51 protein-coding genes (2 of these 51 running past the window's edge) are annotated in these 57,671 nt (G+C 62.0%); 34 read left to right on the top strand and 17 right to left on the bottom strand.

Going from position 1 to position 57,671, the window contains the following annotated elements:
• A protein-coding gene (mnxG, locus tag PMI35_RS29635; RefSeq protein WP_008055018.1) for a manganese-oxidizing multicopper oxidase MnxG crosses the window boundary here: on the top strand, positions 1-4,067 show its 3' portion. It extends 1,762 nt beyond the left edge of the window; only the last 4,067 of its 5,829 coding nucleotides appear in the window; its start codon lies off the left edge, out of view; its stop codon occupies positions 4,065-4,067.
• Between the two features lie 142 nt (positions 4,068-4,209).
• Here the strand turns inward: mnxG and PMI35_RS29640 are convergent, their stop codons facing one another.
• The 4 genes from PMI35_RS29640 to PMI35_RS29655 all read right to left on the bottom strand — a co-directional run bounded on the left by PMI35_RS29640 (position 4,210) and on the right by PMI35_RS29655 (position 8,126).
• A complete protein-coding gene (locus PMI35_RS29640) occupies positions 4,210-4,521 on the bottom strand; it encodes a Rieske (2Fe-2S) protein (RefSeq protein ID WP_008055016.1) in 312 nt (103 codons plus the stop codon).
• 72 nt (positions 4,522-4,593) lie between these two features.
• Positions 4,594-6,138 carry a class I adenylate-forming enzyme family protein gene (locus tag PMI35_RS29645; protein WP_008055014.1) on the bottom strand — a complete coding sequence of 515 codons (1,545 nt, stop codon included), beginning with the start codon at positions 6,136-6,138 and terminating at the stop codon, positions 4,594-4,596.
• Position 6,139: 1 nt separating this feature from the next.
• Positions 6,140-7,297 carry an acyl-CoA dehydrogenase family protein gene (locus tag PMI35_RS29650; RefSeq protein ID WP_008055012.1) on the bottom strand — a complete coding sequence of 386 codons (1,158 nt, stop codon included), beginning with the start codon at positions 7,295-7,297 and terminating at the stop codon, positions 6,140-6,142.
• Between the two features lie 10 nt (positions 7,298-7,307).
• Positions 7,308-8,126, bottom strand: a complete 819-nt coding sequence (locus tag PMI35_RS29655) for an IclR family transcriptional regulator (RefSeq protein WP_008055010.1) — start codon at positions 8,124-8,126, stop codon at positions 7,308-7,310.
• Positions 8,127-8,369: 243 nt separating this feature from the next.
• On the opposite strand from PMI35_RS29655, the gene PMI35_RS29660 reads away from it, so the two are divergent.
• The 17 genes from PMI35_RS29660 to PMI35_RS29740 all read left to right on the top strand — a co-directional run bounded on the left by PMI35_RS29660 (position 8,370) and on the right by PMI35_RS29740 (position 29,026).
• Positions 8,370-9,140, top strand: a complete 771-nt coding sequence (locus tag PMI35_RS29660; RefSeq protein WP_008055008.1) for an enoyl-CoA hydratase — start codon at positions 8,370-8,372, stop codon at positions 9,138-9,140.
• Between the two features lie 2 nt (positions 9,141-9,142).
• Complete coding sequence (locus PMI35_RS29665; protein WP_008055002.1) at positions 9,143-10,660, top strand: 3-hydroxyacyl-CoA dehydrogenase; 1,518 nt, start codon at positions 9,143-9,145, stop codon at positions 10,658-10,660.
• Between the two features lie 27 nt (positions 10,661-10,687).
• Complete coding sequence (locus PMI35_RS29670) at positions 10,688-11,887, top strand: 3-oxoadipyl-CoA thiolase (RefSeq protein ID WP_008055001.1); 1,200 nt, start codon at positions 10,688-10,690, stop codon at positions 11,885-11,887.
• Positions 11,888-11,897: 10 nt separating this feature from the next.
• A complete protein-coding gene (locus PMI35_RS29675) occupies positions 11,898-13,670 on the top strand; it encodes an acyl-CoA dehydrogenase C-terminal domain-containing protein (RefSeq protein ID WP_008055000.1) in 1,773 nt (590 codons plus the stop codon).
• Between the two features lie 21 nt (positions 13,671-13,691).
• Positions 13,692-14,747 (top strand): AraC family transcriptional regulator, encoded by a 1,056-nt coding sequence (locus PMI35_RS29680; protein ID WP_008054999.1) that lies wholly within the window; start codon positions 13,692-13,694, stop codon positions 14,745-14,747.
• Positions 14,748-15,030: 283 nt separating this feature from the next.
• On the top strand, positions 15,031-16,086 hold the full coding sequence (locus PMI35_RS29685) for a 3-keto-5-aminohexanoate cleavage protein (RefSeq protein ID WP_008054998.1): 1,056 nt from the start codon (positions 15,031-15,033) through the stop codon (positions 16,084-16,086).
• A gap of 77 nt (positions 16,087-16,163) precedes the next feature.
• Complete coding sequence (locus tag PMI35_RS29690) at positions 16,164-16,985, top strand: SDR family NAD(P)-dependent oxidoreductase (RefSeq protein WP_008054997.1); 822 nt, start codon at positions 16,164-16,166, stop codon at positions 16,983-16,985.
• Positions 16,986-17,012: 27 nt separating this feature from the next.
• The gene (locus PMI35_RS29695; RefSeq protein WP_008054996.1) at positions 17,013-17,753 is read left to right on the top strand and encodes a carboxymuconolactone decarboxylase family protein; all 741 of its coding nucleotides are present in this window, start codon (positions 17,013-17,015) and stop codon (positions 17,751-17,753) included.
• A 108-nt stretch (positions 17,754-17,861) separates the two neighbouring features.
• Positions 17,862-19,205, top strand: coding sequence for an MFS transporter (locus PMI35_RS29700; RefSeq protein ID WP_008054995.1), 1,344 nt, complete (start codon positions 17,862-17,864; stop codon positions 19,203-19,205).
• Positions 19,206-19,293: 88 nt separating this feature from the next.
• A complete protein-coding gene (locus tag PMI35_RS29705) occupies positions 19,294-21,141 on the top strand; it encodes a DUF1302 domain-containing protein (protein WP_008054994.1) in 1,848 nt (615 codons plus the stop codon).
• Positions 21,141-22,499: a DUF1329 domain-containing protein gene (locus PMI35_RS29710; protein WP_008054993.1), complete on the top strand. Its 1,359-nt coding sequence runs from the start codon at positions 21,141-21,143 to the stop codon at positions 22,497-22,499. The genes PMI35_RS29705 and PMI35_RS29710 overlap by 1 nt, the downstream gene beginning before the upstream one ends.
• Positions 22,500-22,610: 111 nt before the next feature.
• A complete protein-coding gene (locus PMI35_RS29715) occupies positions 22,611-23,630 on the top strand; it encodes a YeiH family protein (RefSeq protein WP_008054992.1) in 1,020 nt (339 codons plus the stop codon).
• 45 nt (positions 23,631-23,675) lie between these two features.
• Positions 23,676-24,539 carry an MBL fold metallo-hydrolase gene (locus tag PMI35_RS29720; protein WP_157295522.1) on the top strand — a complete coding sequence of 288 codons (864 nt, stop codon included), beginning with the start codon at positions 23,676-23,678 and terminating at the stop codon, positions 24,537-24,539.
• A gap of 332 nt (positions 24,540-24,871) precedes the next feature.
• Positions 24,872-25,477, top strand: coding sequence for a hypothetical protein (locus PMI35_RS29725; protein WP_008054990.1), 606 nt, complete (start codon positions 24,872-24,874; stop codon positions 25,475-25,477).
• A gap of 146 nt (positions 25,478-25,623) precedes the next feature.
• On the top strand, positions 25,624-26,718 hold the full coding sequence (locus tag PMI35_RS29730) for an alpha/beta hydrolase (RefSeq protein WP_008054989.1): 1,095 nt from the start codon (positions 25,624-25,626) through the stop codon (positions 26,716-26,718).
• Positions 26,719-26,778: 60 nt separating this feature from the next.
• Entirely contained in the window at positions 26,779-27,834 is a 1,056-nt protein-coding gene (locus PMI35_RS29735; RefSeq protein ID WP_008054988.1) for an alpha/beta hydrolase, read from the top strand.
• Positions 27,835-27,853: 19 nt separating this feature from the next.
• Entirely contained in the window at positions 27,854-29,026 is a 1,173-nt protein-coding gene (locus tag PMI35_RS29740; protein WP_008054987.1) for a (R)-mandelonitrile lyase, read from the top strand.
• Here PMI35_RS29740 and PMI35_RS29745 read toward each other — a convergent pair.
• Together PMI35_RS29745 and PMI35_RS29750 are read right to left on the bottom strand one after the other, a co-directional pair.
• Positions 29,014-29,907: a LysR family transcriptional regulator gene (locus tag PMI35_RS29745; RefSeq protein ID WP_008054986.1), complete on the bottom strand. Its 894-nt coding sequence runs from the start codon at positions 29,905-29,907 to the stop codon at positions 29,014-29,016. The two genes, PMI35_RS29740 and PMI35_RS29745, sit on opposite strands and share 13 nt — an antisense overlap.
• Before the next feature lie 60 nt (positions 29,908-29,967).
• Positions 29,968-30,441, bottom strand: coding sequence for a GFA family protein (locus PMI35_RS29750; RefSeq protein WP_008054985.1), 474 nt, complete (start codon positions 30,439-30,441; stop codon positions 29,968-29,970).
• A gap of 104 nt (positions 30,442-30,545) precedes the next feature.
• Between PMI35_RS29750 and PMI35_RS29755 the strand changes: the two genes are divergently transcribed.
• Positions 30,546-31,430, top strand: coding sequence for a LysR family transcriptional regulator (locus PMI35_RS29755; protein WP_008054984.1), 885 nt, complete (start codon positions 30,546-30,548; stop codon positions 31,428-31,430).
• 59 nt (positions 31,431-31,489) lie between these two features.
• Here PMI35_RS29755 and PMI35_RS29760 read toward each other — a convergent pair whose 3' ends face one another.
• Together PMI35_RS29760 and PMI35_RS29765 are read right to left on the bottom strand one after the other, a co-directional pair.
• Positions 31,490-32,794, bottom strand: coding sequence for an MFS transporter (locus tag PMI35_RS29760; protein ID WP_008054982.1), 1,305 nt, complete (start codon positions 32,792-32,794; stop codon positions 31,490-31,492).
• A 48-nt stretch (positions 32,795-32,842) separates the two neighbouring features.
• Positions 32,843-34,021, bottom strand: coding sequence for a M20 aminoacylase family protein (locus PMI35_RS29765; protein WP_008054979.1), 1,179 nt, complete (start codon positions 34,019-34,021; stop codon positions 32,843-32,845).
• 142 nt (positions 34,022-34,163) lie between these two features.
• On the opposite strand from PMI35_RS29765, the gene PMI35_RS29770 reads away from it, so the two are divergent.
• From PMI35_RS29770 to PMI35_RS29800, 7 genes are all read left to right on the top strand, one after another.
• On the top strand, positions 34,164-35,117 hold the full coding sequence (locus PMI35_RS29770; RefSeq protein ID WP_008054978.1) for a LysR family transcriptional regulator: 954 nt from the start codon (positions 34,164-34,166) through the stop codon (positions 35,115-35,117).
• Between the two features lie 222 nt (positions 35,118-35,339).
• Positions 35,340-36,251: a TauD/TfdA dioxygenase family protein gene (locus tag PMI35_RS29775; RefSeq protein WP_008054977.1), complete on the top strand. Its 912-nt coding sequence runs from the start codon at positions 35,340-35,342 to the stop codon at positions 36,249-36,251.
• 33 nt (positions 36,252-36,284) lie between these two features.
• The gene (locus PMI35_RS29780; RefSeq protein ID WP_008054976.1) at positions 36,285-37,397 is read left to right on the top strand and encodes an ABC transporter substrate-binding protein; all 1,113 of its coding nucleotides are present in this window, start codon (positions 36,285-36,287) and stop codon (positions 37,395-37,397) included.
• Positions 37,398-37,401: 4 nt separating this feature from the next.
• Positions 37,402-38,322 (top strand): ABC transporter permease, encoded by a 921-nt coding sequence (locus PMI35_RS29785; RefSeq protein ID WP_008054975.1) that lies wholly within the window; start codon positions 37,402-37,404, stop codon positions 38,320-38,322.
• On the top strand, positions 38,319-39,104 hold the full coding sequence (locus PMI35_RS29790) for an ABC transporter permease (RefSeq protein WP_008054974.1): 786 nt from the start codon (positions 38,319-38,321) through the stop codon (positions 39,102-39,104). Before PMI35_RS29785 ends, PMI35_RS29790 begins: the two co-directional genes overlap by 4 nt.
• Positions 39,105-39,148: 44 nt before the next feature.
• Entirely contained in the window at positions 39,149-39,910 is a 762-nt protein-coding gene (locus PMI35_RS29795; protein WP_008054973.1) for an ABC transporter ATP-binding protein, read from the top strand.
• Positions 39,911-39,974: 64 nt separating this feature from the next.
• Positions 39,975-41,306, top strand: coding sequence for an LLM class flavin-dependent oxidoreductase (locus PMI35_RS29800; RefSeq protein ID WP_008054972.1), 1,332 nt, complete (start codon positions 39,975-39,977; stop codon positions 41,304-41,306).
• Positions 41,307-41,363: 57 nt separating this feature from the next.
• Here the strand turns inward: PMI35_RS29800 and PMI35_RS29805 are convergent, their stop codons facing one another.
• Positions 41,364-42,278 carry a LysR substrate-binding domain-containing protein gene (locus tag PMI35_RS29805; protein ID WP_008054971.1) on the bottom strand — a complete coding sequence of 305 codons (915 nt, stop codon included), beginning with the start codon at positions 42,276-42,278 and terminating at the stop codon, positions 41,364-41,366.
• 104 nt (positions 42,279-42,382) lie between these two features.
• Here PMI35_RS29805 and PMI35_RS29810 point away from each other — a divergent pair, with 104 nt between their 5' ends.
• The 7 genes from PMI35_RS29810 (at position 42,383) to PMI35_RS29840 (ending at position 50,848) form a co-directional block, all read left to right on the top strand.
• Positions 42,383-43,468 (top strand): tartrate dehydrogenase, encoded by a 1,086-nt coding sequence (locus tag PMI35_RS29810; RefSeq protein WP_008054970.1) that lies wholly within the window; start codon positions 42,383-42,385, stop codon positions 43,466-43,468.
• A 243-nt stretch (positions 43,469-43,711) separates the two neighbouring features.
• Complete coding sequence (locus tag PMI35_RS29815) at positions 43,712-45,322, top strand: BCCT family transporter (protein WP_008054969.1); 1,611 nt, start codon at positions 43,712-43,714, stop codon at positions 45,320-45,322.
• A 144-nt stretch (positions 45,323-45,466) separates the two neighbouring features.
• Positions 45,467-46,585, top strand: a complete 1,119-nt coding sequence (locus PMI35_RS29820; protein WP_008054968.1) for an aromatic ring-hydroxylating oxygenase subunit alpha — start codon at positions 45,467-45,469, stop codon at positions 46,583-46,585.
• A 55-nt stretch (positions 46,586-46,640) separates the two neighbouring features.
• Positions 46,641-48,089 carry an NAD-dependent succinate-semialdehyde dehydrogenase gene (locus PMI35_RS29825; RefSeq protein WP_008054967.1) on the top strand — a complete coding sequence of 483 codons (1,449 nt, stop codon included), beginning with the start codon at positions 46,641-46,643 and terminating at the stop codon, positions 48,087-48,089.
• A gap of 65 nt (positions 48,090-48,154) precedes the next feature.
• Positions 48,155-49,126, top strand: a complete 972-nt coding sequence (locus tag PMI35_RS29830) for a PDR/VanB family oxidoreductase (RefSeq protein WP_008054966.1) — start codon at positions 48,155-48,157, stop codon at positions 49,124-49,126.
• 178 nt (positions 49,127-49,304) lie between these two features.
• A complete protein-coding gene (locus PMI35_RS29835) occupies positions 49,305-50,390 on the top strand; it encodes a helix-turn-helix domain-containing protein (RefSeq protein ID WP_008054965.1) in 1,086 nt (361 codons plus the stop codon).
• Positions 50,387-50,848, top strand: a complete 462-nt coding sequence (locus tag PMI35_RS29840) for a GNAT family N-acetyltransferase (RefSeq protein ID WP_008054963.1) — start codon at positions 50,387-50,389, stop codon at positions 50,846-50,848. Before PMI35_RS29835 ends, PMI35_RS29840 begins: the two co-directional genes overlap by 4 nt.
• 94 nt (positions 50,849-50,942) lie before the next feature.
• Here the strand turns inward: PMI35_RS29840 and PMI35_RS29845 are convergent, their stop codons facing one another.
• The 8 genes from PMI35_RS29845 to PMI35_RS29880 form a co-directional block, all read right to left on the bottom strand.
• Positions 50,943-51,290: a type II toxin-antitoxin system ChpB family toxin gene (locus PMI35_RS29845; RefSeq protein WP_008054962.1), complete on the bottom strand. Its 348-nt coding sequence runs from the start codon at positions 51,288-51,290 to the stop codon at positions 50,943-50,945.
• The gene (locus tag PMI35_RS29850; protein ID WP_008054961.1) at positions 51,287-51,541 is read right to left on the bottom strand and encodes an AbrB/MazE/SpoVT family DNA-binding domain-containing protein; all 255 of its coding nucleotides are present in this window, start codon (positions 51,539-51,541) and stop codon (positions 51,287-51,289) included. Before PMI35_RS29850 ends, PMI35_RS29845 begins: the two co-directional genes overlap by 4 nt.
• 181 nt (positions 51,542-51,722) lie before the next feature.
• Entirely contained in the window at positions 51,723-52,157 is a 435-nt protein-coding gene (locus tag PMI35_RS29855; RefSeq protein WP_008054960.1) for a VOC family protein, read from the bottom strand.
• 24 nt (positions 52,158-52,181) lie between these two features.
• Positions 52,182-52,577 carry a hypothetical protein gene (locus tag PMI35_RS29860; RefSeq protein WP_008054959.1) on the bottom strand — a complete coding sequence of 132 codons (396 nt, stop codon included), beginning with the start codon at positions 52,575-52,577 and terminating at the stop codon, positions 52,182-52,184.
• A 167-nt stretch (positions 52,578-52,744) separates the two neighbouring features.
• Complete coding sequence (locus tag PMI35_RS29865; protein WP_008054958.1) at positions 52,745-54,460, bottom strand: FAD-dependent oxidoreductase; 1,716 nt, start codon at positions 54,458-54,460, stop codon at positions 52,745-52,747.
• Positions 54,461-54,603: 143 nt separating this feature from the next.
• Positions 54,604-54,924, bottom strand: coding sequence for an NIPSNAP family protein (locus PMI35_RS29870; RefSeq protein WP_008054951.1), 321 nt, complete (start codon positions 54,922-54,924; stop codon positions 54,604-54,606).
• Entirely contained in the window at positions 54,893-56,671 is a 1,779-nt protein-coding gene (locus tag PMI35_RS29875; RefSeq protein WP_008054949.1) for an FAD-dependent oxidoreductase, read from the bottom strand. The genes PMI35_RS29870 and PMI35_RS29875 overlap by 32 nt, the downstream gene beginning before the upstream one ends.
• Before the next feature lie 32 nt (positions 56,672-56,703).
• A complete protein-coding gene (locus PMI35_RS29880; RefSeq protein ID WP_008054947.1) occupies positions 56,704-57,522 on the bottom strand; it encodes a shikimate dehydrogenase family protein in 819 nt (272 codons plus the stop codon).
• Positions 57,523-57,668: 146 nt separating this feature from the next.
• Here PMI35_RS29880 and PMI35_RS29885 point away from each other — a divergent pair, with 146 nt between their 5' ends.
• Positions 57,669-57,671 carry the 5' end (the start) of an IclR family transcriptional regulator domain-containing protein gene (locus PMI35_RS29885; RefSeq protein WP_008054946.1) on the top strand. It continues 771 nt past the right edge of the window, so the window shows 3 of its 774 coding nt (coding positions 1-3); the start codon lies at positions 57,669-57,671; the stop codon falls past the right edge of the window.

Here is a 57,671-nt window from a genome sequence, read left to right as displayed (position 1 = left end):
CCTCGGGTGCCCGGGCCTTGCCCGATGGCGAGATCGTCGCCGGCACACCTATTCCGGCGGTTGTGCCCTTGCCGGGCAAGGCTTTGCCGCCGATGCCGGGCAAGGTGGCAGTAATTGCGAAATTGAGTAGTGAAACGCTGACCTCAGACCAGGAGCCGGGTGACGACAGCGAAACACCGACTGCACCGAGAGTCGTCGGCTCGGTGGCCCTGGTCGATCGCAGTGAAGCCAACCGCAACGCCGATGGCAGCCTGAAAAATCCAGGCTACCCATTCTGGATCGGCGGCGTCGAAAGCACCGTCGGTCAACGGCCGCCGACGCAACCTCTGGACATGCTCGATGCGCAAACCGCCACGGCCTTGAAGGACAGCGGCAAGGCATTGTGGGCGGCGCTGGATCCGGCTCAGGCCGGTGGTTGGGATGGCGGCCTGCCTCGTCATGGCCTGGATGGCTGGGCGGCTGGCGGCGACGCGCAGGTGACCACCAGTTTGCTGGACATGAGCAAGGCCCTGGAGCGCGCCAAACCGGTGTATTTCCCGGAGGAGGGTACCGAAGTCGAACAGTCGGCCATGGCCTTCCATGCCAAGCCATCACATGCCAGCTTCGCCGTGCTGCCCAATGGCCAACTGCTGCCGCGTGACTTCCTGACCAACGGGGCCCCTCCGGTGGCGGGCGCGCCTTTTTTCGAACCCTGTATGGACGACCGGCAAAAACGCCTGACCCGCAGCGCCGGAGCAGGCTATTTCAACAGTGGTGAGCGTCTCGACGCCCAGACGTTCAGCGGCGCCTCGATGTTCAGTGCCGATCACCCGCGCGTCTACAAAGGCGCCAATATCCAGTTCGACGCCGTGTTCAACAAGATCGGCTATCACTTCCCGCAAACCCGCATCCTCACCCTGTGGGAGGATGCGTGGCCGGTGATCAACAAGCAGCGTCCACCGGAACCGTTGGTGATGCGCATGAACACCTTCGACTGCACCATGTACCAGCACACTAATCTGGTGCCGTCAGTCTACGAGCTCGACGATTACCAGGTGCGTACGCCAACCGACGTCATCGGCCAGCACATTCACTTGCCCAAGTGGGACCTGACTGCCGCCGACGGCTCGGCCAATGGATGGAACTACGAGGATGGTGTGCTCTCACCCTCCACCGTGGTCGAGCGTATCCACGCCATTCGCCGGTTCAACAATTGTCGGGACGGCGACCCACGTGAAGGCACCGGGAACTGTCCCGTGGCCAAACAGCACCCATATTTCGGACGGTTCAACCGCGCTGACTGGCTGGGTGCGCGCACCACGCTGCAACGCTGGTTCGCCGACCCTGTGCTGAACGTGCACAACATCGATCGCGGCCTGGGCAATATCTTTACCCATGACCACCTTGGCCCTTCGACCCACCAGCAAGTTGGCATGTACGCCACCGTGCTTGCCGAGCCTGCCGGTTCCAGGTGGTACCACGCCGAAACCGGCGAGACCCTGTACAACGGTGGTGGCCGCCAGGACGGCGGCCCGACGTCGTGGCAAGCCGTGATCGAGACCGGTGATCTCAACGGCGACAACAAGAACGATAGCTTTCGTGAGTTTTTCCTCGAGTTCAGCGACTTCCAGCATGCCTATGAGGCCGGTGTCTACGTCGGCGCGGGCCCCGATGGTATTCCCGATGCGGACGCCTTCCCGGCCACGGCGGACAGCTTCCGCTACGCCATCAACCCGCCTGCGCGCAAGACGGCCGCCAACCTGCTGGAGTCTGTCGTGGAAGTTGCAAGTGGCCAACTGCTTACGTGCCCGTCGCGGCCGTGCCCGCAAGCGATCTCGGCTTCGGATCCTGGCATCTTCGTCGTCAACTACCGCCACGAGCCCCTGGGACTGCGCATCTACGACCCGAACAAAATGGCGCCAGACGGCAAGCGCGGCATGCAAGCCGATGGCCTGGCCGGTGACCTGGCCCATGCCCTGCAAAACCGTACCGATCGGGCAATCCCTGCACTCAACCTGGCCCCCAGCGCGATCACCACGGCGACCGGCCCTACCGGCGGGGTCACGCTATTGCCCAAACATATCAACCGGGGGGACTTGCCGGGCGATCCGTTCACGCCGACGTTGCGAACCTACACCGGCGACAACGTGCGCCTGCGGGTCAATGCCGGCGGCCACGAAGAGGAGCACAACGTCACGGTGCACGGCGTGAAATGGCTGCATTCGGGCAGCGGCTTCGGCAATAGCTCCAATACCGGCTGGAAGGCATCGCAAATGGTGGCGATTTCCGAGCAGTTCGGCTTCATGGCACCTGTGGCGATGATGTCCAGTGCGGCCAGCGATACCGGCGATTACCTGTATTCCATGGATGCTTCCCTGGAGGGCTACTGGAGTGGCCTGTGGGGCATCATGCGCAACTATTCGCAGAGCCGCAGTGACCTGTTCCCGCTTCCGAACAACCCCAGGCCGGTGGCCGCGCGCAACACGGTCAATTTCAATGGCGTGTGCCCGCGCATCAGCCCCAATCCCAATGGCATCGGTACCCGGCCGACGGTACAGCGTAACTACGAGGTGGTCGCGGCCCTGGCCAACGATGTCCTCGCCAACCCGTTGGGCCTGACCATTGGCGACCCGGCAGGTACCGGCCAGCATGTCGGCGGCCCGCTCAACCCGCTCGGTGGCACCCTGGTCTACAACCCAAGGCCGGTGACTGTGCCGCTGGTGACGATCTTCGATCCTGAAGATGGCGAGACCTTCACCATTGGCGGGCAGTCCGGCCCGTTGCACGATCCGACCGCCATCCTGTATGTGCGCAAGGCCGACCTGGACCCGGTCAGTGGCAAGCTCAAGCCCGGGGTGCCGGTCGAGCCACTGGTACTGCGCGCCGCCGCCGGCGATTGCATCAACATCACCCTGGAGAACCGCCTGCCTCTGATGATGCCGGACCTGCCGAACTACGCGGTGATGCAAGGCACGGTCAAGCGTGACCGTTCCGGTGCGCAAGGCTCCACCACCTTCAACAACAACCTGATGCGGCCCTCCAGCCACATTGGCCTGCACGCCCAGTTGCTGACCTACGACGTCAGCAAGTCGGACGGCTTCAACGTCGGCAGCAATCCGGTGCAGACGGTGGCGCCAAGGGCAAGCAACACCGGTGCGTGGCCAAGCCGGACCTATCAGTACTACGCCGGGCACCTGGAGCGCGCCGGTCAGCCGGTCGCGTCACAATTGGGACGCAACGTCGACACGATCGAGGCGACCCCCATCGAGTTTGGTGGCCTGAACCTGATGTCGGCCGACCCGATCAAACAACCGCAAAAAGGCCTGGTGGCGGCCATGTCGGTGGCGCCGGCTGGTGCCACCTGGCAGGAGGATGCTGCTTCCAGAGCGTCGGCCACGGTGCAGCCGCCGGGCGTCAGCAGTTATCGCGACTTCGTCATGGTCTGGCAGAAGTCCCTGAACATGCGCTGGGCCAACGGCTTGCCAGTGGAGAACATGTCGTCCGAAGGGCCGGGCATTCCCAACGACCCGAAAGACAACTCGGACATGGCCATCAACTACAAGAGCGAGCCCCTGTGGTACCGCTTCGCCCGTGCACCGAACGCACCGTTCGGCCAGGCGGGTGGCAATGGCTTGGGCGCTGTGCCCAACGCTCACATGGCCTACAGCAATGCCCTGGTCGGCGGCGATCCGGTAACGCCGATACTGCGGGTCAAGCCCGGGCAGCCGTTCCGCACCCATGTGCTGATGCCTTCGGGCGGTAGCCGGGGCGCGACCTTCCAGCTCGACGGGCATGTCTGGGCGTTTAACCCGTTCCAGGCTGAAAGGGTGGACCTCTGGGGCTACCCAATGAAAGACGCGGGTATTGGTTCGGTGCGCTTTGGCTACAACCCCATGGCCATGTACATCGGCGCCCAGGAAAGCGTACTGCCGGCCGCGCATTTCAGCTTCATGTTCCCCAGCGCCGGCGGCGCCAACGCGGTACCTGGCGACTACCTGTATCGGGACTATGCGGCCTTCGGCAATCTGGGCGGCATCTGGGGGCTGCTGCGAGTCAGCGATGAGCCCGCGCCGAATACCGCGCGGTAACAGGGTTGCCTGGCGAGGAGGGCGACAGCAGGCGCATGATGCAAATGGCGAGGGTAACCACGGTGCTGGCACTGGTGATCAGTGCCAGCCTGTGGATCTGACCCACTGGGCTAACGCTCGGGAATGACTGCTACCCAGGTGCTCAAGATCCGGACAGATCCACTCTGCAAACCTCGCCATGCCAACTTATCGGGTAAGCCCTTACCTCCATTCCCTGGGTACCCGGGCAACCTTTATCCAGGTTGAAGCGCAATCCATGGGCCGGGCATTGCAGCATGTTCCCTTGCAGCTTGCCGGCGAACAGGGAGGCGCCGCTATGGGGGCAACTGTCGTCGATGGCATGCAAGGTGCCGGCGACATTGAACAGCAACACGGATTTTTCTTCATGGCGTAGCAGGACGCGCTGTCCTTCGACGGGCAGGCGGTCTGCGGGAATTTCGAACAGTCGTTTCATGGGGTACTTCTGTAAATGAACATTCAGATCCGTGACGAGGCGTTCTTTGCGCAGGCCTCGTCACGGCCGGGTTCAGAGCGCTTCGGCCTGAGTCTTCAGTTGATGCTTGAGGATCTTGCCCGACGCAGTGGCCGGCAGGCTGTCGAGCAGGTGGATATGGCTCGGGCGTTTGTAGGGAGACAGGCGTTCGGCCAGGAAGGCCTTCAAGGCGGTGGTATCGAACGCTTCGCGATTGGCGACCTGAAGGAACGCCACGACCTCCTCATTGCCTTCCACCGGTCGGCCGACGACAGCGGCAATCACCACACCGGGGAACGCCGCGATGACAGCCTCGACTTCGGGTGGATAGACATTGAAGCCTGAACGGATGATCAACTCCTTGCTGCGCCCGGCGATGAAGAGTGCGCCATCGCCGTCCTGACGTGCGAGGTCGCCGGTGTTGAGCCAGCCATCGGCCGTCAGGACTTCTCCGGTCTTGTCCGGCGATTGGTAATAGCCCTTCATCACATTGGGGCCGCGTACCCACAACTCGCCGACTTCGCCCTGCGCTACGCAGGCACTGCGGTCGTTGTTCATCAAGCGAATTTCCAGGCCAGGGATTGGAAGACCGATGGAGGTATCGCTGCGTGGGGTCTCAATGCGCGTCTGACTGATCGTGGGTGAGCTTTCGGTCAGGCCATAGCCGTTGTGCAGCGTCAGGCCGAAGCGCTGTTCAACGGCAGTTTTCAGGGTCATGTCCAGCGGCGATCCGCCGGCATACATGAAGCGCAGCTGTGGCGCGTGCAACTCGATCTGGCCAGCGTCCGCCAGTTCCAGCAGCCTGGCGTACATGGTGGGAACGCCTTGCATCAGGGTAATGCCGTCGTCACGCAGGGCGCGAGCCAGTTCCTGTGGGTCGAAGCGCGCTTCCAGTTGCAATGCTGCACCGGCAAACAGGCTGGCGAGGCAAACCGCCGACAGGCCGTACACATGGGAAATCGGCAGTACCGCGTAGCCCCGATCTTCGCTGCACAACTGGCGTAGCAGGCTGGCGGAGTGGGCAATGTAAAGCAGGTTGCGGTGGGTCAGCATGACGCCTTTGGGCGCGCCGGTGGTGCCGGTGGTGTAGATCATGAGTGCCACCTGGCGCGACGGGTCGTTCTCGACGAACTCAGGCTGGCAGTCTTCGTTCAAGGGGCCAAGGTGGTAGCTGCCCAGGTGGGTCTCCATGCGCAGCGCGGCGTTGGCGCGGTCGGCATGGCCGGCGGCGTCCTTCGAGATGGCGCTGCCGTACAAGACCCGGCGGGCACTGCAATGGGCGCGGATGTTATCGATTTCGCCCGCTGACAGTCGCGCATTCACCACCACGGACCAGGCGTTCAGGCGACTGAGGGCGAGCAGGGAAGCCACCAGCAGACGGCTGTTCTCCGCGACCAACATGACCCGGTCGCCGGCACGGATGCCGTCGCTTTCGAACTGCTCGGCCAGTCGAACGACCGCCTCGCGCAATTGGCCATAGCTGAGCGTCTGTCCGGACTCGTGCAGCGCCGGGGCGTCATCGTGACTGGAAGCGTGGCGGTCGAGGATCTGGTGCAGGTAATCCGGCAGGCCTGCGAGTACATCTTCACGAGTCAGCATGTTATTTGAGCCCCGCGCGACGAATCAGGTGGCGGGCGATCACCAGTTGCTGGATCTGCGTAGTGCCTTCGTAGATGCGGAACAGGCGGACATCGCGGTAGAAGCGTTCGATGCCATATTCGCTGACGTAGCCGGCACCGCCGAAGATCTGCACGGCGCGATCGGCCACGCGGCCGCACATTTCCGAAGCGAACATCTTGCAGCACGACGCTTCCATGGACACGTCCTGCTTGAGATCGCGCTTGCGCGCGGCGTCGATGACCATGCAGCGGGCGGCGTAGATGTCCGCTTGGCTGTCGGCGAACATCGCCTGGATCAACTGGAACTCGGCCAGCGGCTGACCGAACTGCTTGCGCTCCAGAGCGTAAGTCAGCGCATCGTCGAGCATGCGTTCGGCGGCGCCGACGCAAATGGCGGCAATGTGCAGACGGCCCTTGTCGAGGACTTTCATGGCGGTCTTGAAGCCGATGCCTTCCACGCCACCGATCAGGTTGGCGGCCGGAATACGACAGTTTTCGAAGATCACGTCGCAGGTGTGCGCGCCTTTTTGGCCCATCTTCTGGTCGACCTTGCCCAGGGAAACCCCAGGCGTGCCGGCCTCGACAATGAACGCGGAAATCCCGCCGGCACCCTTGATCTCGCTGCTGGTGCGCGCCATCACGGTGAAGATGCCGGCCTGCGGGGCATTGGTGATAAAGCGCTTGGTGCCGTTGAGAATGTAGACGTCACCGTCGCGCTCGGCACGGGTTGTCAGTGAGGCCGCGTCGGAACCCGCGCCCGGCTCGGTGAGGGCGAATGAGCCGATCAGTTCGCCGGCGGCCATCCGCGGCAGGTAGCGCAGCTTCTGCTCCTCGGTGCCATCGATGATCAGGCCCTGGGAGCCGATGCCGTTGTTGGTGCCGATCAGTGAGCGAAACGCGGGCGAAGTTTTGCCCAGCTCGAAAGCGACCAGGACTTCCTCTTCCATGCTCAGGCCGAGGCCGTCGTACTCCTGCGGAATGCACAGGCCAAACAGGCCCAATGTGCGCATCTCATCGACAATGTGCCGGGGAATCCGGTCGTTTTCCGCGACTTCGGATTCGGCGGGCACCAGGCGCTCGCGGACGAAGCGCGACAGGTTGTCGAGCAGCAGGTTGAGTGTTTCCTGATCGTTGATCATGCATGACCTCTTATTGGAATTGTCGGCCCAGATTGGCCTGGACATTGCGCACCATGTGCGAAAGGCGTGGCCCCAGGTCGTCTTCCAGCATGTGCTGGCGCAGGGCGAATGCCGGGCCGCCGCAGCTGAAGGCGACGACACCGGAGCCGTCGGGTTTGATCAGTGGAACGCCTACGGCGTTGATGTCCTTCTCCCAGCCACCGAGGGACAGGCAGAAGCCCTGGTCCTGGTACTGGCGGAAGGCTTTTTCCAGTTGTTCGCGAATGACCGGCCATTGTTCCTGGTCGCGGGCGCGCAGTTGGTCGAGGAGCAGATCGCGCTCCTGTTCCGGCAAGGCGGCGAGATAGGCGCGGCCCATGGCAGTGGTCGCAAGGGGAATGCGGGCGCCGATGTCCAGGCGCAGGGTCAACGGGCCGCTGCCCTGGCAGTTGTCGATGTAAACCATGCTCAGACGATCGCGCGCGCCGAGGGACACCGAAGTCTGGGTCTGCTCGGCGAGTTCGGCCATCAGCGGTCGTGCCGCCCGGCGAATGTCCAGCCCGCTGAGGTGCGCGTAGCCGAGGGCAAGCACGCCGGTGTCGAGGGCGTACTTGCCCATGCTGGCGTTGTATTGCAGGTAACCCAGACGCACCAGGGTGTAGGTCAGGCGCGACACAGTGGCCTTGGGCAAGCCACTGCGCACGACCAGCTCCTGATTGCCCAGCAAACGCTCGCCCGGGCGGAAGCAACGCAACAGCTCCAGGCCGCGGGCGAGGGCGGTGACGAACTGGCGGTCCTGTTCCAGGTCTTGCTGGTCGAGTTCGGTGTCGAAAGGCGTGGGTTTGGTCATGGTCGATCCTCATGCGTCGGACAGTGGCTCGCCGATCGCCGGCCGGATGCTGGCATAGGCGAAAAGCGATAGTCAATAAAATAGAATCTAGTTTCGCATAGCGGAGCATCTAGCGCCAGCCAAAAATTCAACGCTTGTCGTTTTCACTGCATGTCTGATTGCAAAACGCAGGATAACTTGCGTAGGCTTATTTTTAATTGCAAAACATGGTTCCGCATAGCGGAACAATAACAAGAGGCAGTTATGAACGAGACCTATGTCGATCACCCCATGACGGGCGTGGCGCGGATACACCTCAATCGACCTGAGGCGCGCAATGCGCTGAATCAGGCGGTTCGTGAGCAACTGGCGGAACACTTCAGCGTGCTGGGCGTCGATCCCGAAGTGAGGTGCATCCTGCTCACCGGCGGTGACCAGGTGTTCGCCGCCGGCGCGGATATTCGCGACATGGCGGAGCGGGGTGCCATCGACATGATGCAGCGCCAGACGCAACGGCTGTGGGCGGCGATCGCCCAGTGCCCGAAACCGGTGATCGCTGCGGTCAATGGCTTCGCCCTGGGCGGCGGCTGTGAACTGGCGATGCATGCCGACTTGATCGTCGCCGGCCGTGGCGCCCGTTTTGGTCAGCCGGAAGTCCGCGTCGGCATCATGCCCGGTGCCGGTGGCACCCAGCGCTTGACCCGTGCGGTCGGCAAGTTCCAGGCGATGCGCATGCTGCTCACCGGCCTGCCGGTCAGCGCTGATGAGGCCCTGCGCATGGGCCTGGCCAGTGAGGTGGTGGAGGAGGACCAGGTGCAGGCACGTGCGCTGGAACTGGCCACGCAGATTGCCGGCATGCCGCCATTGGCCGTCATGCAGATCAAGGAAGTCTTGCTGGCGGGCCAGGACGCCTCACTGGATACCGCGCTGATGCTGGAGCGCAAGGCCTTCCAGCTGCTCTTTGATTCCGCCGACCAGAAGGAGGGCATGCGCGCTTTCCTCGAGAAACGCCAGCCGGTCTACTCGGGGAACTGAGCATGAATGCACGAAAGATTAATCGCATGGCGGTGGTCGGTGCGGGTGTCATGGGCGCCGGCATCGCGCAGATCGCGGCGTTGGCCGGCGTAACGGTGCACCTGTTCGACAGTCGCGAAGGCGCCGCGCAAGCCGCCCGCCAAGGGATCGTGACAACCCTCGAAAAGCTTTGCGCCAAGGGCAAGTTGAGCGAGCAGCAGGTACAGGCCGCCGCGCAACATCTGCTGGCGGCGAACGCCCTGGCCGAACTGGCCGATGCCCAGTTGGTGGTGGAAGCGATCGTCGAGAACCTCGAGATCAAGCGTGCCTTGTTCGCCGACCTTGAAGCCGTGGTAGCCGACGACTGTCTGTTGGCCACCAACACTTCGTCGCTGTCGGTGACCGCCATCGCCGCGCAATGTCGCGTGCCGGGGCGAGTCGGTGGTTTCCACTTTTTCAACCCGGTGGCGCTGATGAAGATCGTCGAGGTGATCGATGGCCTCAAGAGCGAACCCTGGGTCGGGGCGACCTTGCTGGCACTCGGCGAGCGCTTCGGTCATACCGCCGTGCGCGCCCAGGACACCCCGGGTTTCATCGTCAACCATGGCGGTCGGGGTTATGGCACCGAGGCCATGCGGGTGCTCAGCGAATCGGTGACCGACCCGCTGACCCTGGATCGCATCCTGCGCGAGCAGGCCGGTTTTCGCATGGGGCCGTGCGAGCTGTTCGACCTCACCGGGCTGGACGTTTCGCACCCGGTTACCGAATCGATCTTCGAGCAGTATTACCAGGAATCGCGTTATCGACCCACGTTGATCACGCGCCAACGGCTGGACGCCGGGCTGCTCGGGCGCAAGGTAGGGCAAGGCTTCTACCACTACGTCGAGGGTGTGCAGCAGGTGCCCGACGAGGCACCGGCGCCCAACGTGAAGCTGCCGATGGTGTGGGTCAGCATGGCGCGGCCCCAGGCCCGTGATGCCGTGATAGGTCTGCTCCAGCGCCTGGGTGCGCGCATTGACACGGGCCTGCGGCCAGGCCCCGACGCGCTGTGCCTGGTGTTGCCGTTGGGTACGGACGCGACTCACGCCGCCATCGCCGAAGGGCTCGACCCGATGCGCACCCTGGCCCTGGACACGCTGCTGCCGCTGGAACGCCGCCGCGTGTTGATGACCACGACCATCACCGCGCCGGGCTGGCGCGATGCAGCCCACGCACTGCTGGCTGCCGACGGCAAACCGGTCAGCGTGATCCGCGACAGCGCAGGCTTCGTTGCGCAGCGGGTGTTGGCGCATATCGTCAACATCGCCTGCGACATGGCGCAGCAAGGCGTGGCCAATCCGAAGGACATCGACAGTGCCATTCGCCTCGGCCTGGGTTATCCGCTGGGCCCGCTGGCGTGGGGAGATGCACTCGGCGGCGACACCGTGCTGCAGATCCTCGACAACCTCCACGACTACTACCGCGACCCGCGTTATCGCCCCAGCCCCTGGTTGATGCGCCGCGCCCGCCTGGACTTGTCGCTGCTCACCGCTGACACCTGATACTCACTACGGGAAGGAACAATAAGAATGCTCGACGCTTATATCTACGATGGTTTGCGGACTCCCTTCGGCCGTCATGGCGGTGGCCTGGCGCCGGTTCGCCCGGATGATCTTGCCGCCCAGCTGATGCGGGCCCTGGTGGAACGTTCGCCGTTTTCTGCCGAACAGATCGAGGACGTCATCCTCGGCTGCACCAATCAGGCTGGCGAAGACAGCCGCAACGTCGCACGCAACGCGCTGCTGGCGGCGGGGCTGCCGGTCAGCGTGCCGGGGCAGACCGTCAATCGCCTGTGCGCCAGCGGCCTGGCCGCCGTGCTCGATGCGGCACGTGCCGTCAGCTGTGGCGAAGGCGAGTTGTATCTGGCCGGTGGTGTGGAAAGCATGAGCCGCGCGCCCTTCGTGTTGAGCAAGAGCGAATCGGCGTACAGCCGTGAGGCGAAGCTCTTCGATACCACCATTGGTGCGCGCTTCCCCAATCCGAAGGTCAATGCGCAATACGGTGACGACAGCATGCCGGAGACCGCCGACAACGTTGCCCAGGATTACGGCATTGGACGCGAGGCGGCCGACGCGTTTGCCCTGGCCTCGCAGCAACGCTACGCGAAGGCGCTGGCCGAGGGTTTCTTCGCCGATGAAATCCTCGCCGTGCAAGCGCCGGCCGGTCGCAAGGGCACGGTCACCGTGACCTCCGATGAGCACCCGCGTCCGCAGGCCAATGCCGAGGATCTGGCCAGGCTCAAGCCGTTGTTCGAGGGTGGTGTGGTCACCGCTGGCAACGCCTCGGGTATCAACGATGGTGCTGCTGCCTTGCTGATCGGCAGCCGCGCGTTGGGTGAGCGCCATGGCGTGCAGCCGCGAGGGAGAATCCTAGCTGGCGCTGCCAGTGGCGTTGCACCTCGGGTGATGGGCATCGGCCCGGCCTTTGCCATTCCCAAGGCGCTGGAGCGTGCCGGTTTAAGTCTGGCGGACATGGACCTGATCGAGATCAACGAAGCCTTCGCCGTCCAGGTACTGGGCTGCCTGCACCTGCTCGACTTGCGCGCCGACGACCCGCGTGTCAATCCCAACGGCGGTGCCATTGCCCTGGGCCATCCGCTGGGGGCTTCCGGTGCGCGCCTGGCGCTGACCGCGCTGCGCGAACTGGAACGCCGTGGCGGCCGTTACGCCGTGGTCAGCCTGTGCATCGGCGTCGGCCAGGGGCTGGCCGTCGTGATCGAACGTCTATAAGGAGGCGACCATGGCAACTTACAACGCACCGCTACGGGACATGCATTTTGTCCTCGATGAACTGCTGCAAGTGGACCACTACGCCGACCTGTCGGGCTTCGCCGAGGCCACACCGGATGTCGTCGCCGCGATCCTCGAGGAAGCCGCCAAACTCGCCAGTGAAGTGCTGATGCCGTTGAACGCTGTCGGTGATCACCAGGGCTGCACGTTGGCCGACGGCGAAGTGACGACCGCACCAGGTTTTCGCGAGGCTTACCAGCTTTATGCGCAAAGTGGCTGGACCGGCCTGACCGCGTCGCCCGAATTCGGCGGTCAGGGGCTGTCGCACCTGCTGGGCATTGCCGTGCGGGAAATCATGACCAGTGCCAACCTGGCCTTTTCGATGTTCGCCGGCCTCAGCCATGGCGCAGTCAATGCCATCGCCAATGGCGGCAGCGAGGCGCAAAAGGCGCTGTTCATGCCGCCGATGATCGAGGGCCGCTGGACCGGCACGATGAACCTCACTGAGCCGCACTGCGGCACTGACCTTGGGTTGCTACGGACTCGTGCCGAGCCGCAGGAAGATGACAGTTACCACATCACCGGTACGAAGATTTTCATCTCTGCCGGCGAGCATGACCTGGCCGAGAACATCATCCATTTGGTCCTGGCCCGCCTGCCGGATGCGCCGCCGGGTGTGAAAGGCATCAGCCTGTTCATCGTGCCGAAATTCCTGGTCAACGCCGATGGCTCGCTGGGCGAGCGCAACGCGGTACGTTGCGGTTCCCTGGAAGAGAAAATGGGCATCCACGGCAACCCGACCTGCGTGATGAATTACGACGGTGCCACCGGTTACCTGATCGGCCTGCCGCATCAAGGCTTGCGCGTGATGTTCGTGATGATGAACAGCGCGCGCCTGGCGGTCGGCGTCCAGGGCTTGAGCCTGGCCTCGGTGGCCTACCAGAATGCCGCCCGCTATGCCCGTGAACGCCTCCAGGGGCGAGCGCCGGGTGGCGCGGTGACGCCTGGGCAGCCAGCCGATCCGATTGTGATGCACCCCGATGTGCAGCGCATGTTGCTGACCCAGCGCGCATTCGTTGAAGGGGGCAGGGCGCTGACCTATTGGGCCGGCCTGCAGGTCGACCTGGCGCACAAACATCCGGACCCCGAACTGCGCGAGGCCGCCAGCGACCTGCTAGGCCTGCTCACCCCGATGATCAAGGCTTACTGCACTGACAAGGGTGTGGAGTGCACGGGAATGGCGATGCAGTGCTTCGGCGGGCACGGTTATATCCGTGAGTGGGGCATGGAGCAATTTCAGCGCGATGCGCGGATTACCCCGTTGTATGAAGGGACCAATGGCGTGCAGGCCATGGATCTCGCGGCTCGCAAGCTCAGGCTCGACGATGGCCGGGCGATGCGCCGTTTCCTGAAGCTGGTCGACGATTTCTGCAATCAGCATGGAAACGAGCTGATGGGGGTACGGGCCTTGCGCCTCGCCTTGGCGGATCTGGTGATGGCTGTCGAATACATGGGCAGCGCCGATGCGAGTGCCACTGCCGCCGGTGCGGTGGACTTCCTGCACCTGACCGCCCTGGTTGCGTTCGGCCTGCAGTGGGCGAAGATGGCCGTCGTCGCCCGGCACCACCTGGCGCAAGGTTCGGCCGATGGCGATTTCTACCGCGCCAAGCAGACCACAGCCCGGTTCTTCTTCGAGCGTATACTGCCCGAAACGACGATCCACCTGCAGCGTATCAACACGGGCGCCGAAACCCTCAAGGCATTCGATCCCGAGCAGTTCTAGCGCCATTCACGGAGCCTGGCGATGAAGCGAGCGAGCCCACGGGTTGCGGATAAGTCCATTCCGGTGGGTGCGCTCGTCTCGTTGCCGGTGGTGCTCCAGGAGCACGGTGTCGATCCCTGGCCATTGCTGGGCGGATTCGGCATTTATCCCGACTCGTTCAAGCAGCACCTGAGCCCGTTGCCTGTCATCACCCACGGCAGGATTCTCGAGGAAGCGGCCAGGCTATCGGGCTGCGATCATCTGGGCTTGTTGCTCGGCCAGCGGGCCAACCTGCAAAACGCCGGTCCGCTGCGCTTTCTCGTGCTCAACGCCGCCACGGTACGCGCCGCCACCGAAAGCCTGATCCGCTATTGCGGGTTGTGGTATCGCGGTCTGCACGTGAGCCTGGTCGAGGAGCGAGGCTACGCCGGCATGCGCCTTTCCATTGTGGGCAACGTGCCCGGCAGCGATCAGTTGCTGACGGCTTACCTGGCCGCCATCGTCACCATCATGGAACTCATCGTCGGCCACACCTGGCGACCGGCGCTGGTTCGCATCGCTTATCGCAAGCCGCGCTCGGCAGGGTTGTACGAGCATTTTTTCCGCTGTCCGGTGTGGTTCGGACAGTCGCAACATGAAGTGCTGTTTCCCCAGGCCTTGCTGGACAAACCGCGCGCTGCTCACGATCGCCAACTGGAAGATTTCCTGCGCGGTCACCTCGACGAGCTGCAGGGCCGAGAAGGACAAGACCTGGCCAGCCGGGTACGCCAGGTCATCGAAGCGTTGCTGTTGCAGGGCGATTGTTCGGCGGAACGGGTGGCTGAATTCTTTGCCGTGCATCGCTTCACCCTCTATCGCCACCTGAGCGAACAGCAGACCAGTTTCGAGTTGCTCCTGGAGCAGACTCGCAAGGATATGGCCACCCGTCTGTTGATTGACCCCGATCTACCCATTGCCGAAGTCGCCAGCCGCCTGGGTTATGAGACCCAGGGCAATTTCACCCGTGCCTTCAAGCGCTGGTTCGACTGTACGCCGCGTGAGTGGCGCAAGGGGCGCTCGGCTATGGTCGCGCCCGCCCAGACACGCACAACCGTCTGATCTGCTGTACGCCGCGCACCGGTTTTCAATTCCCCCTGTAGGAGCGAGCCTGCTCGCGAAAGCAATCTGTCATTCACCAGTGATGTTGACTGACACGCACCTTTCGCGAGCAGGCTCGCTCCCACATTTTTGATTTTTGCCAATCACCTGAATGTGCCGAAATGATAAAAGCTGGTGCCAGGATGATAAAAACATCCCGCGCGAAAGCAGTAACTTTTCAGTCATGCGAGCAGCTACACCGCTCATTCGTTCAATAACGATAAGACAGGACGGAGAAGTTACGATGCATTTCCTTGATGACAGCTTGTTCCCGGAAAACCAGGAAAAACTGGTGATTCAAGTGGCGCCCTATGGTCCGCAATGGACGCCTGCCGACTCGGACGATATTCCGGTCAGCATGGACGATCAGGTCCAGAAAGCGATCGATTGCTACAACGCCGGCGCCACCGTGCTGCACGTTCATGTACGGGAAGAAGACGGCAAGGGCTCCAAGCGCCTGAGCAAGTTCAACGAGATGCTCGGGCTGCTGCGCCAGGCGGTGCCGGACATGGTCCTGCAGGTGGGTGGATCGATTTCCTTCGCTCCGGAAAGCGAAGGGCAGGCGGCCACCTGGCTCGATTACGACACCCGGCACATGCTCGCCGACCTGTCGCCCAAGCCAGACCAGGTGACCATCGCCATCAACACCAGCCAGATGAATATCTGCGAGCTGCTGACGGCCGATGACATCGCCGGCACCATCCTGGAACAGCCTGCGTACTTCAACGCCTACCAGGAGATGGTTTCCGACGCGCGACCGTCGTTCTTCATCGAGCACCTCAAGCGCCTGCAGGCCTCCGGCATCCAGCCGCACTTCATGCTCGGTCACGTGCACCAACTGGAAACCGTTGAACGTTTGATTCGCAAGGGCCTGTACACCGGGCCGCTGATTTTGAACTACGTCGCCATCGGTGGCGGCGCGGCGGGTCTGGATCCGTCCGACATGATCGAGTTCGTCAAACGCACACCGCCCGGCGCAGTCCTGTCCATGGAAAGCGCCATGCGCGCCGTGCTGCCGATGAACGCCATGGCAATTGCCCTGGGCCTGCATGTGCGTGTCGGCATCGAAGACACCCTGTGGGGTCGCAAGGGCGAACGCATGACCTCGGTGCAGCAGATTGAACAGACCGTGCGTCTGTCCCGGGAGCTGGGGCGCGAGATTGCCAGCGGCAAGGAAGCGCGCGAGATCTACAAGATCGGCGAAACCTACACCAGTGCCGACGAGACCATCGCCAGGCTGGGCATGGCGCCGAACCGCAAGCCGGGTCAGCGTGGTTTTACCGTGCCGGGACAGTATTGAGTTACGCGTGACCGGACGCAGGCCGGTGGCGAAAACGCTGCCGGTCGCCTGATTCACCCGTTTCCATGGAGTGTGCAATGAATCTTGTGAATAAAGTCGCCCTGGTGACCGGCGTTGGTCCTGGCCTGGGCAAGGCGTGCGCCGTGGCTTTTGCCAAGGCCGGCGCGAAGGTAGTGATTTGTGATGTCAGCGAGGAGTCGCTGGCGCAGGCGCGGGATGCCGTTGAAGCACAGGGCGCCGAATGCCTGGCGGTGCGCTGCGATGTGTCGTCGAGTGCCGAAGTGGATGCCATGTTCGACCGGATCGTGACGCGCTTCGGCACCCTGCACGTGCTGGTCAACAATGCCGCACTGACGCCGAACCGTGAGGTCGATACCCAGCGTCGTAATGCACTGTACCGCTACATGTCGAGCCCCGAACCGCGTCGCTCCCTGGGTTTCACCAGCGCGATCAGCGACGAGGAATGGCACCGCTACTGGGGCGTCAATGTGCACGGCATGTTCTATTGCACACGCGCGGCACTGCGGCTGATGGAGCCGCAGCGAGAGGGCAAGATCATCAACATCGCGTCGATTGCCGGTCTGTCCAGCAAGAGCGCGCACAGTCCGCACTACTGCGCCACCAAGGGCGCGGTGATCGCCTTTACCAAATCGGTGGCTTATGAGGTGGCTGGCGCCAACATCTTCGTCAACGCCATGGCCCCGGGCGGCGTTGCCACCCCGGCGTTCAATGAGTATCTGGACGCCGTTGGTGAAGACGCCCGCAACCGTTTGTGGCAAGGAGTTCCGCTGGGTCGCTTTGGCACGGTCGAGGAGTATGCCGGCACCGTACTGTATCTGGCGGGCGAGCATTACCTGGTCGGCCAGGTGCTCAGCCCCAATGGCGGCGGCGTGATCTGACCTCATCTCAAAGCGAGTAGAACGACAATGAGCGATACCCCCAATTACAACGCGCTGCGCGCCGCCGGCCTGTTCGATGAACGCCTGGACCGCATGGCGGAGTGGGATGGGCCATGGACCGAGCGCTTCATGCAGTTGGTTGAGGACAGCCAGGTCAACGACATCCTCGATCCGAAACTGGTGGCGCTGATCCGCCTGAACATCGACGTCACCGCCACCCATTTGTATGCCCCCGGCGTGCGCCGCCATGTGCGTGACGCGCTGCGCCTGGGCGTGACCCGGGCCGAGATTCTTGAAGTGTTCAAGCTGGCCAGCGTGGTCGGTATCCATGCCTGTGCGCTCGGGGTGCCGATCCTCGCCGAGGAACTGGCCAATGCCGGTATAGACGATGAACCGGTGGCGGCGGGTGCGACGCCGGTCTGCGATGCCGTGCGCGCCAACGGCATGTTCAATCCGCTGTGGGAGACCCTCTACAAGTGGGATCCGGCCTATCTGGAGAAATTCCTCGGCATGGGCTTCGGGCTGTGGAAGGACGGCATTCTGCCGCCGCTGTGGATCGAGTTCCTGTGCATCGCCGGTGATGCCGCCATCACTCACCTGTATGGCCATGGCACGCGGCGCCACATTCAGGCCGCGCTGCAGCTGGGCGCGACCCGTGAGCAGGTGCTGGAAGTGCTGAAGATCGTCAGCCTGCAGGGCATTGAAGCCTGCGAGCTGGGTGTGCCGATGCTTGATGAAGAACTGCGTGCGTTATCCGCTGCGCAATGAAAGTGGACAGGGCAGGTCGCCTTGCCCTTGTTCCCAGTCTCGTCGTCGGGCGAGAGAACAATAACAACAAGAAATGTTTCCAATGCGTTTGTCGCAGGAGCACAAGCAATGACTAGCGTGGTTGAACGAAGTCCGTGCCTGACGGGCGAGGCAGCTGCACACGAGGTACAGCAGATTTTCCGCAAGATTGCCTGGCGCCTGTTGCCGTTCCTGTTTGTCGCCTATGTGATCAACTCGATCGACCGCATCAACATTTCTTTCGCCAAGTTGCGCATGGTTGAAGATCTTGCGTTGTCCGACGCCGCCTACGGGCTGGGTGCGGCGGTGTTCTTCGTCGGTTATCTGCTGTTCGAAGTGCCAAGCAACCTCTACATGCAAAGGGTTGGGGCGCGGCTGACCATCATGCGCATCATGGTGCTGTGGGGCCTGGTGACCATCGGCACCAGCCTGGTGAGCTCCGCGACCGGATTGTATGTCGCACGCTTTTTCCTGGGCGTCGCCGAAGCAGGTTTTTTCCCCGGCGTGATTCTGTACCTGACCTACTGGTTCCCGGCATCACGCCGTGGGCGCATCACGTCGATCTTCATCATGGCCGGGATCTTTGCCGGGATCGTCAGCGGGCCTCTCGCCGGCTGGATCATGACCCATTTCCATGGCTGGGCCGGGCTGCGTGATTGGCAAGTGTTGTTCGTCTTCGAAGGCATCCCTGCTGTGCTTCTGGGCCTGTTCGCCTGGTTCTGGCTGGTCGACAAACCGCAGGACGCTCCTTGGCTCAACGCTCAAGAGAAGGCCATCGTCCAGGCACAGCTGGAAGTAGAGAACGAGATCAAGGGCAACCCCCATGCCTCGTTTCGTCAGTTGCTGCGTGATCCGCGGGTGCTGCTGGCGGGCCTGGTGTTCTTCTGCATCTATTCGGGCACCAATACCGTGGCGTACTGGATGCCGAGCCTGATCCAGAGCTTCGGTCTTGCCGACATCGGCCGTATCGGTCTGATCAGCAGCCTGCCGTACTGCATCGCCCTGGTCGCCATGTACTTGCTCGGCCGCAGCTCCGACAAACACCTGGAACGTCGCTGGCACCTGGCGCTGACCATGCTGGTGGGGGCGGTCAGCTTTGTTTTGCTCGGCCTCTTCCAGGGCAATCTTGAGCTGTCGGTACTGTTCATGAGCCTGGGTGCCGCTGCCTGCCTGTCGGCCGTGCCGTTGTTCTGGACCATTCCACCGGCCTACCTCAGCGGCCCCGTCGCTGCCGGCGGAATTGCACTTATCAGTAGCCTGGGTGGCATCGCCGCGATGATCGCCCCGGTGCTGGTGGGTGCGGTCAAGACCCAGACCGGCAGCCTGTTTGTCGCCTTTGACGTGATCGCCGGCCTGCTGGTGTTCGGCGCGACGGTCCTGCTGCTGGGCATCCCCGCAAAAGTGCTGCACGAGCGCACCCGCAACCCTATCTAAGACGCCACACCACGCTGACTCACGCTGGGGCTTAAAGGCCCCGGTGCGGGGAGCGCTTCACCATTAAAAACAAAAAAAGGTGACATGCATGTTGAGCAGTACCGCCATCTCCACCCTGCAACACCGGCGTTTTTCGCCCTGCCTGCTGGCCGTCGGCGTCGCGTTGGCGACCTTCGCCTGCCCGCAGGCCTACGCCGTGACCTTCGATGTCAATGAGGACTGGTCGCTGACCACCAACACCACCTTGACCTACGGCCAGAGCTGGGCGTTGCGCAACCCGGATCCGGGCATGCTGTACGCCCCGGATGCCAGGAGCATCGGCAAGAACGGCAAGGGCATCGACACCAACGGTGACGACGGCCGGCTGAATTTTTCCAAGCACGACACGATTTCCCAGGTCTACAAGGGCCTGACCGAGTTCGACTTCAACGATGGCAACCAGGGCGCCTTCATTCGCCTCAAGTACTGGTATGACCACGCGCTGGACAGCGGCAACGGCGATTTCAAGAAATTCGACGACTCCGGCTGGCCGGACATGGCGAAGTTCCAGGGCTTCGAGACCCTGGACGCCTATGTCTGGAAAAACTTCGACGTGGCCGATCACCCACTGAGCGTCAAGGTCGGCAAGCAGGTGCTGAGCTGGGGTGAAGCGCTGTTCTTCCAGAACGGCATCAATGCCATCAACCCGCTCGACGTCTCGGCGTTCAACCGTCCGGGCGTGGAACTCAAGGAAGGGCAGTTGCCGGTCGAGATGGTCTCGTTCAATTTCGGCCTGAACGACACCCTGAGCCTGGAGGGTTTCTATCAATACAACTTCCGGCCTTCGGTGCTGGACGGCTGCGGCACCTTTTTCCAGTCCGCCGACTTTGCCCCGGAAGGCTGCGGCCCGATCGTTGCCGGCCTGACCGGCGACAAGACCACCGCGACCGCCTTGCAAGCCGGCACCTTCGTGCCGCGCGGCCAGACGGATTACGCCCATGACGGCGGCCAGTACGGTGTGGCCTTGCACAAGGTCATCGAAAGCCTGAACGATGCCGAGCTGGGCCTGTATTACGCCAACTACGCCAGCCGTTTCGCTTCGTTCAACGGTACGGCAGTCAGCAGGCCGATTTCCGGCCCAGGCGGTTCGCTGGCGAACATCTCCACCGCCAGCTACAACTCGGTCTATCCCGAGGACATCCGTCTGTTCGGCCTGAGCCTCAGCGGCGTGGTCGGCAGCACCGCGGTGTTCGGCGAGCTGAGCTACCGGCCGAACCAGCCATTGGGTTTCAACGGCAACGACACCGTTCAGTTCCTGCTGCGCAGCCCCAACACGCCGTTCACCAGTCCGGGGGTAGCCCCGGCCCTGGGTGCTCCGATCGAAGGCTACAAGCGCATGCCGGTGTCGCAGTTCTCGCTGGGCGCCACCGACAGCGTGTCCAACGTATTGGGGGCGAGCAAGTTTTCCTGGGCGGCGGAAGGTGCAGTCAACCACATCTCAGACTTGGGTAACGAGCGCTTCGGCCGCAGCGGTGCCTATGGCCGCAGCGAGTTGACCACCACCGCGTTCAACCCGGCGGTTCCGGCCAGCTTCTGCGTCACGCCAGGCACGGCCAACCTCAATGCTGGCCAGATCGCCAACCTCAACGCCGACAACTGCAACGACAACCGCGGCTTCTACACCGACTGGTCCTGGGGCTACCGCCTGCGCGGTGCCCTGGCTTACGAAGGCGTCCTGCCGTCGACCGTCGTGACCCCGAGCATCAACTTTCGCCATGACGTGAACGGTTATGGCCCCAATTTCCAGGAAGGACAGAAAGCAGTGGGTCTCTCGCTGCTCTTTGAATACCGCACCAATTACTCGTTGGAGTTCAACTACAACGATTTCTTCGGTGGCGACTTCAGCACCCTCGACGACCGTGACTTTGCATCGGTTAACCTTAAGGTGAGCTTCTGATGACCATGAAACTGAAAAAACTACCCCTCGTAATGTCCGTCCTGGCTGCGGCATGCCTGAGCACATCGCTGTACGCCAAGGACACCGACACTTCAAAGCTGGGCACGACCTTGAATGCCATGGGCGGCGAGCGTGCGGCCAATGCTGACGGCACTATCCCGGCCTGGGACGGCGGCCTGAAACCGGGCAGTTTGAGTGCCAGTGCCAATGGCGACTACACCGATCCTTTCGCCAGCGAAAAACCACTGATGGTGGTCACCGCGGCTAACGCCGGCCAATACGAAAAGCTGCTGACGCCGGGGCAGATGGCGATGCTCAAGCGTTTCCCAGCGACGTACAAGATCAATGTCTACCCGTCGCATCGCACCACGCACATGCCTGACAAGGTCAACGCGGCCACCCATGACAACGCCGGCAAGGTGACACTGGCCGACAATGGCTACGGCATCATCGGCTACAACACCGGCGTGCCGTTCCCGATGCCGACCGAACCGCTGGAAGTCATGTGGAACCACCTGGCGCGTTACATCGGCAGCTCGGTACAGCGTGAGATGGCCTCGGCCACCGTCGAAGACAGCGGTGCCAGCACCCTGGTGACCTATGAGCAGAGCGTGCATTTCCGCTCGGCGGTCAGTGACCTGCAACCGGAAGAAAACGCCCTGTACTTCAGCATGATCCGCGCCTTGAGCCCGTCGCGCGTGGCCGGTGAAATCACCATGGTCCACGAGCCGGTCAACCAGGTCGCCGAGCCACGCGGTGCCTGGCAGTACATTCCCGGCCAGCGCCGGGTGCGTCGTGCGCCGACCGTGGCCTACGACAACAGTGCCCGCTACAGCTATGGCCAACTGACCTCCGATGGCGTGGGTGGCTTCAACGGTGCCCCGGACCGCTACGACTGGAAGCTGATCGGCAAGCAGGAACGCTTGATCCCGTACAACAGCTACAAGCTGGCGAGCAAGTCGCTGAAGTACGCCGACCTGCTGAAGAAAAACGCTATCGACCCGCAGTACGTGCGTTATGAGAAACACCGCGTCTGGGTAGTCGAGGCGACCCTCAAGCCTGGCGCCCGCCATGTGTACGGCAAGCGCCGCTTCTACATCGACGAAGACAACTGGCAGATCGCAAGCTCGGAGATGTACGACAGCCGTGGCGAGTTGTGGCGCATGTACGAAAGCTACCCGATTCAGCTGCCGGACGTGGATGTGCCGTTCCAGGCGATGGAAGCCACCTATGACTTCATTTCGGGTCGCTACTCCACCAACTACATGACCAACGAAACCCAGCAGAAGATGGTCTTCAACCAGCTGGCTTCAAAAGAAAACTACAGCCCGGCAGCCCTGCGCCGCTACGGCAAGTAGTTCTCCGTTTCACGACGCTGTGCACTTTGCCGCTGCTTCGGCAGCGGTTTTTTTTCGCGTCTCGCCGACTCCTTCGAATTCTTTTTGGCCCGATCGGGCCGGGATTTGCTCATGCTCGTCGCAAGCCTTCGTTCTCCCTTCAACCTTTTTCCCGGGCTGGCAGGCAGCCTCGCACTGGCCGCTTTCGCCCTTTGGTTCGCCGCTGCGCCGATGCTGCACGGCAGTGGTCTTGGCGCACTGACACTGGCCATGCTAATCGGCCTGGCGCTGGGTAACCTGACGCCAAACGTTGTCCACTATGCGCTGGCCAGCGGCGTTCAGCTTTGCAAGCAATCACTGCTGCGCGTCGGCGTCGCGCTCTATGGCTTTCGCCTCACCGTGCAACAGGTGCAGGCGCTGGGCGTGCAGGCCTTCGTCATCGATGTGCTGTTGATCCTGTCCACGCTGTCCCTGGCCATCTGGCTGGGTGTTCGCGTCCTGCGCATGGATCGCGGCACAGCCATCCTGATCGGCGCCGGTCACGCGATTTGCGGTGCTGCTGCGATCCTCGCCAGCGCGGGAGTGGTGCGGGCACGCAACGACCAGGTCGCCATTGCCATGGCCTGTATCGTGCTGTTCGGCACCTTCGGCATGCTGGCCTATCCGTGGGTGTTCAGCCTTGCGCCGGGGTTGCTGGGCGACAGCCACGCCTTTGGCGTCTTTACCGGCGCCACCCTGCATGAAGTCGCCCAGGTCGTGGCCGCAGGCGAAGCAATGAACCCGCAGGCTGCCGAAGCGGCCATCGTTGCCAAGCTCATCCGCGTGTTGCTGCTGGCACCGGTATTGATCGGCATCGGGCTGTGGTGGTCGCGGGGCGGAACCGGCAATGAATCCACGGCGTCGGTCAAGGTGCCGGTATTCGTGCTGGGCTTTGTGATCTGCATGTCGATCAATTCATGGATGCCGCTGACGCAGGGTGCCCGGCAGATTCTCGTCGGCCTGGATGATCTGCTGCTGGCCTCGGCCATGGGCGCGCTGGGTTTCAGCACCCGTCTGCAGGACTTGCGCAAGGCGGGTATCAAACCGTTGATCCTGGCGTTCGTGCTGACGGCGCAGCTCATTGCAGTGGGTGGTGTCCTTGCATTGTGGTGATGACTGGACTCGGTCGGGTGACGCGAACTGAAAGAGGGGATGGTTGTGAACCGTCGTTTATCCACGCTGGTTGGTAGAAGTCGCAAGCTGGACGGTGGGGTGATGTTCGGTCATACGCCCAGGCAGGTCTGGGCCGACTGGATCAGGCCCGATCATGACAATCTGGTGCAACTTGCCTCACGGGGTTTGCTGGTCCAGCAGGGGGACAGGAACATTCTGGTGCTGGCGGGAGCGGATGCATTGCTCGCGCCACCGCGCCGGACCTGCACCTGCCAGAAGCATGCCCCCGGGTTGCTGGAGAGCCTGGCGCAAAACGATATGACTGAGGGCGACATCCATGCAGTGGTGCTCAGCCATCTGCACGCGCAGCTCAGTCCCGAGCTGCGCGCGGCGATCGACGATGGCGATACACCACGGTTGTTATTCCCCGCAGCGCGCTACATTACCGGGGAACGTCACTGGTTTCGTGCCCGTCACAACCATCCCCATGACCGTTCCCTGTTCGTCCGGCAGATCGTGCACAGGCTTGAAGCCAGCGGCCGCCTGATGCTGCTCGAAGGAGGGCGTTGCAAGGAACTGGGGGACGGCTGGCGGTTCCACCTCAGCGAGGGCTATACGCCGGGCCAATTGATCCCGGAAATCGCAATGCCAGGAGGCCCCGTGGTTTTTGCCGGCGACCTGATACCCGGTACCCACTGGCTGGGCCTGGAGGTCACCACCGCCAATGACCGCAACCCGGAAAGTCTGGTCGGGGAAAAGGAGCGCTTGCTCGATTACCTCGTGGCGAGCGGTGGGCGCCTGTTCTTTTCCAGCGATCCCGACATTGCGATGATCAAGGTGATGCGAGACCGGCAGGGGCGTTACCTGCCGTTTGATAAGTACACGACGCTCAGTCGATTCGAGTCTTGATATGCGACCACTGGCCAGGTGTATATCCAACACGCCTGTCAGGTTTCTCGGCCCTTCAAGGAACCTGTGTCTTACCTTCCACCCAAGGCAGCAACCGACCCTTTGCTGCTGATTGGCAACGGCAGATTTCCGCCAAAACCTTCCGCCGGTCATAATGTGTCAATAATCAGGAGTCGCCTTAATCGCAGGGCAGCGCTGGCGAGCTATGTAAAAAATGGGGCTTTGCCCATTGCCGAGTCGTTACGCAGCGGCAAACAGGCGCCAGCGATCATGAGAAAGCCCCAGATGCTTGGGACTACAAGGACGATGCAACTAACGGAGTAGTCGAAACGATGATTTTGGTTGTCGAGGGTATCAGCGCCAGCGGTAAAACCACGTGGTGCGCCAAGCATGGAGGGCAACATGTCATTGCTGAAAACGGTCGTTTTGAAAACGAGCCGGATCGGATAAAGGATCCCGTCGGAGCAGCCACTTTTTGGGCAGAGCGAAACGTGGATCGCTGGCAAAAGGCGCTGGCCATGGAAGATATTTCTTCGTGGGCTTTGTGTGACAGTGACCCTCTCAAGCTGCACTATATTTGGAGCCTTTGGCAGATCGGCGAGGCGAGCGAACACGACTGGCGAATAGAGTTGGACGCGACCAGGGAAACGATCGCACAAGGACGTATCGGCTTTGCTGACTGTTACATTGTTGGCCGAATAGATCCTCAGCTTGCGCGCGAACGAGCCAACGCAGACCCCACCCGGCGACGGAGTAAATTCGAGCTGCATGTGCGCCTTCAACAGGCGCTACTGACCTGGTACTGCGCTATGGATGAAGTGCTTCCCGGCAGAGTGCGATTCGGGTTTCCTTCAAAAATGCCCACCGTAGAAAAGCTTGAGGGGAGATATTTGGTCACGGCCTTTGATCAAATGATCGCATCGCTCCCCAGAAAATAATCAGCTCTTTTGCCGAGAGGGATTTGATTGTCGTTTGACTCATCGAACTTATGTGATTCTGGTATCAGTGCTATGTGATTAAGGCGGTTTATCGATTAATCGCTGAAAGGTAATTTGCTCTCGGGTTATCAAACCGAGAGCAAGCCATGATCCAGCGTTTCATCCGTCAGTGCGTGCCCGCCGCGGCAAAGGCCGGCAGTCTGTGTTTTGCCCTCGGCGCCAGTGCCTTTGTTAGCGCTGAGGGGCAGGGGCCACTGGTGATCAAGGGCCAGGGCAGCCTCGTTGCCGGCGGCGGCTCGATCACCCAGCCGGGAATCTTCGACCCTTATAAACCGTTGATGCCCGATGGCCAGACCTATCACGGCGACCATGTGTACGCGTTCTATCAGGTGCCCGTCGACGCGCGTCCGTTGCCGATTCTGATGCTGCATGGCGCGGGGCAGTCCGCGAAGTCCTGGGAGACAACGGCCGATGGCCGTGAAGGCTTCCAGAACATTTTCCTGCGACGAGGATTCTCCACGTACCTGATCGACCAGCCGCGCCGCGGCGATGCGGGGCGTAGCCTGGTTGAAACGACGATCAAGCCGCTGCCGGACGAGCAGTTGTGGTTCAACCAGTTCCGCATCGGCCTGTGGCCCGAGAGTTTCCAGGGCAGCCAGTTTCCCCGTGGGCAGGCGGCACTGGAGCAGTTCTTTCGGTCGATGACGCCCAATACCGGGCCTTACGACATTGACGTCGTATCCAATGGTATTTCCGCTCTGTTGGAAAAGACCGGACCGGCCATCCTGTTCACCCATTCCCAGGGCGGCGGTCCGGGTTGGTTGACGGCGATCAAAAGTCCGAAGGTGCGAGCCATCGTGGCGTTCGAGCCGGGCAGCAGCTTCGTGTTTCCCGAGGGCGAGGTGCCCGCGCCGATTGCCAGCGCGTTCGACACGCTCGCGGGGCAGGCCGTATCGGCGCAGCAGTTCAAGGCGCTGACCCGCATCCCCATCGTTATTTTCTACGGCGACAACATCCCCGAGCAACCGGTCCGGTTGCCGGCCCAGGACAGCTGGCGCGCGCGGCTCGAGATGGCGCGCCTGTGGCGTGATGCGGTGAATCGCCATGGCGGCGACGTCAGGCTCGTCCACTTGCCGCAGATCGGTATCAAGGGCAATAGCCACTTTCCTTTTTCGGACATGAATAACGTCGAGATCGCTGATCTGGTTTCGCAGTTTCTCGCTGAAAAAAATCTGGACTGAACCAGCGCGTGGCGCTGTCGGCCACCTCTCTCACTCACTTGAAATGTCAGGAGTATTCCCATGCTGCGAACCACGCTGAAGGCCTCGTTGATGGCGGCCATGATCGGAATGTCGGGCGTCGAAGCCGAAGCTGCGGATTACAGGCAGAACCCATTCACCTTGACCTACGGTGGCGCCCTGACCAGGAACAAGCCGGGCAAGGTCAACATCCATCCGGTCAGCTACAAGCTGGATGGCCTGGACATTGCCGCCAACGTCTACACCCCGGCGAACTATGATGCGGCGAAAAAATACCCGGTGGTCGTCGTGGCGCACCCCAATGGCGGGGTGAAGGAGCAGGTCGCGGGCCTGTATGCCCAGCGCCTGGCGGATCAGGGCTACATCACGATCACGGCAGATGCGGCGTATCAAGGGGCCAGTGGTGGCGAGCCACGCAATGTGGACAAACCGGCCCATCGCATCGAAGACATCCATGGCATGGCGGACTTCATTGCCCGCTATCCCGGCGTCGACAGCAAGCGCCTGGGCTTGCTGGGTATCTGCGGCGGTGGCGGGTATTCATTGGCGGCGGCGCAAACCGACAAGCGCTTCCAGTCGATTGCGACCTTGAGCATGTTCAACTCGGGGCTGGTCCGGCGTAATGGCTATCAAGATTCGCAGCTGTCGACGATTCAGCAACGCCTGCAGCAGGCGTCGGTGGCCCGCGCCCAGGAAGCGGCGGGTGGGGAAGTGCTTTACGTCGGTGATGCCAAGCTGACCGATGAACAGATCGCCAAGCTGCCGTTCGATCTGTATCGACAGGGCTTCGAGTACTACGGCAAGACCCACGCTCACCCCAACTCGACGTTCCGCTACACCCAGAGCAGCCTGATGGACCTGATGAGCTTCGATGCCACGGACCAGATCGAGCTGATCGACAAGCCGTTGCTGATGATCGCCGGCAGCAAGGCCGACAGCCTGTACATGTCGCAACAAGCCTTGGCCAAGGCCACCGGTACCCAGGACAAAAAACTGTTCACCATCGAGGGCGCGACCCATATCGACACTTACTGGGTGCCTGCGTATGTGGACATTGCGATGGACCAGTTGACCGCGTTTTACCAAAGAACGCTCTGACTTGAAGGGATACGTGCTCATGAAATACACCTTGATAGGCATTGCGGTGTGCGCGGCAGCCCCCTTTGCCGACGCCGGCGCAGACACTGCCAATGAGTCCCGCCGCATCGAGCAGCAGATCAGCCGGGCGGGCACTCAGGCTGCGGTAACGGGCGCTTCGGAAAATTTCACCGGTCGGGTACGGGTCGATCCCTTGTTTCCCGCCACGGATGAGATCAATGCGTCCGGCGCGTATGTCAGCTTCGAAGCGGGCGCACGCTCGGCCTGGCATACCCACCCCGCGGGACAGCGATTGGTGGTGACTTCCGGCGTGGGGCTGGTCCAGGAGTGGGGCAAGCCCGTGCAGGAAATTCGCCCCGGCGACGTGATCGTCTGCCCTCCAGGCGTCAAGCACTGGCATGGCGCCGCGGCGACGAGCGCCATGACCCATCTGGCCGTGACGGGTTCGGTGGATGGCAAGAGCGTGCAATGGCTGGAGAAAGTCAGCGACGAGCAATACCACGCCCAAGGTTCGCAGGCATCGAAAGCCGAGCCGGCGACCCAAGCCGTTTCCCAGACGCTGTCAGCCAGGCAACAGGCCATCCCGTTGATTGCCGCCGCCATGGCCACGAGCAACATGTCCGGGCTCAATACCGCCTTGAATCAGGGGCTGGATGCGGGCCTGACGGTCAGCGAGGCGAAGGAAATCCTGGTGCAACTCTACGCCTACAGCGGTTTTCCGCGCAGTCTCAATGCGCTTGGCGCGCTCATGAAGGTGGTGGAGGCGCGCAAGCAACGCGGTATTCAGGACGATCCGGGGCGCGAGCCCAGTCGGAATATTCCTGTCGGCGAGGAACTGCTAGAGGCGGGCAAAACTAACCAAACGCGCATCGCCGGTGCACCTGTCCAGGGCCCGTTGTTCGACTTCGTCCCTGTCATCAATCAGTATTTGCAGGCGCATCTGTTCGGCGACATCTTCGAGCGCGACAACCTGGACTGGCAAAGTCGAGAACTGGCCACCGTCGCGGCTTTAGCCGTCACGCCCGGTGTCGAGCCGCAACTGCGCTCGCACATGGCGGCCAGCCTCAGGGTCGGCCTGACGGCTGCGCAGTTGCGTCAGCTGATCCGGCTATTGGCTGACCAGGGTGATGCCGCTGCTGCCAGGCGCGCCGGTGAAGCGCTCGATACTGTCCTCGTCAATCAACCCTCATAGCGCAGAGCTTCGCGCAGCAGGGTAAAGGCCGGTGAACTCTGGCGCCGGCTCGGATAATAGAGGTGGTAGCCAGAGAAGGGTTCGCACCAGTCCTGGAGTACATGAATCAGCCGGCCCTGCGCGACATGCTCCAGCACCAGGTCCTCCGGCATATAGGCCAGTCCCAACCCCTGGAGGGCCGCCTCCAGGCGCATGGCGATATTGTTGAAAACCAGCTGGCCTTCGACCCGTACCTTCAGTTCCTGTCCGCCTTTCTCGAACTCCCAGAGGAACAGGCCGCCGTAAGTCGGCATGCGCAGGGTGATGCAGTTGTGCACCGTAAGGTCGCTCGGGATGAGCGGCCTGGGGTATCGGCTGAAATACGCCGGGGAGCCCACCACCGCCATGCGCATGTCAGGGCCGATGCGCATCGCGATCATGTCCTTGGCCACTTGCTGGCCCAGCCGGACGCCAGCGTCGAAACCCTCCGCGACGATGTCGGTCAGGCCGTAGTCGACGATGATTTCGATGTTCAGGTCGGGATTGTCGGGCAGCAGTTTCGCCAGCACCGGATGCAACAGCGTGATCGCCGAATGCTCACCGGCCGTGATGCGCAATTTGCCGGCCGGTTTGTCACGGAACTCGCTGAGCAACGCCAGTTCACTGTCGATTTCTTCGAACCGTGGTGCGATCACCCGCAGCAAATGCTCACCGGCTTCGGTGGGGGAGACGCTGCGCGTGGTACGGGCAAGCAACCGGACCCCCAGACGCTCTTCCAACTGACGCATGGCCCGGCTCAACGCCGGTTGCGACATGCCGAGCCGGGCGGCGGCGCGGGTGAAGCTGCGCTCCTGGGCCACGGCCGCGAAGATCGCGAGTTGGTCGTAGCTTTCGACAGTCATTGATACGCCCCTGTTATAAACAGGTTGCGATTATGCCATCTGTGCGAATGATCGCCCGGTTTAATCTAAAGCCGCTGGCGGCGGCGTCGAAGTCAACGTCTGTTCGCTCAAGGCGCTTGCGAATGCTTCAGGTGTCGGGCTTTGTGGCCATTGCGCGATGCCCTCCGGCAGCGAGACCCAGGATTGTTTGCGCGCGACCCAGATATGCGCCATGGGCGTCAAGCGCTCGGCACCATCGAGCACCCCCGCACGCACCACACGCATACCGGGGGCTGCCGTCGTTTCATTGAACAGCCGGGTGAAACAGGTGCCGCAGGCATACTGGGTGGAGATCTGTCCGTCATGGGCATGGCTGTAGCTGAGCGTGTCGCCGGACACGTCCACCGCCTGTGCGCTGCACAGCATGTGCAAGGCGAACGCGCTGCCGCTCCAGCGTTGGCAATCCAGGCAGTGGCAGGCGTACAGCGGCGCAAGCGTTTCGGTGCGCAATTGAAGATGGACGCGCCCGCATCGGCATTGACCGGTGAAACCCATGGTGCTGCTCCTTATACTGCTGCGTGACAAATGAGAGGCACATGATCGCTGTTCCTCGCGTGCGGCAGAAGACAACAAATGGAGCAACCGTTGGTAAGGAATGTATGAGCGGCCTTGAATGGGAAAGCCAGCGGGTGTTTCTGGCTGTGTTACGCAGTGGCAGCCTGTCCGGCGCGGCACGGATGCTGGGCATTGCCCAGGCGACTGCGCGGCGACGGCTGGAGAATCTCGAGTCAGGACTGGGTGTGAGTCTGTTCACCCGTACTCCCACGGGTCTTACGCCCACTGCGTCGGCGAAGGGGTTGATCCATCATGTCGAGTCCATGGCGATCGCGGCCGAGGCGTTCAATCGCATGGCGAGCGGCGAAACGGAGGTGTCCCGCGGCACCGTCAGGCTGACCAGCAGCGACTTCCTGGGCGTTGAGGTACTGCCCGGATTGATCCGTGAATTTCACTACCAACACCCTGGTCTGAAGCTTGAGATGAGCATCAGCGACTCGCTGGAGGACATCTCCCGCCAGGAGGCGGACATTGCCGTGCGCCTGTTGCGCCCAAGCGAAGCAGGGATCGTCGCGCGACGCACCGGGGCCTTGCGCATCGGTATATACGCCAGCGCCGAGTGCCTTGAGCGCTACGGCGAACCCGCGAATATCGAAGCGCTGCGACGTGCCCCGTTGATTGGGCCCGACCGACGCTCTGCCGACCTGCGCCGGCTGGTCGACGTGGGGCTGTGTGACGCGGATCAGTCATTCACCATTGCCACCGACAACCACCTTGCCCAGCTCGCTGCGCTCAAGGCCGGCCTGGGTTTCGGCTTGTGCCCGGCCACGGTCGCCGCGACCCATGGCCTGATCCAGGTCCTGCCGGGCAGCTTTGGCTTCGAGGTCGACGTGTGGATCGCCATGCACAACGACCTGCGCAAGGTCGGGCGCATCGCCAGGACGTTCGAAGCCCTGGGGGAGGCGTTGAACAGGTATCTGGTGAGTTGAAACACCGGGACAGCGATATCACGTCAGGGCGGCGGCGCTGCCGGCTTGCCAGCCCCAGATCAATCCAACGCTCTGCCAGCCGTTTCCCTGACCCTCACCAACCCCATCAACGTGAGACTCAAACACACCATCACATACAACGCCGGCGCATTATTATTACCCGTCAGGCCAATCAACCCGGTCGCGAAGAACTGGGCAAAACCCCCAAACACCGAAACCCCCAGGCAATAAACGATCGACAGCCCAGTGGCACGAATCGCCCGCGGAAACAGCTCGGTCACCAGCACCAACGTCGGCACGGTAATCAGCACCAACAGCAGGGTGGTGACCAGCGAAACGAGCAACAGCGTGCCCAACGCGGGAACGTGATTCATCAACATGAACGCCGGATAGATCAGCAACAACATCGGAATCGCGCCCAAGGCAATGGTGCGGCGCCGGCCGATGCGGTCACTCAATCGGCCGGCCCAGATCGACAGGCTGATCTGCACCAGCGCACCCAGACAGGCAGCGGCGGTGCCCATCTGCATCGGCAGGTGAAGCACCGTGACGGTGTAATTGGTCATGTAATCGAGCACGATGTAACTGGATGCCGTGCTGCCGATGACCAGCAGCACACCGGTCAGGATGGTCTGGCGATGGCGGGTGAATATCAGCCGGATACCAGACCGGTTTTCAGCGCCTTGGGGTATGTCGGCAGCGGTTTCCTTGAGATGGCGGCGAATGTAGACGCCGACCGGAATCACCAGGATGCCCAGCACGAACGGCAAGCGCCAACCCCAGCTTTCCAGTGCCTCGTCAGACAAGGTTGAGCTCAGCGCCAGGGCCACCAGCGCCCCGAGCAGGAAGCTCAGGCCCTGGCTGAACAGCTGCCAACTGCCATAAAATCCGCGATTTTTGTCGTCGGCGTGCTCCATCAACATCGCGGTCGAGGCGCCGACCTCACCCCCGATGGCGAAGCCCTGTATCAAGCGCGCCAGCACGATGATCACTGGCGCGGCGATACCAATCTGCGCATAGGTGGGCGCGATGGCGAACAGCAGCGACCCCAGGGCCATCAGCCACAGCGTCAGCATCATTGCCGGTTTGCGCCCGACCCGGTCGGCATAGGCGCCCAGTACCAGGCCGCCGATGGGGCGCATGCCGAAGCCGACGCCGAAGGTTGCCAGCGACAGCAGCAGTTGCCCCAGCGTGCTTTCGACGGGGAAGAACTGCCGGCCGATGAGGGTGGCGAAAAAGCTGTAGACGGAGAAGTCGTAGAACTCAAGGCCGGAGCCGATGGTGATGGCGGCGATGGCACGTGCGCCGATCGGTCGACGCACCGTAGTGGCAGCCGGCGCAACGGTAGAAATGGGCGTGGACATGTGGCGAACTCCAGAAGGCGAGGGCGATACCCGGTTGTCGAGCGCGAATCAGGCCAGGAAGGTTTCAACCAGACGAACCCAATAGCTGGCCCCTGTGGCCAGGCAGTCGTCGTTGAAGTCGTAGCCGGGGTTATGCACCATGCAGCCGCCCTCACCGTCGCCGTTGCCAATCAGCAGGTAGCAGCCGGGGCGGCGCTGCAACATCACGGCGAAATCCTCGCTGCCGGTCAGCGGTTTCATGTCCCGGATCAGACCGTCTTCACCGACCCAGTCCAGCGCCACTTGACGGGCGAATTCGGTGCTTTCGGCATGGTTGAACAGCGCTGGAAAACGCTGTGCCTCGTCGACATCAATGGTAGCGCGGGCGCCGAAGCTCGCCGCCTGGGTTTGCGCCACGCAGGTAATGCGTGCAATCAGTGCATCGCGTACCTCGGTCTTGAGGGCGCGCACGCTCAACTGCAACTCGGCGTGATCGGGAATAACATTGGCGGCGATGCCGGCGTGGAACGCGCCGACGGTGACCACGGCGGTGTCGAGCGGATCGACATTGCGCGCGACGATGCTCTGCAACGCCATGACGATGGCGGAGCCGGCCAACACTGGATCAACCGCCTTGTGCGGCATGGCACCGTGACCGCCGACGCCATCGATGCGGATGGTCACCGTGTCGGTCGAGGCCATGAACGGTCCCGGCAGGAAACCGAGTTTGCCCACCGGCAGCCCCGGCATGTTGTGCATCGCGAACACCGCATCGCACGGGAACCGCTCGAACAGCCCGTCATCGAGCATGCGCTGCGCGCCGCCGTCGCCTTCCTCGGCGGGCTGGAAAATCAACACCAGCGAGCCATCGAACGCGCGGCTCTCGGCCAGGTACCTGGCTGCTGCCAGTAACATCGCTGTATGACCGTCGTGACCGCAGGCATGCATCACGCCTTCGTGGCGACTGGCGTAGGGCAAGCCTGTCTGCTCGATGATCGGCAGGGCGTCCATGTCGGCGCGCAGGCCGATCATCCTGTTGCCCTGGCCGTGACGAAGTAGCCCGACCACGCCGGTACCGCCCAGGCCACGGTGTACCTGGTAGCCCCATGCCTGGAGTTTGCTGGCCACCAGGTCGGCGGTGGCGAACTCTTCGAAACTCAGTTCCGGGTGGGCGTGGATGTGTTGGCGCAGGGCGATCATCTCGTCTTCGAGCGCGCGAATGCCGGGCAGCGCAGGCAGGTTGAGCATCACAGGTTCCTCGTTTTTATTGGTCGTTTTTGGATGTCCGACTGATACCCTGCGATCCTAATGAGTTGGCGAAAGCGGCGGCAGTCGCAAAAAAGCGGGGCTGAAAACCCAGGGTTTACACCTGCGGAGCCAGGAGGAAAGGATGAAGCTGCATCAATTGCGCGCGCTGGTGATGATTGCCGATTGCGGGAGTATTCGCGCGGCGGCGCGGCAACTGGACGTCTCGCAGACGGCCGTGGCCAAGGCCCTGCGTGAGCTGGAGGAACATCTGCAATTGCCTTTGCTGGTGCGCAATGCCAGCGGGGTGGTGCTGACGCCCTATGGCCAATCGCTGTTGCAGCATGCGCGGCAGATGCTCAGTCAACTCGAGCGTGCGCAGTTGGAGTTGGCGCACCTGAGCGACCAGGCCGAGGGGCATTTGCGCCTGGGTATTTCGCCGTGGATGGGCATGACCCTGTTGCCCGAGGTCGTCACGCTGTTCCGCCAACGAATGCCCCGTGTGCGCCTGGAAATCTTCGAAGGGCTGATGGCGGTAACCTTGCCACGATTGCGCGACGGCACGATGGAGTTTGCGGTGGGGCTGGTGTCTTCGTTGCTGCCGCGCCCGGAGTTCGTCTGTGAGCCGATCTGTTCCTACCGGATGGCCGTGGTGGCCCGCCATGCTCATCCACGCCGCGACAGCCGTTCCATCCACGACTTGCTGGATCAGGACTGGGTGGTCAATTATCCGGATGCCAGCCACGAAGGCCTGATGACCGAGTTGTTCTGGCAGCACGGCGCGCAGATCGACATGCAGCACATCCACCGCGCGCATTCGCCGCAGCTGACCTTATCGTTGATCGAGCAGACCGACATGCTCAGCTATTTTCCCGAGCCGATGCTGATCGTGCCGATCTATCGCGAACGGGTAGCGCGGCTGGCACTGGCGGAAAGCTTCTCTACCGACACCATCGGTATCGTCAATCCACGCAACGCCCAGTTGGGTGTCGCCGCACAATGCTTCGTCGATTGCCTGTTCCAGGTCATCCGCCGCCGCGCCCGCTCGGCACGGCCGGAAGATGTCGAGTTGTTCGATACGCTGGAGCTGTTGATTTGAGGGCGGGGAGCCAAAATAGTGGGGTGGTTTGCACTTTCGTTTCATATTGCTTTTAAAAAGTTATTAGCTAATAACAGGAGGTTTATAGCTTTTATCTGAATTGAATATCGCGTTTGTTATATAGCACTTAATCTATCTTTAGAATAATTTGTGATTAGTCATCACTGCTTTTATGTCTTTATGATCTGTCCCACAACAACTCGTGAGACAGGAGGTAGCTCGATGACTATTCAAATCAAACCGGTCGCTGGTCGAATTGGAGCGCAACTGGAAGGCGTGAAGTTGGGAGGGGATATCAGCGCCGAGGCATTCGAATTCATTAATCAGGCATTGCTGAAATATAAAGTGCTGTTCTTTCGCGACCAACATCTGGATGACGCCGGACACGAGGCTTTTTCCCGCCGCTTCGGGGATCAGGTGCCGCACCCGACCGTGCGTTCCGCCGAGCAGGGCGCCGCGATCCTGCATCTGGATGCCAGGGAAACCCGCGCCAATTCCTGGCACACCGATGTGACCTTCGTGGCCAATTACCCGAAGATTTCCATCTTGCGAGGTGTGGTTATTCCTCCCTTTGGCGGCGACACGGTATGGGCCAATACGGCAGCGGCCTACGCCGATCTGCCAGACCCGTTAAAACAACTGGCGGATAATCTTCGCGCGTTGCACACCAACTTGTATGACTACGCAGTGCCGCGTAATACCGATGAATCGGGACTCAAGCGTTATCGTGAACAGTTCACCGCGGAAATCTACGAAACCGAACATCCCTTAGTTCGAGTACATCCGGAGTCGGGTGAAAGAAGTTTGTTGTTGGGGCACTTTGTCAAACAGATCCAGGGGGTAAGTGCCAGCGACTCCAAACAACTGATCCGCCTGTTTCACGACCGTATTACCCATGTCGACAACACCGTGCGCTGGCGCTGGCAGGAGGGCGATGTGGTGATCTGGGACAACCGCGCCACCCAGCACATCGCGATCAACGATTACGGGGATGCCCAGCGCATCGTGCGCCGCACCACCATCGACGGTGATGTTCCGGTGGGGGTCGATGGTCGCCTGAGCCAGGCGCTCAAGCCGAGCGTGGATGCGCGTTCGCCGAAAACCGAAGCCGACAAAAAACACCTCGCCGCCTGACGAGCGACTCTCATCGGTACAAGGAAGGCTGACATGAAGCTCAATGGCATTCGCCTGTTCAAAAAAGGCAGCATCGCGGCAGCACTAGCTGCAGTTTTGGTGATACCCGTGGCCGAGGCCGATGTGTTGCGCATCGGTGTAGCGACAGCCGGCGGCGGTGACCCGGTGACCTTCAGCGGTTCGACGCTGGGCATCGTGCGCAATCAGCAGCTGCTGGAGAAAGCCTTCGCCGGCACCGGGACCGAAGTGCAGTGGTACTTCTTCAAGGGGGCCGGGCCTGCGGTCAACGAAGCCTTTTCCAACCAGCAACTGGACTTCGCCTACCAGGGCGATCTGCCGGCGGTCGTCGGGCGTTCCAACGGACTGGACACCAGGTTGCTGGCGGCATTGGGTGTGCGCGCCAATCTTTATCTGGCGGTGCCCAAGGGCTCGTCTGTGAAAACCATCGAGGACCTCAAAGGCAAAAAAGTCGCGATCTTCCGGGGCACCAACGGCCACCTGGTGATGATCAATCTGCTGGCGGAACACGGGCTGACCGAGCGCGATATCAAGGCTATCAATCTCGATACCGGCAGCTCTCAGGCGGCATTGATTTCCAACGGCGTGGACGCCGCATTCGGCGGGCGTGAGTTGTTCAAGCTGCGTGATAAAGGCCTGATCGACATCGTCTACAACAATCCCGAACAGGACGTGCGCTACACCCGGCAGACGGCGCTGGTGGTTCGCGGTGATTATGAGAAAGAGCACCCGGACAAGGTGCAAAAGGTCGTCGACACGCTGGTGGATGCGGCGAAGTGGACATCGGACGACAGCCATCGCGACGAAGTCTTCGCCGAATGGGCCAAGAGCAACGACCCCGCCGATTCATTGCGTGCCGACTTCACCGGGGTCCCCCTCAGGGACAGGGCTTCGCCTCTGGTCGACAACTTCCTGCTCAGCCGCTACCAGGCCGTGGCGGACCAGGCCAAGGAAGAAAAACTCATCCGTCGCCCGGTCAGTATCGATGGCTGGTTCGAGACCAGCTATTTGCACAAAGCCCTCAAGGCCAAGGGACTGGAAAACTACTGGACGCCCTACGGCCCGGATGGCAAGCAGCCGGCGGGTAACGCGGTAGCGGTCACGACGACCAGCAAGCAAGGGAGCTAGGCAAATGGCCAGGGCACAGAGCGCAAGACTCGAGAAGTATGGGGCGCCGGCATTGCCGAGCGACAACGTCAAGCGTCTTCCACCGGCACCCGCTCGCCCGGTGCGCAAGGTCGAGGTGCCGCGCAGCAAATTGTCGCGCAGCAATGCCTGGTCCTTGAGCCTGGGTGACAAGGCCTTGCCCTGGCTGTTGCCGTTGCTGTTACTGGGTTTGTGGTACGTGGGAGTGGAACGTGGCTGGCTTTCAGAGCAGGTGCTGCCACCGCCAGCCTATGTTTACCAGGCGCTGTCGGACCTGGTCGGCAACGGCGATCTGTGGCTGAACGCGTCGGCCAGCCTGCAGCGGGTTGTCGTCGGATTCAGTCTCGGCGCCTTGCTCGGCGTGGCGCTGGGCCTGGCCATGGGACTGTCGCGGACGCTGGAGGATTATCTGCTACCGACCTTCAACGCACTGGTGCAAATTCCGGTACTGGGCTGGCTACCGTTTGCCTTGCTGCTGTTCGGCATCGGCGAAACGCTCAAGTACGTGCTGATTGCCAAGGCCGCCCTGGTGCCGATCACCCTGTGTACCTTGCAGGCGTTCCGCCAGGCGCCCAAAGGCTTGCTGGAAGTCGGCCGGACCTACGGCTTCAGCCGTCGACAAAGCGTCACCTCCATCGTCTTGCCGGCGGCGATCCCGACGCTGTTTACCGGGTTTCGCCTGGGCTTCACCAAAGCCTGGTTGTCGCTGGTGGTGGTCGAGTTGGTGGCTTCGAGTGAAGGGTTGGGTTATCTGATCGTCTATGGGCGTCAGCTGTTTCAACTGGATTTGGTGATGGCGGCCGTCGTGGTGGTGGGGACGCTGGGTCTGTTGATCGATCGCGGTTTCGATTACGCGGAGAAACGCCTCAATCGCGGTCGGCCAACGGTTGGGGGACACCAGTCATGAGTGCAGCTTTGTCATCAGCTAACAGTAGCCACCGCTATCGCGGTTGGGTCTTGCCCCTCTCGGCGATTGCCCTGTGGTGGCTGGCTTCGAACCTGGGGTGGAGCGAATCGGGACTGTTCGTTTCGCCGGAAAAAGTCGCGGCGACGGCCTGGGATCAAATCACCTCGGACAAATTCTGGCGGGCCATTTCGGCGAGCCTGGCGCGCAACCTCAGCGGCTTTTTTATCGGCACCGCGCTGGGTCTGGTACTGGGTTGCCTGCTGGGTCTCTCGCGGCATTTCGAACGTCTGGTCGGCCCGAGCTTCAACACCTTCAAGCAAATCTCCCTGTTCGCCTGGATCCCGCTGATCTCGGTGTGGTTCGGCCTGGGCGATGTGGCCAAGGTGGTGTTCCTGTCGCTGGCCGCGCTGGTGCCGGTGGTGGTCAACACCTGCGACGGTTTGCGCAACGTCCCGTCCAACCTGCTGGAAGTGGCGCGGGTGTACGGCTTCAGCCGCTGGCAGACCATTGTCGGGGTGATGCTGCCCGCCGCCTTGCCATCGATTTTCACCGGGCTCTACCTCGCGCTGGTCTACAGCTGGCTGGCGACCATCGGCGCCGAATACCTGCTGGTATCGGGGGAGGGGATCGGCAACACGCTGATCGATGGCAGCGAACATTTCATGATGGACCTGGTGCTGTTTGGAATGGTGGTGATCGGCCTGGTGGGATGGGGCCTCAACGCCCTGGCCCGGACACTTGAGCGGCGGATGCAGCGCCTGTACGGCATCGCTGCGCGCTGATTGCCACTTTGATTCCCTGATGCCACATTGAAAAGGATCGCAACATGAGCAACGGTCTGACCCTGGAACACATCAGCAAGCGGTTCACCTCCCAACCGGGCAGTTCGACGCAATTGCAGGTACTCGAGAACATCTATCTCGACATCGCCCCTGGCGAGTTCATCAGCATCGTCGGCGCCAGCGGCTGTGGCAAATCCACGCTGCTGCGATTGATCCTCGGCCTGGACGAAGAGTTCGACGGACGCATCCTGCTCGATGGCAAACCGATCAAGGGCACGGGCCTGGAGCGCGGCATCGTGTTTCAGGATCACCGGTTATTCCCCTGGCTCAACGTCGAGCAGAACGTCGCGGTCGGCCTGAAGAACTCGCCCCTGAGCGCCGGGCAGAAGCGCGACACCGTGCGCGAGCACATCGAACTGGTCGGCCTGCAGGACTTCATCGAGTCCTACTCGCACCAGATTTCCGGCGGCATGGCGCAACGCGTGGCCATCGCCCGCGGGCTGGTCAATCGTCCGAGCGTGTTGTTGCTGGATGAGCCACTGGGCGCCCTCGACGCCTTGACCCGCGCACGTCTGCAGGGCGAGCTGCAGAACATCTGGGCCAAGGAAAAAATCACCATGATCCTGGTCACTCACGATGTGGACGAGGCGGTCTTCCTCGGCGACCGGGTGGTGGTGATGCAGCCCAATCCGGGGCGTATCCGGCGCATTGTCGACGTCGATCTGCCGCGCCCGCGCAATCGCAGCGACAGCCGTTTCATCGCCCTGCGCGATGACGTGTTGAGCGACTTTGCAGAGTTGCATTGAGTCGCGTGTTGTCCTGCCTTTTTCAGATTCACTGACTCAAGCTCTCTATTTCAGGAACAGGGATATGACCGAACGCCAGCTCAGCCTCAACCTCTTCATCTACCCCAATGGTCATCACGAAGCCGCGTGGCGTCACCCGCAGTCAGTGCCGGAAACGTCCATGGACATCGGCTACTACCAACAGCTTGCACTGAGAGCGGAACGGGAAAAGCTCGATGCGATTTTCTTCGCCGATTCGCCATCCCTGGCCGAAAGCGACCGCGAAGGCCTGCGCATTCGTTTCGAACCGGTGACCTGGCTGGCGGCGATTGCCGCGGTGACCCAACGCATCGGCCTGATCGCCACGGCCAGCACCACCTACAGCGAGCCCTACAACCTGGCCCGTTCGTTCAGCGCGCTGGATCACCTGAGCAAGGGCCGCGCCGGCTGGAACATCGTCACAACGTCCCTGGCGGCCGCCGCTGCCAATTTCGGCCTGGACCAACATCCGTCGGCCCATGACCGCTATGCCAAGGCCGAAGAATTCGTGCAGGTGGTGGGTGACCTGTGGGACAGCTGGGAGGACGATGCGCTGGTGCTGGACAAGGAGGCGGGGGTGTTCGCCAACGGTGCGAAAGTGCACTCGATCAACCATGTGGGCACGCACTACCGGGTCAAGGGCCCGTTCAACTCGCCACGCTCCCCGCAAGGGAGGCCGGTGCAAGTGCAGGCCGGCTCGTCCGAGGATGGCCGTGATTTCGCATCAAAGCATGCCGAAGCGATCTTCACCGCCCACCAGACCCTGCACAGCGCGAGCGAATTCGCCAACGATATCCGCGCGCGGGCGAGGGCAGTGGGGCGCGACCCTCGCCAGCTGAAAATTCTCCCGGGTATCAGCCCCTACATCGGTAGCACCGAAGCCGAAGCCCAGCGCAAGTTCGACGAACTCAACGACCTGGTACTGCCGCACGTCGCGCTGGGCCAGCTGCGCCGCCTGCTGGGTGTGGACCTGTCCGGTCAGGACCTGGATGCACCATTCCCACGTCACCTGATCAACTTTGAAGGCGGCGAGAGCCAAGCCAGTCGCTTCAAGCTGATCATCGACATCGTCGACCGCGAGCAACCGACCCTGCGCCAGTTGATCAACCGCCTGGCTGGTGCTCGCGGGCATTGGGTGCCGGTGGGTACGCCGGTGCAAATTGCCGACCTGATCGAACAGTGGTTCCGCAGCGGCGCCGCCGATGGCTTCAACGTGATGCCGCCGGCGTTCCCCGAGGGCTTTGAAGTATTCCTCGATGAAGTGCTGCCGATCCTGCGCAAGCGTGGGCTGTTTCGCGAGGACTATGCGGGTACCACCCTGCGCGAGCATTACGGCCTGAGTCGCCCGGTTTCGCGGTTTGCGCTGAAGTCTGCCTGAGGGTGCGCAGCGATCGGGGGACTGACTGAATGTTGCCTCTGGGCTTAGCCTGCTGATTCACGTTTGCGGCAGGCTGTAGCGCTCGGCAAAGTACTGCCGCAGGCATTCAACAGCCACCCGCACCTTGGCCGAAGTGGCGAGGGGCGCCGTGTACACCGCCCAGATGTCCGCCGCCTGCCTGTACTCGGGCAATACCTGCACGAGGCGCCCGTCCTCCAGGCTGTCGTACACGTCCCACCATGAGCGCAGCAGAATGCCTCGGCCATCGATGCACCACTGGTGCACCACTTCACCGTGATTGGACGACAGCGAGCCCGTCACTTTCACTTGTTCCTCGCCTTCCGGCCCTTGCAGGTGCCAGACCCCGAAGGGGTGATCGCGCTCCTTGATCACCAGGCAATCGTGTGTCGCCAGCTCCGCCAGTGTGCGCGGTGTGCCGTGCCGTTCCAGGTACGCCGGCGCGGCGCAGAGTACCCGGCGATTGCGCGCCAGCGGCTTGGCGATGAGGTGCGGATCGATTTCGTTGCCGACCCGCACGTCGAGGTCGAAGCCTTCGTCGATCAGATCGATCAAGCGGTCCTGTACATCGAGGCGGATGTCCAGTTGCGGGTAGCGCTCGGCCAGTTCCGAAAGGGCAGGGGCGACGAAGCGCCGGCCCAGTCCGAGGCTGCTGGCGATCCGCAGTTGCCCGCTGGGCTCGCGGTGCTGCGCACTGACGTCATCGCCCATGCGCTGCACGGAGTCGAGGATGCGCAACGCCCACTGGTAGATCCGCTCGCCATCGTCACTCACCGACACCCGGCGGGTGGTGCGATGCAGCAGGCGCACGCCGAGGTTCTGCTCGAGCAGGCGAATGCGTTTGCTGATGAACGCGGTGGACATGCCCAGTTCGGCGGCGGCGCTGGAGAAGCTGGAGCGCCGGGCAACATGGACGAAGACGTTGAGGTCTTCCAGGTTCGGTAGATTGTTCACAGTTCGGATAATAAGTATCAACAGTTGCGCTGATTATACTTGCTTCGTCAACTTATAGCATGGCCGGCATCACATCCAACCACTGATCCAACAAGGGTGCCAGCATGAACAAGACATTCAGAATCGCCGCAATCGCCGGTGACGGTATTGGCCTGGAAGTACTGCCGGAAGGCTTGCGGGTGGTCCAGGCGGCGGCGCGTAAATTTGGCCTGGCGCTGGAGTTCGAACACTTCGAATGGGCCAGCTGCGACTACTACCTCGAGCACGGCAAGATGATGCCCGATGACTGGTTCGACCAGCTCAAGGGCTTCGATGCCCTGTACTTCGGTGCTGTCGGCTGGCCAGACAAGGTGCCCGACCACATTTCGCTGTGGGGCTCGCTGTTGAAGTTCCGTCGCGATTTTGACCAGTACGTGAATATTCGCCCGGTGCGCCTGTTCCCCGGCGTGCCGTGCCCGCTGGCTGGCAAGAAGCCGGGCGACATCGACTTCGTGGTGATCCGCGAGAACACCGAAGGCGAGTATTCCTCGCTCGGCGGGCGCATGTTCGAAGGCACCGAAAACGAGTTCGTGCTGCAGGAATCGGTGTTCACCCGTCGTGGCGTCGACCGCATCCTCAAGTACGCTTTCGACCTGGCGCAGACCCGTGAGCGCAAGCGCCTGACGTCGGCCACCAAGTCCAATGGCATGGCCGTGAGCATGCCTTACTGGGACGAGCGCACGGCCGCCATGGCAACCAATTATCCGGACATCACCTGGGACAAGCAGCACATCGATATCCTGTGCGCGCGTTTCGTGTTGCAGCCGGAGCGCTTCGACGTGGTGGTGGCGTCCAACCTGTTCGGTGACATCCTCTCCGACCTCGGCCCGGCATGCGCCGGCACCATCGGCATCGCGCCGTCGGCCAACCTCAACCCGGAACGCAAATTCCCTTCGCTGTTCGAGCCGGTGCATGGCTCGGCCCCGGACATCTTCGGCCAGAACATTGCCAACCCGATTGCCATGATCTGGTCCGGCGCACTGATGCTGGAGTTCCTTGGCCAGGGCGACGAGCGCTATCGCGCCGCCCACGACGAGATCCTCAAGGCCATCGAGCAGGTGATTGCCAGCGGCACCGTGACCCGCGACATGGGGGGCTCGTTGTCCACCCAGGCGGTTGGCCAGGCCATCGCTGAAATCATCGAAGGCTGATTGGCGCGGCACTTGAGCTGATTGCAAATGGGCTTGCGCCACGGTTGGCGCAAGCCATCGAGCCGACATGCTGCTCTTGCGTTGTGGGCTGATTATCTGCAAACTGTTAACCACTGGGTAGCTGTTAACTAATGGTTAACTAAAGAGTAAGTCGTCAACCTGCCCTGATGCTGCACTTTGCTTCCGAAACTGCCTGCGTCGGATGCGAGATCCAAATAAAAAAAACGTCCCAGGAGACGCCTGATGTCCCCCAAGAATAAAAAGGTTGATGTGTTCCTGATCTCCATGAGCTTGATTGCGGTACTGCTCACGGTCGTCGGGCTCGCGGCATTCCCCTCCGAGGCGGAGAAAGCTGCGAACCAGTTGTTTGAATTTTCCACCCGTACCTTTGGCACCGCCGTGCAAATGCTGATCTTCGGCAGCTCGCTGGCCGTGCTCTACATCGCCTTCAGCAAGTACGGCAACATTCGTCTTGGCAGCGGCAAGCCGGAATACTCCACCGCCACGTGGGTGTTCATGTTCATCTGCGCCGGCATGGGTTCTTCCACCCTCTACTGGGGGGTGATGGAGTGGGCCTACTACTATCAGACGCCGGGCCTGAACATCGCCGCGCAATCGCGCCAAGCGCTGGAGTACAGCGTCAGCTATTCGTTCTTCCACTGGGGCATCAGCGCGTGGTCGATCTACGCCCTGGCGTCTCTGGCGATGGCGTATCACTTCCATGTGCGCAAGAAGAGCGGCCTCAACCTGGCCTCCATCGTCGAAGCGGTCACCGGCTTCAAGGCCACGGGCCCGGTGGGGCGCATCGTCGACCTGATCTTCCTGCTGACCATGATGGGCGCACTGACCGTGTCCCTGGCGCTCACCGCGTCGACCCTGACCCGAGGCCTGTCGGGCCTGGTCGGCATTCCCGATACCTTCACCCTGCAAGTGACGGTGATCGGCCTGATCGCTGTGCTGTTCTCTCTCAGTTCCTACATCGGCATCGACGGCGGCCTGCAAAAGCTCAGCAAGATCGTCTGCTACGGCGCGTTGTTGTTCGCCGCCGTGGTGCTGTTGGTGGGGCCTACCCAGTTCGCGATCAACAACACCGCCAACGGCATTGGCTTGATGATCCAGAACTACGTGCACATGAGCCTGTTCACCGACCCGGCCGGCAATGGTGAATTCACCCGCAACTGGACAGTGTTCTACTGGCTCTGGTGGGTGTCCTACGCGCCAGGCGTGGCGATGTTCGTGACCCGGGTTTCCCGCGGTCGGCAGATCAAGGAAGTGGTGTTCGCCCTGTTGATGGGCGGCAGCGTCGGTTGCTGGTTCTTCTTTGGCGCGCTGGAAAGCTTCAGCATGCACCAGTTCATCACCGGCGCCATCGATGTGCCGAAAATCCTCACCGAACAAGGCGGTGAAAGCGCGGTGCAGGCGCTGATCATGTCGCTGCCGGTGGGCAAGGTGTTCCTCGCCGTGTACCTGTTCATCATGGCGGTGTTCTGCGCCTCGCACATGGACGCTGCCGCCTATGCCGTGGCAGCGACCAGTACCCGCAACCTGAAGGAAGGCGACGACCCTTCGCCGACCCATCGCCTGTTCTGGTGCATCACGCTGACCCTGGTGCCGTTGGCCATGCTGTTCGCCAAGGCATCGCTGTCGACCATGAAGACCGCCGTGGTGCTGACCGCCATCCCGTTCACCCTGATCCTGCTGGTCAAGGTCTACGGTTTCTTCAAGTGGATGCTGCAGGACTACGGCCATGTGCCGGCCCACCGTATCGAAGAGGAAGCCGCCGCCATGGCTGCGCAGCAACCGGGTGGCAAGCCTGCGGTAACCCACGCTGCCGAGCCGGTGGCCGTGGCCTGATTGATCCTGGGGTCGTGCTGTCTGCCCGAAGACAGCGCGACCGACAGGCCTTTTTTTTGCCTGTTTTGTTAACCATCGGGTTGCAGTTAACTGATAACTAAAGTCCTGCGCTTGGCGCAGGTCATTGAGAGCCTGGAGACACCCATGACTGATTTCGAACGTTTGCCCGCTGATTTCTGCAGCGATGCTGCGCGCGCTTTCACCATCCCTGCCAACTTCTACACCAGTGCGGCCGTGTTCGAACACGAGAAGGAAAAGATCTTCGCCAAGAGCTGGATCTGCCTGGGGCATCGCAGCGAAGTGGCGGAAAACAATGCCTACATCACCCGCGAAGTGATCGGTGAAAGCATCATCGTGATCCGTGGTCGCGACAGCGTGCTGCGTGCTTTCTACAACGTATGCCCGCACCGTGGCCACCAATTGCTCGAAGGCAGTGGCAAGGCCAAGAACGTGATCGCCTGCCCGTACCACGCCTGGACCTTCAAGCTGGACGGCGAGCTGACCCACGTACGCAACTGCGATCAGGTCGAAGCCTTCGACAAAGGTGACTTCAGCCTGGTGCAACTGCGCGTCGAGGAATATGCCGGCTTCATCTTCGTCAACATGGACCCTGATGCCGGTAGCGTCGAAGACCAGTTGCCGGGTCTAGAAGCCCGTATGCGCAGCGCCTGCGGCGTGATCGACAACCTGCAACTGGCGGCACGTTTCGTCAGCGACACGCCGGCCAACTGGAAGTCCATCGTCGACAACTACATGGAGTGCTACCACTGCGGTCCGGCGCACCCAAGCTTTGCCGACTCGGTAGACGTCGGTCAGTATGTGCACACCATGCATGGCAACTGGTCGCTACAGTACGGCATCGCCAAGTCGTCCGAGCAATCGTTCCAGGTCGACGAGTCGGTCACCGATCCGTCCTTCGCCGGCTTCTGGGCCTGGCCGTGCACCATGTTCAACGTGCCGCCGGGCGCCAACTTCATGACCGTGATCTACGAGTTCCCGGTCGACGCCGAGACCACCCTGCAGCACTACGACATCTACTTCCTCAACAAGGACATCACCGAGGAACAGCAGAAGCTGATCGACTGGTACCGCGAAGTGTTCCGTCCGGAAGACCTGCGCCTGGTGGAAAGCGTGCAGAAGGGCTTGAAGTCCCGCGGCTATCGCGGCCAGGGCCGGATCATGGTGGACAAGGAGCGCAGTGGCATCAGCGAACACGGCATCGCGCACTTCCACAACCTGATCGCCGTGTCCCACCTCGACTGATAAAGCACGCGCCGCAGGCCCCCAGGGGCCTGCGACCGTTCGCGGAGTACCTTGCGTGAAACTCAATGATTGCAACCTGTTCCGCCAGCAGGCCTACATAAACGGGCGCTGGTGTGACGCTGACAACGGTCGTAGCGTGGATGTCCACGACCCGGCCAATGGCGAGCACCTGGGCCACGTGCCGTTGATGGGCGGCGCCGAAGCGGTGCGCGCCATCGAAGCGGCCAATGCCGCGCTGGAAGGCTGGCGGGCAAAAACCGCCAAGGAACGTGCGCAGATCCTGCGTCGCTGGTTCGAGTTGCTGCTCGAACACGAACAAGACCTGGCACAACTGATGACGTTCGAGCAGGGCAAGCCGCTGCACGAAGCCTTGGGTGAAATCCGCTATGCGGCATCGTTCATCGAGTGGTTCGCCGAGGAAGGCAAGCGCATCTACGGTGATGTGATTCCGAGCCCGGCGGCGGATAAACGCCTGCTGGTGATCAAGCAGGGTATCGGCGTCTGTGCGGCCATTACCCCGTGGAACTTCCCGGCCGCGATGATCACCCGCAAAGCTGCGCCGGCCCTGGCTGCCGGTTGCACCATGGTGATCAAACCGGCCAACGAGACGCCATTTTCCGCCCTGGCCCTGGTCGAACTGGCCGAGCGCGCCGGCGTACCGCCAGGCGTGATCAACGTGGTCACCGGCGATGCGCCGACCATTGGCGCGCAGCTCACCGGCCACCCGCTGGTGCGCAAGCTCAGCTTCACGGGCTCCACGCCGGTCGGTCGTCTGCTGATGGGGCAATGTGCCGAGACCATCAAGAAGGTGTCTCTGGAATTGGGGGGCAACGCGCCGTTCATTGTCTTCGAAGACGCCGACATCGAGGCGGCGGTCGAAGGTGCGCTGGTCGCCAAGTACCGCAATGCCGGGCAAACCTGCGTCTGCGTCAACCGCTTCTACGTGCATGACGCCGTCTACGAGCGTTTTACCGCTCGCTTCGTCGAGCGCGTACGTGAGCTCGACGTCGGTCATGGCTCGGCAGAGGGCACGCAAATCGGCCCGCTGATCACCGACAAGGCGGTGGCCAAGGTGCAAAGCCTGATCGACGACGCCACCGCCAAAGGCGCCGACCTGTTGCTGGGCGGCAAGCCTCATGCGTTGGGCGGCAACTTCTTCGAGCCAACCGTGCTCGGCGGCATTCGCCCGGGCATGGACCTGCTGCAGGACGAAATCTTTGGACCGGTCGCCGCGCTGGTGCGCTTCTCGTCCGATGACGAAGTGATCGAACTGGCCAACGACACCCTCTATGGGTTGGCTGCGTACTTCTACAGCCGTGACATCGCCCGTGTGTTCAAGGTCGCCGAGCGCCTGGAGTACGGCATGGTGGGCGTCAATACCGGGCTGATCTCCAACGAGGTTGCGCCGTTTGGTGGCATCAAGCAGTCCGGCCTGGGGCGCGAAGGCTCCAAGTACGGCATCGAGGACTATCTGGAAATCAAGTATCTCTGCCTGGCGGTCTGAGCCGGGTGAGTTTTTTACCGGGGCGGCGCGGCCGCTGTCGCCCCGTGTTGCAATTGAGGTGAATCATGGCCAACACATACGAAATGTTCAGCGTGCGGGTGACCGCGGTGGAACAGGCAACGCCACAGATCAAGCGTTTTACCCTGGCACGCGAGGATGGCCAGCCGATGCCGGCGTTCACCGGCGGCAGCCATGTGATCGTGCAGATGAAGGGCGCCCAGGGGCAGGTATTCAGCAATGCCTACTCGCTGATGAGCGACCCTCGCGACCTGAGTCACTATCAGGTTGGCGTACGCCTGGAGGAGCAGTCCAAGGGCGGCTCCGCGTACATGCACCAGCAAGTGGAAGTCGGCAGCGTGCTGACCATCTCCACCCCGAACAACCTGTTCGCGCTTGACCCAAAGGCCGGTCGCCACGTGCTGATCGCCGGTGGCATCGGCATCACGCCGTTCCTGTCCCAGCTGCATGAACTGCAAGGCGAAACCGTGCCTTATGAATTGCACTACGCCTTCCGCAGTCCGGAGCATGGTGCGTTTCAAGGCGAACTGGCCGACGGTCCGCATGGGCAAAACGTCAGCTTCTACATCGACAGCCTCGAGCGACGCCTGGACCTCGCCGGCCTGTTTTCCGGCCTGGCCGACGATGCTCACGTCTACGTCTGTGGCCCGAAACCGCTGATCGATGCGGTTATCGACGGCGCGAAAAAATCCGGTATTAGCGATGCGCGCGTGCACTTCGAACAGTTCGCTGCTGCGCCCGTCAGCGGTGGTGCCTTCACGCTGGTGCTGGGCCGTTCCGGTCGCGAACTGCGGGTGGAGGAGGGCATGACCATCATCCAGGCCATCGAAAACGTCAAGGCTGCCCAGGTTGACTGCCTGTGCCGCGAAGGCGTCTGCGGTACGTGCGAGACCGCCATCCTCGAAGGCGAGGTGGAGCATTTCGACCAATACCTGTCCGAGGCAGAAAAGGCCTCCCAGCAAACCCTGATGCTCTGCGTCTCGCGGGCGCGCGGTGAGCGCCTGGTGATCGATCTCTGATGTGGGAGTGAGCCTGCTCGCGATGGTCGTTAACGATTACGCGCATTTGCTGGTTCAACGCGGCGCGCTTGAGCCCATCGCGAGCGAGCTCGCTCCTCCAGGGGGGGCGGGCTGCTGCCGTCAAAGGTTTTGACTCCTGTGTATACTGCTGTCCCCGGCACCCCACACAGGACCGAACATGACGGAAAACAGCTTCGCCTTCCGCCTCAAGGAATTGCTCGAACTCAACAAGCTGACGCTGCAGGTCGTGGGCACGGCGCTGGGTATTTCGCGCACTTCGGTACACAAGTGGACCCGTGGGGGCGAGATCGACTACGACAACCTGCGCAAGCTGGCGGACTTTCTCAAGGTCAACTGGATCTGGCTGCGTTACGGTGAGGAGGCCCTGCGCGATGTGCAAGGTGCCGAGACCGTCGAACTGCCGATGACGGACCTGCGCCGGCGCTACACCACCCAGATCATGGAAAGCGAAGAGCGCATGAAGCTGGCCCAGGAAGGCGCACGCATCGTCACCTGGGAGTGGAACCTGATCAGCGATGAGCTGATGTATTCACCCAACGTTGAAACGGTGTATGGCTGGCCGGTGCATTCCAATGAGGAATTCTGGCGCCACCTGCCGCCGGAAGATGTCGCCGCGATGCAGGCCATGTATCAACGCGCGATCAACGAAGGCAGTGGCTGTGAGTTCGACTTTCGAATCTTCCAGCCCGATGGCCAGATGCGCTGGATTTCCTCGCGGGCGACAACGGTCAGGGACGCGGTCGGGCGAACCGTGAAAATGGTCGGCATCAGCATGGACAACACCCTGCGCATGATGATCGAGGAAGAGCTGCGCAACAGTGAAGAGCGCTTCCGGGCAATCTTCGAGCTGGCCTGGGGCGCGCTGGCCTATATCGGCCTGGATGGCGGTTGGCAGCGAGTCAACGGCAGCCTCTGCGAATTGCTCGGTTACAGTGCCGATGAGCTGTACGACATGACCTTCCAGGAAATCACCCACCCCGACGATCTGCCGAACAACCTCGAATTGCTGCGCCAGCTGCTGTCCGGCCAAATTGACCGCTACGTGGTCGAGAAACGCTTGCGCCGCCTTGATGGCAGTTACCTCTGGGTCCGGGCGCGCACCTCGCTGCAGCGCCAACCCCAGGACGGCTTGCCCGATCACCTGATCAGCGTCTTCGAAGATATCAGCGCCGAATACGTCGAACGTGAACGCCTGCAAACGCGCATAAGGGAACTGGAAGCGCGCCTGGCCCATTGTTCATGAGCGAACGACAGTTGATCCGCCAGGCCATTCCAGACGACGAGGTCGCCGTGCGCGCTTGTGCCGAGCAAGCGTATGCGCAGTATGTTGGCGTGATAGGACGAAAACCGGCGCCGATGCTGGCGGATTTCAGGGCGCAGATAGCGGCCGGTCTGGTGTACATCTCCACCGGAGAACAGGATGAGCTGCGAGGCTTCATCGTCTTCTTTCCCGTGGACCAGCACATGTTTCTCGAAAACGTGGCCGTGTCAGCAGCCGGGCGCGGCAAAGGTATCGGCAAGGCACTTGTTCAATTTTGCGAGGCGCAGGCGCTACGCTTGGGGCTAGGCAGCGTTCATCTCTACACGAACGTGAAGATGACCGACAATCTGTCAATCTACCCTCGACTCGGTTACGTCGAGGTCCAGCGGCGGTCGGAGGATGGGTTCGATCGCGTTTACTTTGAAAAACGCCTGGATTGAGACGTTTACCGTTTATGTCGTGCGACGCCCGAGTTTTCTCGAATGGTGCACGTCCATTGATGGGGATCAGACATTTGAGTCATACACTTTCCCGTTATTCAAAGAGTGCCTGGACACGGGCCAGTACATCATCAATCACCACCTCGGGAACCGACTCAACGCGCTTGGCGCTGCGGGCCTCAAGATCAACGGTACGAATCTGGTTGCACAGCACAACGCCCTGTGTCTCAGTGCCCGAACCGCTCAATGGCACCGCGAAACCCGCATAGCGAGCAAAATCGCCGCCTTGCGTGATGGGGGCAATGACGGCGAGTCCCGAGGCGTTATAGGCCGCCGGTGTAAGGACCAGCGCCGGACGAAAATCGCCCTGTTGTTCACGGCCGGCGGTGGGATTCAGGTTCACTCGTACAATGTCTGCCCGGTTGAATTTGGCTCGTTTCACGCTTCGCGCCCTACCGGTGTCATGGCATTCCAGGCGGCAAGGTCAGCTGGCTCTGGTGCGGTCAAATCGCATTGCGCCATCAAATCGGCCAGCCGGTAATGCGGTTTGGCTTTCGCCGGCTTGAGTGTCATCACCTCTGCAGACACGTCGAGCGACAGGAGATCGCCGCTGACCAGGCTCATTTGTTTGAGCACCGTGGATGGCAAGCGAATCGCTGCGCTGTTGCCCCATTGCTGAATTTTGACTTGCATACACACCTCCATAACGTAGAAACATAGTAGATACGCAAATCGCCAATTGCAAGCTCCACGTATACACATAGTATCTACAAAGCCCTGGGTGATGCTCGTTCACCAATACACCATGGGCATGCAAGGGGCAGACGCTGCCTGCCATGCAGTGATTGTCGTGCGCGCGAACAACCCGCCCGCCTTAACCGAGTTGCTCGGCAAGCGCGACGATGATGCCCTCAGGCCCACGCATGTAGGCGAGTCGGTACGCTTGCTCGTACTGCATCTGGCCAATCAGTTCGGCGCCATGGGCTTGCAAACGTGCAACGAGCCCATCGATGTCATCGACGGCAAACATGATGCGACGAAGACCCAGGGCGTTCATTGGCGTGTCCACGGGGCCGAACCTGATGGGGTCCGGCGTGTGGAACTTGTCCAGTTCAATGCCTTGGCCGTCGGGCGTGCGCAGCATCGCGAGGGTGGCTCGCACGTTTGCAAGCCCGATGAGGCTGCCGACGGAGGGCCCTTCAACGGTGGTCTGGCCCTCGAGCTTGAGGCCCAGCGCGATGAAGAATGCCTTCACCGCTTCGAGATCGTCGACAACGATCAGGACGTTGTCCATTCGCGTGATGCTCATGTCCTTCGCCCCCTTGGCGTGGCCCTAGCGACGATAGTAGCGGCGATCGTCGTCGTAGCGGTGGTGCATGGCGCGGTCGCGGTCGCGGTGGCGCTCCCAATCACGACGTTCGGCTTCCCGGCGGGCTTGTTCTCTGCGCCACTGGGCCCTGCGCCATTCGTCTCGGCGCCACTCGTCACGGCGACTGTGCCAGCGGCCGTCGTGCCAGTAGCGGTCGTCATGGGCGAGCAAGGTCTGCTTGCCGGTCAAGCTGGCCAAGGTCGGCCAAGGGTTGTCGGCGGCCTTGGCAGGCGCCTCGACAGCTGAGATTTGCGTGGCGACAACAGGGGTTGGCGTCTTCATCGGTGTGGCTGATGCCGAGCCCATTACCGCGAGCGCGAACAGTCCGAAGAGCACCCTCCGTGGGTCATGGAATTTCATGAGCGAAGACAACCTCTGATTGACAATTGGACGTGTGGCCATCCGGTTGCGCGAAGCCTGCGGGTTCGCGCTTGCGAGCGGATGTGCCTATCCAAATAGACCGGCAATCAGGGAAAAGTTCTAGGGCGCCCCTGCAATTTGCGCAACGCCTGCCAGAGCGCTCTGCGTCAAGCCGTCGAGCCTGCAAGCGTTCTTGCGGCAATGTAGCCGAACGTCATGCCCGGCCCGAGGGTGATGCCACCGCTGGGGTAATAACCGTTCATGACGCTGTTCATATCATTGCCCACGGCGAACAACCCTTGAATCGGCGCCTCGTTTTTGTCCAGTACCCGGGCACAGGCATCGGTGTGCAGACCGGCGAAGGTGCCGAGGCTGCCGTGCACCAGCTTTACGGCGTAGAAGGGGGCTTGGCGCAGGCTGCCCAGGGACGGGTTGGGACCCTGGAGAATCTCCCCCTGGTTTTTGTTGTACAGCGACTCACCACGCCGAAACTGCGGATCGCAGCCTTCCTCGGCAAACTGGTTGAAGGTATCGACCGTGGCCTGCAGTTGCTGCGCATCGATTCCGCACTGGTGTGCCAGTCCCGCCAGGGTCGCGTCCTTGAACAGATAGCCCTTGCGCACATACGACGCTGTCGGGAACGGAAAGGGTCTGGACCAGCCCAGGCCATAGCGCCGCTGGGCGCGGTGGTCGCAGATCAGCCAGGACACCGGGGTTTCTCCAGGTTTGCAGGCGTCGAACAGTGCGCACATGTAGTCATGGTAGGAGTCTGCTTCGTTGACGAAGCGTCGACCATCCTGACGCACCGCGAGAAAACCCGGTTTGGCCCGCTCCATCAAATGTGGAAAACCACTGAAGCCTCCGTCCTCGCGCGGCACGCGAGAGACCGGTGCCCACGCCGCGGCATGCGCCAGGTCGCAGGCGACGCGTGCGCCGACGCTTTCACCCAGGCGCAAGCCGTCGCCGGTATTGCCCTTGGGGGCAGCGCTCAAGTGGGCGCTGCCATCAGGGGCATGGGCGAACTGCCGGGCAATGCGTTGCCGGTCGTGGGGGAACCCGCCGCAGGCCATCACCACACCCCGTCGTGCGCGGATGTCGAGCAGGCGTGCGCTGCGCTCGATGCGGGCGCCAACCACACGCTGATCCTCACGCAGCAGCTCATGCACCGGCGTCTCGGTCAGCAGGCGGACGTTGCGGTCGAGGGCGCTTTTCAGCAGCCGGGCGACCAAGGCGTTGCCGTTCACCAGGAGCATGCCCCGGCCGTGGCGCATCAGGTCACGGGCATGGCGCAACAGGCGTTTGCCGGCATACAGCATTGACCTTGGCGATTGGGTCGCATTGAGGAAATGGTTGAGATCGGCGCCGCCGGCAATGCCCATTCCGCCAAGGCTGATGAGGTCCAGCGGACGCCGCAGCTGGTTGATCCAGGGACCCAGTCGACGACCATCGAACGGCAACGCGCAGAGTGAGCGACCACCGCTGGCATGACCTTCGCTGGCATGAAAGTCCGGCATCTTGCTGCCGGAGAAAAATTGCACTTCGGTGTGGCGCTGAAAAAACTCGACCATCTTCGGGCCTTGTTCGAGGAACATCTCCAGGCGCGGGTCGAGCACATCGCTGTGCAGTTCATGGCGCAGGTAGGTCCGTGCCTGTTCGAGTTCTTCCACCGTGCCTTCGGCGACTGCCAGGGGGTTGCGAGGGATCCACAGCCAGCCACCCGACCAGGCACTGGTACCACCGAGAACGGGTTCTTTTTCTACCACTATGACGTCTAGGCCAAGTTCGGCGCAGGTGACGGCAGTCGCCAGGCCCGAGGCGCCGGAACCAATGACCAGGACATCACAGATAAGGTCGTCGACATTCATCGACGGCAAGGTGCTCATGGCGACCTCCATTGTGTCTCTTTTTGGGCTTTTTCCTGTAGGAGCGAGCATGCTCGCGATGATCTGAAATCCACCGCGTGTATCCAGGCACCCCGCGTCATCGTTGACGTCCATCGCGAGCAGGCTCGCTCCTACAGGGACGGTTATTGCAACGGTGAGAAGTCGGTGGGGCGCAGCAGGCGCGACTCCAGCGTCACCACGGCGTCGAGCTCCCTGTTCTGCCGGGCAAAGTCCTGCCAGCGCCGATCGGCTGCCATGGCTGTGCGCCGGGCCATGCGATCGTCGAGGCTGGTGTAGGCCCAGATGTGCACCACCTGGTTGACCTCACCGATTTCGGTGGTGAAGAAACCGACCAGGTTGCCCAGGTGCTCCTGCTGCACGGCCAGTGCCGCGCTTTTGTACAGGGCTAGCCAGTCGCCAAGGCGGGTCGGTTTAATCGTGTAGGTGCGCAGTTCGTAGTACATGCTGTTCTCCACTGTGGGTTTGTTGGGTTGTGTTGCGTTCAAGACGGGCTGCCATGTCACTGGCGGCGAGGTAGCCGAAGGTGATGCCCGGGCCGAGGGTGATGCCGGGACCGGGGTAGGTGCCGTCCATGATCGAATTCATTTCGTTGCCGGCGGCGTACAGGCCGGGGATCGGTGCGCCGCTGCGGTCGAGCACGTTGGCCTGGCCGTTGGTGACCAGTCCGCGAGCCGAGCCGAGGTCTCCGGTAAACAGGCGAATGGCGTAGAACGGCGCCTTGTGCAGCGGCTTCAGGCACGGGTTGGGGCCGTGAAGCGGGTCGCCCATGTAGCGGTTGTAGGCGCTGCTGCCTTTGCCGAACTGACGGTCGACGCCAAGGGCCGCATCGGCGTTGAACTGCGTCAGGGTCTGCTCCAGGGCCGTGGCATCGATGCCGGCAATGAGCGCCAGTTCGGCGAGGCTGTCTGCGCGCAGCAGATAACCGGCTTCGATCAACGCGCTGTTGTCGACCGGTCGCGGACGGGCCAGGCCCATGCCGTACCGGTTCAAGGCTTCGCTGTCACAGATCAGCCAGCAGGGCGCATTGGCGCCGCCATTGGCGAACATGCCTTCGACGAAGCAGTGGTAAGAGTCCGATTCGTTGACGAAACGTTGCCCGGCGCGATTGACCGCGATCACACCGGGTTTGGCCCGATCGGTCACCAGGTGCGGAAAGCGCTCCAGGCTGCCGTCGGCTTTGCGCAGCACCGAGACCGGCGCCCAGAAGAAATTTGCCGCAAGGTTGTCGCCAATGGCGGCGTCGACCCAGGCAGCCAGTCGCTGTCCATCACCCACGTTGGCCGCTGGCGACATGCTCCAGTGTTCCGAGTCCGTCGCGGGTCGCTGCCCCGCGGCCTGAGCGCCGGCGGCAAATCCGCCCATGGCCAATACCACGCCGCCCCTGGCCCATACCTTGCGGGTTTGTCCGCGCCAGGTGATCTGCACGCCCTTTACGCTTGCCTGTTCGATCAGCAGCGCTTCGGGCGACGCTTCGAGCCACAAGTCGACGCCATTGGCGAAGGCGGTGGTCGCCAGCCGGGCGATCAAGGCATTGCCCACGGTCAGGCGCGTGCCGCGTGGATGGCTGAGGCGATCCTTGGCATATCGGCCCATCAGTTTCAGGCAGTGCCAGAGCGATTTAGGCGAGCGCTTGAAGCTGAGGAAGTGCTGGATGTCGACACGATTGACCATCATGCCGCCGAACAGCAGCATGCCGTCCGGTGGCCGCTTCAGGTCTTTGAAGTGCTCGCCGAGCTTGCGCCCGTCGTACTCGTCGATTTCCAGGGCGCGACCGGTTTGCGTGCCGCCGGGCAAGTCCGGGTAGTAGTCGGGCGACAGTGGCCGCAGGCTGTATTTGAGCTCGCTGTGGGCCTGCAAAAAGCTCAAGGCTTCACGACCATTGTCGATGAAGGAATCGATCAGCACCGGGTTGTAGCCGGCACCGATCACTTCCTTGAGATAGCGGCGCATCTGCTCGGCGCCCAGGTGGTGCCCGGCGGCCCGGGCCTGATCGGTGTCGTGCAGCCAGACCGCGCCACCGGAAATCGCCGAGGTGCCGCCGAAGGCTTCGGTCTTTTCCACCAGCAAGACCTTGAGGCCGCGGCAACTGGCGGTCACCGCCGCAGCGAAACCGGCGGCGCCGCTGCCCAGGACAATCACGTCGTAGGTCAGGTCGGCACCGGCAGGGAGCTGGGTAGTCGTCATGTTCATTGTCTATCGCCTCTCGAGGACACGACCGCAGATCAGATCTGCAGCGGTGTCACGCCCATGAAGTGGCCGAGGTTGCCCAGTTGCGCCAGGGCCATTTGCGGGCCGGTCTGGATCGTGCAACCACGGTGTCGGGCGAAGGCGAGAAACGGCGTGATGGCCGGCGACGTCACGACATCGGCGACCAGCGTCGACGCCTGCAGGCTTTGCATCAGGTCTTGCGGCAACGGCAGAGGGCCTTCATCGCCGGTAGCGCCCATGCCGACCGGCGAGGCGTTGACCACCAGGTCGAAGTGTTCGAGCGAGGCGGGGTCGGCGCTGATCACGATCTCGGGAAAAGCACCGCGCAGCAGTTCGCCGAGCATCTCGACGCGCTCCGCGTTCAAATCGCTGATCACCAGGTGACTGACCCCGGCCTGGCACAGTGAATAAGCAATCGCACTGCCGACACCGCCGGTGCCGATCACCAGCGCCTGTTTGTCCCGCGGATTGAAACCCTGCTGGCGCGCCGCACTGAGAAACCCTTCACCGTCGACGATATCGCCCACCAGCCGGCCGTCGACCTCGCGCCGGATCACGTTGACCGACCCCAGAGCCGCCGAGCGCGCACTGACGCTGTCGAGGCGGCCGGCCAGTAGCTGTTTGTAAGGGACGGTGACCACGCAGCCGCGCAGGTTTTGCCAGCCACGCAAGGTCTCGACGAAGTTCTGCAGAGCGGTCGGCGCCAGGTCGATGGCCAGCATGGCAACGTTCTGCCGGTGCTCAGCGAACCAGCGGTTGAAGTTTTCCGGCGATTTGACCTGTGTCACAGGCGAGCCGACGATGGCGACCAGTTCAGTCGAACCCTGAATCATTTGATGTACCCGCTTATTGGCTGTGTTGTGGGGTCGATAGTGCGAGCGGGGGAGGGAGGCGGACAATCAGACTGCCAGGCGTTTGCGTTGATAATCGCACCAGCAATGCGATAATCGCACTACTTACCTGAATAAGAGTCGTCGCGATG

Source organism: Pseudomonas sp. GM78 (genome assembly GCF_000282475.1).
GTDB lineage: Bacteria > Pseudomonadota > Gammaproteobacteria > Pseudomonadales > Pseudomonadaceae > Aquipseudomonas.
The sequence above is the reverse complement of the archived record's forward strand: the minus strand, read 5'-3'. Positions and strand labels throughout refer to the sequence as shown.

Coding starts and splice junctions, on each gene's coding strand:
- PMI35_RS29875 (WP_008054949.1), bottom strand. CDS start 56,671: ATGAACATGACGACTACCCAGCTCCCTGCCGGTGCCGACCTGACCTAC.
- PMI35_RS29660 (WP_008055008.1), top strand. CDS start 8,370: ATGAACGAGACCTATGTCGATCACCCCATGACGGGCGTGGCGCGGATA.
- PMI35_RS29840 (WP_008054963.1), top strand. CDS start 50,387: ATGAGCGAACGACAGTTGATCCGCCAGGCCATTCCAGACGACGAGGTC.
- PMI35_RS29665 (WP_008055002.1), top strand. CDS start 9,143: ATGAATGCACGAAAGATTAATCGCATGGCGGTGGTCGGTGCGGGTGTC.
- PMI35_RS29815 (WP_008054969.1), top strand. CDS start 43,712: ATGTCCCCCAAGAATAAAAAGGTTGATGTGTTCCTGATCTCCATGAGC.
- PMI35_RS29800 (WP_008054972.1), top strand. CDS start 39,975: ATGACCGAACGCCAGCTCAGCCTCAACCTCTTCATCTACCCCAATGGT.
- PMI35_RS29795 (WP_008054973.1), top strand. CDS start 39,149: ATGAGCAACGGTCTGACCCTGGAACACATCAGCAAGCGGTTCACCTCC.
- PMI35_RS29855 (WP_008054960.1), bottom strand. CDS start 52,157: ATGAGCATCACGCGAATGGACAACGTCCTGATCGTTGTCGACGATCTC.
- PMI35_RS29830 (WP_008054966.1), top strand. CDS start 48,155: ATGGCCAACACATACGAAATGTTCAGCGTGCGGGTGACCGCGGTGGAA.
- PMI35_RS29680 (WP_008054999.1), top strand. CDS start 13,692: ATGAAGCGAGCGAGCCCACGGGTTGCGGATAAGTCCATTCCGGTGGGT.
- PMI35_RS29710 (WP_008054993.1), top strand. CDS start 21,141: ATGACCATGAAACTGAAAAAACTACCCCTCGTAATGTCCGTCCTGGCT.
- PMI35_RS29715 (WP_008054992.1), top strand. CDS start 22,611: ATGCTCGTCGCAAGCCTTCGTTCTCCCTTCAACCTTTTTCCCGGGCTG.
- PMI35_RS29650 (WP_008055012.1), bottom strand. CDS start 7,297: ATGATCAACGATCAGGAAACACTCAACCTGCTGCTCGACAACCTGTCG.
- PMI35_RS29790 (WP_008054974.1), top strand. CDS start 38,319: ATGAGTGCAGCTTTGTCATCAGCTAACAGTAGCCACCGCTATCGCGGT.
- PMI35_RS29730 (WP_008054989.1), top strand. CDS start 25,624: ATGATCCAGCGTTTCATCCGTCAGTGCGTGCCCGCCGCGGCAAAGGCC.
- PMI35_RS29880 (WP_008054947.1), bottom strand. CDS start 57,522: ATGATTCAGGGTTCGACTGAACTGGTCGCCATCGTCGGCTCGCCTGTG.
- PMI35_RS29640 (WP_008055016.1), bottom strand. CDS start 4,521: ATGAAACGACTGTTCGAAATTCCCGCAGACCGCCTGCCCGTCGAAGGA.
- PMI35_RS29670 (WP_008055001.1), top strand. CDS start 10,688: ATGCTCGACGCTTATATCTACGATGGTTTGCGGACTCCCTTCGGCCGT.
- PMI35_RS29835 (WP_008054965.1), top strand. CDS start 49,305: ATGACGGAAAACAGCTTCGCCTTCCGCCTCAAGGAATTGCTCGAACTC.
- PMI35_RS29700 (WP_008054995.1), top strand. CDS start 17,862: ATGACTAGCGTGGTTGAACGAAGTCCGTGCCTGACGGGCGAGGCAGCT.
- PMI35_RS29780 (WP_008054976.1), top strand. CDS start 36,285: ATGAAGCTCAATGGCATTCGCCTGTTCAAAAAAGGCAGCATCGCGGCA.
- PMI35_RS29655 (WP_008055010.1), bottom strand. CDS start 8,126: ATGACCAAACCCACGCCTTTCGACACCGAACTCGACCAGCAAGACCTG.
- PMI35_RS29645 (WP_008055014.1), bottom strand. CDS start 6,138: ATGCTGACTCGTGAAGATGTACTCGCAGGCCTGCCGGATTACCTGCAC.
- PMI35_RS29810 (WP_008054970.1), top strand. CDS start 42,383: ATGAACAAGACATTCAGAATCGCCGCAATCGCCGGTGACGGTATTGGC.
- PMI35_RS29870 (WP_008054951.1), bottom strand. CDS start 54,924: ATGTACTACGAACTGCGCACCTACACGATTAAACCGACCCGCCTTGGC.
- PMI35_RS29770 (WP_008054978.1), top strand. CDS start 34,164: ATGAAGCTGCATCAATTGCGCGCGCTGGTGATGATTGCCGATTGCGGG.
- PMI35_RS29740 (WP_008054987.1), top strand. CDS start 27,854: ATGAAATACACCTTGATAGGCATTGCGGTGTGCGCGGCAGCCCCCTTT.
- PMI35_RS29735 (WP_008054988.1), top strand. CDS start 26,779: ATGCTGCGAACCACGCTGAAGGCCTCGTTGATGGCGGCCATGATCGGA.
- PMI35_RS29695 (WP_008054996.1), top strand. CDS start 17,013: ATGAGCGATACCCCCAATTACAACGCGCTGCGCGCCGCCGGCCTGTTC.
- PMI35_RS29755 (WP_008054984.1), top strand. CDS start 30,546: ATGAGCGGCCTTGAATGGGAAAGCCAGCGGGTGTTTCTGGCTGTGTTA.
- PMI35_RS29765 (WP_008054979.1), bottom strand. CDS start 34,021: ATGCTCAACCTGCCTGCGCTGCCCGGCATTCGCGCGCTCGAAGACGAG.
- PMI35_RS29860 (WP_008054959.1), bottom strand. CDS start 52,577: ATGAAATTCCATGACCCACGGAGGGTGCTCTTCGGACTGTTCGCGCTC.
- PMI35_RS29785 (WP_008054975.1), top strand. CDS start 37,402: ATGGCCAGGGCACAGAGCGCAAGACTCGAGAAGTATGGGGCGCCGGCA.
- PMI35_RS29760 (WP_008054982.1), bottom strand. CDS start 32,794: ATGTCCACGCCCATTTCTACCGTTGCGCCGGCTGCCACTACGGTGCGT.
- PMI35_RS29685 (WP_008054998.1), top strand. CDS start 15,031: ATGCATTTCCTTGATGACAGCTTGTTCCCGGAAAACCAGGAAAAACTG.
- PMI35_RS29750 (WP_008054985.1), bottom strand. CDS start 30,441: ATGGGTTTCACCGGTCAATGCCGATGCGGGCGCGTCCATCTTCAATTG.
- PMI35_RS29690 (WP_008054997.1), top strand. CDS start 16,164: ATGAATCTTGTGAATAAAGTCGCCCTGGTGACCGGCGTTGGTCCTGGC.
- PMI35_RS29820 (WP_008054968.1), top strand. CDS start 45,467: ATGACTGATTTCGAACGTTTGCCCGCTGATTTCTGCAGCGATGCTGCG.
- PMI35_RS29675 (WP_008055000.1), top strand. CDS start 11,898: ATGGCAACTTACAACGCACCGCTACGGGACATGCATTTTGTCCTCGAT.
- PMI35_RS29850 (WP_008054961.1), bottom strand. CDS start 51,541: ATGCAAGTCAAAATTCAGCAATGGGGCAACAGCGCAGCGATTCGCTTG.
- PMI35_RS29775 (WP_008054977.1), top strand. CDS start 35,340: ATGACTATTCAAATCAAACCGGTCGCTGGTCGAATTGGAGCGCAACTG.
- PMI35_RS29705 (WP_008054994.1), top strand. CDS start 19,294: ATGTTGAGCAGTACCGCCATCTCCACCCTGCAACACCGGCGTTTTTCG.
- PMI35_RS29865 (WP_008054958.1), bottom strand. CDS start 54,460: ATGAGCACCTTGCCGTCGATGAATGTCGACGACCTTATCTGTGATGTC.
- PMI35_RS29745 (WP_008054986.1), bottom strand. CDS start 29,907: ATGACTGTCGAAAGCTACGACCAACTCGCGATCTTCGCGGCCGTGGCC.
- PMI35_RS29725 (WP_008054990.1), top strand. CDS start 24,872: ATGATTTTGGTTGTCGAGGGTATCAGCGCCAGCGGTAAAACCACGTGG.